44 protein-coding genes and 1 pseudogene (1 of these 45 only partly in view) are annotated in these 45,458 nt (G+C 42.4%); 34 read left to right on the top strand and 11 right to left on the bottom strand.

Annotated features, from left to right (window positions below; translation table 11 throughout):
* Positions 1-790 precede the first annotated feature (790 nt).
* The 7 genes from ACFQ0C_RS13330 (at position 791) to ACFQ0C_RS13300 (ending at position 7,359) form a co-directional block, all read left to right on the top strand.
* On the top strand, positions 791-1,729 hold the full coding sequence (locus ACFQ0C_RS13330; protein ID WP_379367476.1) for an alpha/beta hydrolase: 939 nt from the start codon (positions 791-793) through the stop codon (positions 1,727-1,729).
* 518 nt (positions 1,730-2,247) lie between these two features.
* Positions 2,248-2,976 carry an amino acid ABC transporter ATP-binding protein gene (locus ACFQ0C_RS13325; RefSeq protein ID WP_258216742.1) on the top strand — a complete coding sequence of 243 codons (729 nt, stop codon included), beginning with the start codon at positions 2,248-2,250 and terminating at the stop codon, positions 2,974-2,976.
* A gap of 27 nt (positions 2,977-3,003) precedes the next feature.
* The gene (locus tag ACFQ0C_RS13320; RefSeq protein WP_379367473.1) at positions 3,004-3,867 is read left to right on the top strand and encodes a transporter substrate-binding domain-containing protein; all 864 of its coding nucleotides are present in this window, start codon (positions 3,004-3,006) and stop codon (positions 3,865-3,867) included.
* A gap of 82 nt (positions 3,868-3,949) precedes the next feature.
* Positions 3,950-4,609, top strand: a complete 660-nt coding sequence (locus ACFQ0C_RS13315) for an amino acid ABC transporter permease (protein ID WP_379367471.1) — start codon at positions 3,950-3,952, stop codon at positions 4,607-4,609.
* Positions 4,610-4,642: 33 nt separating this feature from the next.
* On the top strand, positions 4,643-5,293 hold the full coding sequence (locus ACFQ0C_RS13310) for an amino acid ABC transporter permease (protein ID WP_379367469.1): 651 nt from the start codon (positions 4,643-4,645) through the stop codon (positions 5,291-5,293).
* Positions 5,294-5,431: 138 nt separating this feature from the next.
* Positions 5,432-6,130, top strand: a complete 699-nt coding sequence (locus tag ACFQ0C_RS13305) for a FadR/GntR family transcriptional regulator (protein ID WP_379367467.1) — start codon at positions 5,432-5,434, stop codon at positions 6,128-6,130.
* Complete coding sequence (locus ACFQ0C_RS13300; RefSeq protein ID WP_379367465.1) at positions 6,127-7,359, top strand: CynX/NimT family MFS transporter; 1,233 nt, start codon at positions 6,127-6,129, stop codon at positions 7,357-7,359. The genes ACFQ0C_RS13305 and ACFQ0C_RS13300 overlap by 4 nt, the downstream gene beginning before the upstream one ends.
* A gap of 76 nt (positions 7,360-7,435) precedes the next feature.
* Here the strand turns inward: ACFQ0C_RS13300 and ACFQ0C_RS13295 are convergent, their stop codons facing one another.
* The gene (locus tag ACFQ0C_RS13295) at positions 7,436-8,278 is read right to left on the bottom strand and encodes an aldo/keto reductase (protein WP_379367491.1); all 843 of its coding nucleotides are present in this window, start codon (positions 8,276-8,278) and stop codon (positions 7,436-7,438) included.
* Between the two features lie 108 nt (positions 8,279-8,386).
* Entirely contained in the window at positions 8,387-9,595 is a 1,209-nt protein-coding gene (locus tag ACFQ0C_RS13290) for an MFS transporter (RefSeq protein ID WP_379367463.1), read from the bottom strand.
* A 161-nt stretch (positions 9,596-9,756) separates the two neighbouring features.
* Here ACFQ0C_RS13290 and ACFQ0C_RS13285 point away from each other — a divergent pair, with 161 nt between their 5' ends.
* Positions 9,757-10,182: a winged helix-turn-helix transcriptional regulator gene (locus ACFQ0C_RS13285; protein WP_379367489.1), complete on the top strand. Its 426-nt coding sequence runs from the start codon at positions 9,757-9,759 to the stop codon at positions 10,180-10,182.
* Positions 10,183-10,242: 60 nt separating this feature from the next.
* Here the strand turns inward: ACFQ0C_RS13285 and ACFQ0C_RS13280 are convergent, their stop codons facing one another.
* On the bottom strand, positions 10,243-10,686 hold the full coding sequence (locus tag ACFQ0C_RS13280; RefSeq protein WP_379367461.1) for a MarR family winged helix-turn-helix transcriptional regulator: 444 nt from the start codon (positions 10,684-10,686) through the stop codon (positions 10,243-10,245).
* 119 nt (positions 10,687-10,805) lie between these two features.
* Here ACFQ0C_RS13280 and ACFQ0C_RS13275 point away from each other — a divergent pair, with 119 nt between their 5' ends.
* From ACFQ0C_RS13275 to ACFQ0C_RS13265, 3 genes are all read left to right on the top strand, one after another.
* Complete coding sequence (locus ACFQ0C_RS13275) at positions 10,806-11,393, top strand: NAD(P)H-dependent oxidoreductase (RefSeq protein WP_379367459.1); 588 nt, start codon at positions 10,806-10,808, stop codon at positions 11,391-11,393.
* A gap of 111 nt (positions 11,394-11,504) precedes the next feature.
* A complete protein-coding gene (locus ACFQ0C_RS13270) occupies positions 11,505-12,008 on the top strand; it encodes a DinB family protein (protein WP_379367457.1) in 504 nt (167 codons plus the stop codon).
* Between the two features lie 140 nt (positions 12,009-12,148).
* Entirely contained in the window at positions 12,149-12,739 is a 591-nt protein-coding gene (locus tag ACFQ0C_RS13265) for a hypothetical protein (protein WP_258216733.1), read from the top strand.
* 142 nt (positions 12,740-12,881) lie between these two features.
* Here the strand turns inward: ACFQ0C_RS13265 and ACFQ0C_RS13260 are convergent, their stop codons facing one another.
* A complete protein-coding gene (locus ACFQ0C_RS13260) occupies positions 12,882-13,412 on the bottom strand; it encodes an ATP-dependent Clp protease proteolytic subunit (protein ID WP_258216732.1) in 531 nt (176 codons plus the stop codon).
* A 623-nt stretch (positions 13,413-14,035) separates the two neighbouring features.
* On the opposite strand from ACFQ0C_RS13260, the gene ACFQ0C_RS13255 reads away from it, so the two are divergent.
* The 8 genes from ACFQ0C_RS13255 (at position 14,036) to ACFQ0C_RS13220 (ending at position 20,513) form a co-directional block, all read left to right on the top strand.
* On the top strand, positions 14,036-14,401 hold the full coding sequence (locus tag ACFQ0C_RS13255) for a MerR family transcriptional regulator (RefSeq protein WP_258216731.1): 366 nt from the start codon (positions 14,036-14,038) through the stop codon (positions 14,399-14,401).
* A 14-nt stretch (positions 14,402-14,415) separates the two neighbouring features.
* Entirely contained in the window at positions 14,416-14,733 is a 318-nt protein-coding gene (trxA, locus tag ACFQ0C_RS13250) for a thioredoxin (protein ID WP_258216730.1), read from the top strand.
* Positions 14,734-14,839: 106 nt separating this feature from the next.
* Positions 14,840-16,384, top strand: a complete 1,545-nt coding sequence (locus ACFQ0C_RS13245; protein WP_379367453.1) for a tetratricopeptide repeat protein — start codon at positions 14,840-14,842, stop codon at positions 16,382-16,384.
* Between the two features lie 195 nt (positions 16,385-16,579).
* Entirely contained in the window at positions 16,580-16,915 is a 336-nt protein-coding gene (locus ACFQ0C_RS13240) for a DUF3892 domain-containing protein (protein ID WP_379367487.1), read from the top strand.
* 957 nt (positions 16,916-17,872) lie between these two features.
* Positions 17,873-18,499, top strand: coding sequence for an SAP domain-containing protein (locus ACFQ0C_RS13235; protein ID WP_379367451.1), 627 nt, complete (start codon positions 17,873-17,875; stop codon positions 18,497-18,499).
* Between the two features lie 58 nt (positions 18,500-18,557).
* Positions 18,558-19,346, top strand: a complete 789-nt coding sequence (locus ACFQ0C_RS13230) for a phosphotransferase family protein (protein WP_379367449.1) — start codon at positions 18,558-18,560, stop codon at positions 19,344-19,346.
* A 16-nt stretch (positions 19,347-19,362) separates the two neighbouring features.
* The gene (locus ACFQ0C_RS13225; RefSeq protein ID WP_379367447.1) at positions 19,363-19,887 is read left to right on the top strand and encodes a YfiT family bacillithiol transferase; all 525 of its coding nucleotides are present in this window, start codon (positions 19,363-19,365) and stop codon (positions 19,885-19,887) included.
* 92 nt (positions 19,888-19,979) lie between these two features.
* Complete coding sequence (locus ACFQ0C_RS13220) at positions 19,980-20,513, top strand: hypothetical protein (protein ID WP_379367445.1); 534 nt, start codon at positions 19,980-19,982, stop codon at positions 20,511-20,513.
* A 134-nt stretch (positions 20,514-20,647) separates the two neighbouring features.
* Here ACFQ0C_RS13220 and ACFQ0C_RS13215 read toward each other — a convergent pair whose 3' ends face one another.
* Positions 20,648-20,827 (bottom strand): ATP-binding protein, encoded by a 180-nt coding sequence (locus ACFQ0C_RS13215; RefSeq protein WP_379367443.1) that lies wholly within the window; start codon positions 20,825-20,827, stop codon positions 20,648-20,650.
* A gap of 98 nt (positions 20,828-20,925) precedes the next feature.
* Between ACFQ0C_RS13215 and ACFQ0C_RS13210 the strand changes: the two genes are divergently transcribed.
* Positions 20,926-21,483 (top strand): GNAT family N-acetyltransferase, encoded by a 558-nt coding sequence (locus tag ACFQ0C_RS13210; RefSeq protein ID WP_379367441.1) that lies wholly within the window; start codon positions 20,926-20,928, stop codon positions 21,481-21,483.
* A gap of 126 nt (positions 21,484-21,609) precedes the next feature.
* The gene (locus ACFQ0C_RS13205) at positions 21,610-22,098 is read left to right on the top strand and encodes a GyrI-like domain-containing protein (RefSeq protein ID WP_379367439.1); all 489 of its coding nucleotides are present in this window, start codon (positions 21,610-21,612) and stop codon (positions 22,096-22,098) included.
* Positions 22,099-22,221: 123 nt separating this feature from the next.
* On the opposite strand, the gene ACFQ0C_RS13200 is transcribed toward ACFQ0C_RS13205, so the two are convergent.
* A complete protein-coding gene (locus ACFQ0C_RS13200; protein WP_379367437.1) occupies positions 22,222-22,629 on the bottom strand; it encodes a VOC family protein in 408 nt (135 codons plus the stop codon).
* A gap of 242 nt (positions 22,630-22,871) precedes the next feature.
* Here ACFQ0C_RS13200 and ACFQ0C_RS13195 point away from each other — a divergent pair, with 242 nt between their 5' ends.
* On the top strand, positions 22,872-23,777 hold the full coding sequence (locus ACFQ0C_RS13195; RefSeq protein ID WP_379367435.1) for an ATP-dependent DNA ligase: 906 nt from the start codon (positions 22,872-22,874) through the stop codon (positions 23,775-23,777).
* A gap of 107 nt (positions 23,778-23,884) precedes the next feature.
* On the opposite strand, the gene ACFQ0C_RS13190 is transcribed toward ACFQ0C_RS13195, so the two are convergent.
* Both ACFQ0C_RS13190 and ACFQ0C_RS13185 read right to left on the bottom strand, forming a co-directional pair.
* A complete protein-coding gene (locus tag ACFQ0C_RS13190; RefSeq protein WP_379367433.1) occupies positions 23,885-25,459 on the bottom strand; it encodes a sensor histidine kinase in 1,575 nt (524 codons plus the stop codon).
* A complete protein-coding gene (locus ACFQ0C_RS13185) occupies positions 25,452-26,129 on the bottom strand; it encodes a response regulator transcription factor (RefSeq protein ID WP_379367485.1) in 678 nt (225 codons plus the stop codon). The genes ACFQ0C_RS13190 and ACFQ0C_RS13185 overlap by 8 nt, the downstream gene beginning before the upstream one ends.
* A 221-nt stretch (positions 26,130-26,350) precedes the next feature.
* Here ACFQ0C_RS13185 and ACFQ0C_RS13180 point away from each other — a divergent pair, with 221 nt between their 5' ends.
* From ACFQ0C_RS13180 to ACFQ0C_RS13145, 8 genes are all read left to right on the top strand, one after another.
* Positions 26,351-27,061, top strand: a complete 711-nt coding sequence (locus tag ACFQ0C_RS13180; protein WP_379367431.1) for a DUF421 domain-containing protein — start codon at positions 26,351-26,353, stop codon at positions 27,059-27,061.
* 186 nt (positions 27,062-27,247) lie between these two features.
* Positions 27,248-28,588 carry a M20/M25/M40 family metallo-hydrolase gene (locus tag ACFQ0C_RS13175; protein WP_258216716.1) on the top strand — a complete coding sequence of 447 codons (1,341 nt, stop codon included), beginning with the start codon at positions 27,248-27,250 and terminating at the stop codon, positions 28,586-28,588.
* Positions 28,589-28,640: 52 nt separating this feature from the next.
* Complete coding sequence (locus ACFQ0C_RS13170; RefSeq protein WP_379367428.1) at positions 28,641-30,176, top strand: glutathione ABC transporter substrate-binding protein; 1,536 nt, start codon at positions 28,641-28,643, stop codon at positions 30,174-30,176.
* A gap of 69 nt (positions 30,177-30,245) precedes the next feature.
* Positions 30,246-31,166: a nickel ABC transporter permease gene (nikB, locus tag ACFQ0C_RS13165; protein WP_379367426.1), complete on the top strand. Its 921-nt coding sequence runs from the start codon at positions 30,246-30,248 to the stop codon at positions 31,164-31,166.
* Positions 31,167-31,181: 15 nt separating this feature from the next.
* Positions 31,182-32,084 (top strand): nickel transporter permease, encoded by a 903-nt coding sequence (gene nikC, locus ACFQ0C_RS13160; protein ID WP_258216713.1) that lies wholly within the window; start codon positions 31,182-31,184, stop codon positions 32,082-32,084.
* 63 nt (positions 32,085-32,147) lie between these two features.
* Positions 32,148-33,146 carry an ABC transporter ATP-binding protein gene (locus ACFQ0C_RS13155; RefSeq protein ID WP_379367424.1) on the top strand — a complete coding sequence of 333 codons (999 nt, stop codon included), beginning with the start codon at positions 32,148-32,150 and terminating at the stop codon, positions 33,144-33,146.
* Positions 33,127-34,092 (top strand): ABC transporter ATP-binding protein, encoded by a 966-nt coding sequence (locus ACFQ0C_RS13150; RefSeq protein WP_379367421.1) that lies wholly within the window; start codon positions 33,127-33,129, stop codon positions 34,090-34,092. The genes ACFQ0C_RS13155 and ACFQ0C_RS13150 overlap by 20 nt, the downstream gene beginning before the upstream one ends.
* Before the next feature lie 30 nt (positions 34,093-34,122).
* Positions 34,123-35,310: a M20 family metallopeptidase gene (locus ACFQ0C_RS13145; RefSeq protein ID WP_379367419.1), complete on the top strand. Its 1,188-nt coding sequence runs from the start codon at positions 34,123-34,125 to the stop codon at positions 35,308-35,310.
* A 758-nt stretch (positions 35,311-36,068) separates the two neighbouring features.
* Here ACFQ0C_RS13145 and ACFQ0C_RS13140 read toward each other — a convergent pair.
* Positions 36,069-36,980 carry a LysR family transcriptional regulator gene (locus ACFQ0C_RS13140; RefSeq protein WP_258216709.1) on the bottom strand — a complete coding sequence of 304 codons (912 nt, stop codon included), beginning with the start codon at positions 36,978-36,980 and terminating at the stop codon, positions 36,069-36,071.
* Between the two features lie 483 nt (positions 36,981-37,463).
* Here ACFQ0C_RS13140 and ACFQ0C_RS13135 point away from each other — a divergent pair, with 483 nt between their 5' ends.
* The 3 genes from ACFQ0C_RS13135 to ACFQ0C_RS13125 all read left to right on the top strand — a co-directional run bounded on the left by ACFQ0C_RS13135 (position 37,464) and on the right by ACFQ0C_RS13125 (position 39,995).
* The gene (locus ACFQ0C_RS13135) at positions 37,464-37,901 is read left to right on the top strand and encodes a DUF1641 domain-containing protein (protein WP_258216708.1); all 438 of its coding nucleotides are present in this window, start codon (positions 37,464-37,466) and stop codon (positions 37,899-37,901) included.
* Positions 37,902-37,931: 30 nt separating this feature from the next.
* Positions 37,932-39,110, top strand: coding sequence for an NAD(P)/FAD-dependent oxidoreductase (locus ACFQ0C_RS13130; protein WP_258216707.1), 1,179 nt, complete (start codon positions 37,932-37,934; stop codon positions 39,108-39,110).
* A 144-nt stretch (positions 39,111-39,254) separates the two neighbouring features.
* Positions 39,255-39,995 carry a MerR family transcriptional regulator gene (locus ACFQ0C_RS13125; RefSeq protein WP_379367416.1) on the top strand — a complete coding sequence of 247 codons (741 nt, stop codon included), beginning with the start codon at positions 39,255-39,257 and terminating at the stop codon, positions 39,993-39,995.
* 93 nt (positions 39,996-40,088) lie between these two features.
* Here the strand turns inward: ACFQ0C_RS13125 and ACFQ0C_RS13120 are convergent, their stop codons facing one another.
* Positions 40,089-40,316 carry a YiaA/YiaB family inner membrane protein gene (locus tag ACFQ0C_RS13120; protein WP_379367482.1) on the bottom strand — a complete coding sequence of 76 codons (228 nt, stop codon included), beginning with the start codon at positions 40,314-40,316 and terminating at the stop codon, positions 40,089-40,091.
* Positions 40,317-40,346: 30 nt separating this feature from the next.
* Positions 40,347-40,559: pseudogene (locus tag ACFQ0C_RS13115) on the bottom strand (YiaA/YiaB family inner membrane protein); the annotation flags it as partial.
* Between the two features lie 363 nt (positions 40,560-40,922).
* Between ACFQ0C_RS13115 and ACFQ0C_RS13110 the strand changes: the two are divergent.
* A protein-coding gene (locus ACFQ0C_RS13110; RefSeq protein WP_379367414.1) for an S-layer homology domain-containing protein crosses the window boundary here: on the top strand, positions 40,923-45,458 show its 5' portion. It continues 1,833 nt past the right edge of the window; only the first 4,536 of its 6,369 coding nucleotides appear in the window; the start codon lies at positions 40,923-40,925; its stop codon lies beyond the right edge, outside the window.

The raw sequence follows: 45,458 nt of genomic DNA, 5'->3' as shown, positions 1-45,458 counted from the left end.
GGAGATTTTTTTATGTTTTGTCCATGAAAATATAATATATAATTACATAAATAGTAAATTATAGAATTAATATTTGTGTGTTAGCTTCGATGCAACGCTAGTGGACGTTTTCCTGTTAATTGCAAATAAATCCCTATTCTACTGGAATTAACTGGAGGATTTCCAGCTAATTATGTGGGGCATCTTAGATCGCTCGTTGTGGCGCTGCATGATGGACAAGGTCGTTGCTTTCTACAAATTTGAGGGTTATGGTGCAAGATGTGTTTCCTTCGCGGCAAGGCAACATTTCAAAGAACATGCACGATCATTGGATGTAATCCCACACTTTCTTCTCTCTCCATGTACCAGAGTATGTTACGTACCTAAAGGGTCGTAAGGATTGTTTACCTGTTTACCTGCCAGTTTTTCTTATAATATCAGACTTTTATAAGTTTTCAGCGGAGCTGAAGAAATCTGTTATAGCAAGAAAAGCTACAGCTTAGACACGGATGCCTCTTCCTCGAAAGGGCTTCGATCAGAAGCTTTTCTTATAATATCAGACTTTTATAAGTTTTCAGCGGAGCTGAAGAAGTCTGTTATTGCAAGAAAAGCTACAGCTTAGACACGAATGTCTCTTCCTCGAAAGGGCTTCGATCAGAAGCTTTTCTTATATATGTGCCATTTTCAGCCGAATAAAACTCAAATAAAGCTCAAATTAACTTTTTTCTTATAATCCTTTGATTTAAGCAATACTATACAATAAACGTAAACGTGTAGATTAAAATGAATGATTTTAAAAAGTAAATAGAGGGTGTTACTTGTGACGGTTATCATTATTGTTCTCATAATAATCTTATTTATCACTTTAGCCAGCTTTTATTTCTATCATGTAGCTATAGCTCGTACGGACAAAAGTTTTTTAAATGGTAATCCAGATTTAGAGGTTAAAGTAACGGCTCAGAAGCCTTTTCAAAGCATTGAAGAATGGTGGAGGAAACAAGCTTATTCGGAATGGAGCCTAGTATCCAATGATGGATTCAAGCTTCACGCCTATTATTTAGTAGCCGATCAGCCAACGAACAAAACGGCAATTCTCGCACACGGTTATTCCGGTAAATCCGAGCAGATGCGTGAACTGGCCAAAATGTATAGAGATTCACTTGGCTTTAATGTTCTGATGCCGGATGCTCGCGGTCATGGGCGAAGCGAAGGAAACTATATCGGGTTCGGATGGTCGGAACGTCAGGATTACGTCAAGTGGATCGATAGGGTTATCGAACAAACGGGCAGCCAGGCGCAAATTGTTCTTCATGGTATATCCATGGGGGCAGCGACTGTAACAATGACCAGCGGCGAGGATTTGCCTCCGAACGTCAAAGTGATCGTGGAGGATTGCGGGTATACGTCGGTTAAAGATCAGTTGTCCTATCAGCTGAAACGAATGTACCACCTCCCTTCATTTCCGCTTATTCAATCGACCAGCCTGTTGACCAAACTTCGGGCCGGTTACTTTTTTGGCGAAGCTTCAGCCTTGGAGCAAGTGAAAAAATCCAAAACACCAACGCTGTTCATTCATGGTGACACCGACTTGTTTGTCCCAACCCAAATGGTATATGAACTGTACGAGAATAGCCCGACACATAAGAAATTGTTCATCGTCCCTGGAGCCGGACACGGCATGGCCAGACAGACAAATCCGGAGGCTTATGATCAAGAGGTAGCCAAGTTTATCGGGAACTATGTGAAGTAACAACCTCGTACAACAATAAAAAACTCATCCCAAAAGGCGACTTTTGAGGTGAGTTTTTTTTGTTATATCAGCCTTATAAGATTTCAGCGGAGCTGAACAAGGCTGAAATTGTAAAAAAAGCCACCGCTAAGACACGAATGCATCTTCCTCGAAAGGGCTTCGATCAGAAAGCTTTTCTTATACTATCAGACTTATAAGTTTTCAGCGGAGCTGAACAAGGCTGAGATTGCAAGAAAAGCCACCGCTAAGGACACGAATGTATCTTCCTCGAAAGAGCTTCGATCAGTAAGCTTTTCATACTTTGGAAAATTGTTAAACGATCCGAGATTCGTAATTCATGAAATGAGGTTAATACCATTTAAAGGCAGGTGCTGCACAATGAAATCGAGCATTCCCTGATATCCGTTAATGTTGTATAGCATAACCCGAATATAACAACATACATTATTAATATATCAAAAAGATAATTTATAAAGTTATATTTTTGGTATAGCCTGAGGGAGGTTGGGTGGCGGCTCATGATCGAATTTCGCAACGTTAATAAACATTATGGAAAATTTCATGTACTTAAACAGATCAATCTATCCATCCGGCAAGGGGAAGTAGTAGTTGTTGTTGGACCATCAGGCTCGGGGAAAAGTACCTTGCTTCGCTGTATCAACCGGCTGGAAACTATCACAGATGGAGAATTGACAGTAAATGCTGCCGAGCTGCATAACAAGAAGACAGATGTTAACAAGCTGCGGCGCAACATTGGGATGGTGTTTCAACATTTTAATCTGTATCCGCATATGTCTGTCTTGGAAAATATCACATTGGCACCTGTCCAGGTATCCAAAATATCAAAGCAGGAAGCAAAACAAATAGCCATGCAGTACTTGGAGAAGGTTGGGATACCTGAGAAAGCGGACGCTTTTCCATCCCAGCTCTCAGGCGGACAGCAGCAGCGGGTAGCGATAGCCCGCGGGCTCGCAATGAAGCCACAGATTATGTTATTCGACGAACCAACCTCTGCACTTGATCCGGAGATGATTGGTGAGGTGCTCGATGTTATGAAGGGCTTGGCACATGATGGAATGACTATGGTTGTAGTAACACATGAAATGGGATTCGCCCGCGAGGTTGCAGATCGCGTTGTCTTTATGGATCAGGGGTTCATTGTTGAGGAAGGGGCACCGGATGATTTTTTCAATAATCCAAAAGAGGAACGGGCCCAACTATTCCTTGGCCGCTTGCTGCAGCATTAATAAATCATTAGGAGAGGGGTTTGTTCAATGAGTAGAAAGAAGATGGGGATGACGTTCACACTGATTATGATTACGATAATGCTCGCTTTAACCGCTTGCGGCACTGCCGCTCCCGCGCCCGCGCCAGGTACAGATGCGCCAAAAACTGGAGGCGCGGAATCTGGAAAAGCGGTGGACAGTACTTTAGATGCGATCAAAAAACGGGGCAAGCTGGTAGCGGGCGTTAAGTTTGATACCAAGCTGTTCGGATTGAAGGACCCGGGTACCGGCAAGGTCGAAGGATTTGATATCGATTTAGCCAAAGCGTTGGCGAAACAAATACTAGGCGATGAAACGAAGCTGGAATTAAAAGAAGTTACTTCCAAAACGCGGATTCCAATGCTTAATAACGGTGATATTGACATGATTATAGCTACTATGACCATTACAGAGGAACGTAAAAAAGAAGTCGAGTTCTCGGATGTATATTTTAAAGCAGGTCAGTCTCTGTTAGTTAAAAAAGGAAGTGCTATCAAATCAGTGGCAGATGTGAAAAAAGGAGTTAAGGTGCTGGCTGTAAAAGGCTCAACCTCAACAACCAATATTCGTGCCAAAGCCCCGGAGGCAACGGTGCTTGAGTTTGAAAATTATCAAGAAGCGTTCACCGCTCTGAAAGCGGGTCAGGGTGATACATTAACTACGGATAATGCCATTTTGTACGGTATGGTTAAACAGGATCCTAACTATGAGGTAGTAGGAGGAACCTTTACAGATGAGCCTTATGGAATGGCCATTAAGAAAGGCGATACAACTTACACTGCTTATGTTAATGATTTCTTGAAATCAATCAAGGCTAGCGGTCAATACGACAAATTGTATGAGCAATGGATTGGAGAAAAGCCGAGTAAATAGTACGCCGGACTAAGGGATGAGCAAGCTTCGCTTGTAAGCTGCTCACCCTTGTTCCATTAGCGGAAGGAGGCGCCGCAAGGGTATGGATAAGCTTAAATTTGATATTTTATTTAAGTATTGGGATATGTACATGGAAGGCTTCTTGAATACGCTTCAGGTAAGTCTTATCGCGTTGGTGGGAAGCTTTATTCTGGGGACGATTGTTGCAGTGATGCGAATAGCTCCTATTAAGCCCTTGAATTGGCTAGGTACTGTTTTTGTTGAATTTATTCGCAACATTCCACTTATTTTGATTGTGTTTTTCTTTTTTCTTGCTCCTTCCGTACTTGGGTTACCGCTTAGCGGCTTTGTTGCGGGCACATTAGCGTTGACTATTTACACAGCCGCGTTTATAGCTGAAGCGGTTCGGGCGGGAATACAGGCTGTGCCGAAGGGGCAAACCGAAGCCGCACGTGCATCAGGATTAACCTATAACCAAACGATGTATTATGTTGTATTACCTCAGGCTATCAAAATTGTTATCCCTCCGATAGGCAACCAATTTTTGAACCTTGTTAAAAACTCATCGATATTAAGTGTCGTGGCAGGGTTGGATTTGATGTATTATGCCGACCTTATTTCTACCAAGTCATTTGTTACGTTTAGCGTCTATATTTTTGTAGCCCTATTCTACCTTGTTATTACCATTCCGCTCAGCATCGGGCTTTCCTATCTGGAACGACGAATGGCGGGAGTGAGTTAAGCTGGTTTAGGTTTGCTTTGGAGGTGAGACCTTATGGATTTTGCAGGTGCGTATACGTGGGATCATTTATGGTTCATGCTGCAAGGCTTGGGAATAACATTGAAAGTAGCAGGGATAGCGATCCTGCTCAGCTTCTTGCTCGGATGCTTACTGGGGACGATTCGGTATACGAAAATTCCCGTAATCTCACAGCTAACTGCCATAATTGTGGAAACGATTCGCAACCTTCCTCTGCTGTTGATCATTTTCTTTACGTTTTTTGCTCTCCCCGAAGTTGGAATTAAGCTAAGTGTTGTGAATGCGGCGATTGTTGCGCTGACCATCTTTGAAGCGGCGATGATTTCGGAGATTGTGCGAAGCGGATTAAAATCAATTGATAAAGGCCAGATAGAAGCCGCCCGGTCATCGGGTTTGTCCTATCTGCAAACGCTTTGGTTTATTGTGCTTCCACAAGCGCTCCGCCGTATGGTCCCGCCAATGGTGAGCCAATTTATCTCACTGCTGAAGGACACATCGCTTGCTGTCGTTATATCTTTAGGAGAATTAATGCATAATGCACAAATTATTAATGGGCAGAACGTTAATTTCGTAATCCCAATCTTATTGCTCGCTGCAGTTATGTATTTTATTGTTAACTATTCGTTATCCATTGTAGCTCGTAGGCTGGAAGCTCGGCAGGTGTAGTATAAAGGACCTTAAAACCACAGTGTGGTATAAGGTTCTTTTTCTTGTTGAGCTTTATTTTTATTTACATTTTCACATTCATATGTTATGTTGGGTTAACCAATAAACCAAACATCCTACAAATTTTGAGGTGCGTAAATGGATATAGCTAAAACAAATCGTTTATCGCTTGTCGAGCAAGTCGTATTACAAATTGAATCTTTAATTGAATCTGGAAAATGGTCTGTTGGAACCCGTGTACCACCTGAACTGGAATTGATGCAGCAGTTCGATGTGAGTCGCAATACATTAAGAGAAGCGATACGAGCACTTGTTCATGCAGGACTTCTGAAAACAAGACAAGGGAGCGGTACCTTCGTAAGTTCATCAAGCGTCCTCGGGGCTGCACTTAATCGGCGCATCCAGAAGTCCAATATATTAGAAACATTGGAGGTTCGGCATGCTCTTGAGCGGGAAGCTGCACAATTAGCAGCTATAAGGCGCAATGAAGAAGATTTGGACAGGTTGCGTATGTGCATCGCTGCTTGTCAAGCTGCCGCAGATGCAAAGGACCTTCAGGCCTACGCTGAATCTGATATTAAGCTGCACCAAGCGATAGCACAAGCAACTCATAACAGTGTCCTGATTGATTTGTACGAGCATATGACAGAATCCTTGCAGGCTTCTGTTCATAACCTGGTGGAAATTACTTCGCATACGGATTCTGATCAAAAAATTCATAGTAAGCTTGTAGCTGCCATTATCGAACAAAATACGGATCAGGCCGTTGAAGCTGTAAATGAATATATTTATCAATTCAAAGAAGCCTTATCTTTAGATATTGGAGGATTATCATGAGTTTTCAGCAGCAAACAAGAAACAAAACACAACTTGAAATTACAGCAGCACCAAAGACAGGGGTATGGCTGCTTATTATTGGAATCATTTTTATTGGAGCAACACTCAGAGCGCCTTTAACATCTATAGGACCTCTGGTGGCTTCCATTCGTGACAGTCTGGGAATATCCAACACAGTAACCGGTACTTTAACCACTGTTCCCTTACTTGCTTTTGCAATACTTTCACCCTTTGCACCTAAGTTATCACGACGCTTCGGCATAGAAGTTGTGCTGCTGGCATCATTGGTCATGTTAACAGTCGGAATCTTGTTACGATCATTCGCTGGAGTAGGAGCATTATTTGCCGGTACCATCCTGCTTGGCTTATCAATTGCTGTTTGCAACGTACTGCTGCCGAGTCTTATTAAACAAAAATTCCCCGGGCGTATTGGAATTATGACAGGGGTTTATGCAGTTTCGATGAACCTGTGCGGAGCCATTGCATCGGGGCTTAGTACTCCAATCTCGTCTTCAATGGGGTTAGGCTGGAAGGGCGCTCTTGGCTGCTGGGGAATCTTGTCCTTTATTGCTCTCTTATTTTGGATTCCACAAATGCGGACACAGCTCCAATCAGCTAGAAAAGTAAGCTTGGAGCAGCAAACCAAGTCTGTCAGCTTGTGGCGTTCCAGATTGGCTTGGAAAGTGACTTTATATATGGGGCTGCAATCCCTTATTTTCTATACGGTTATTGCTTGGTTGCCTGTGATTCTTCAAGAACAAGGATTAAGCTCAAGTTCAGCAGGATGGATGCTTTCCTTGATGCAATTTGCAGTCCTTCCCTTTACATTTATTGTTCCTATTCTGGCGGGATATATGAAGAATCAGCGTATTTTAGTCGCCATAACCGCTTTATTATTTATGGCTGGAATATTGGGTATTCTGTATGGAGGTACGACACTAATCCCTTTATGGGTCATTATGATTGGTATTGGAGCTGGAGTTGCCTTCAGTTTAGCTATGATGTTTTTTAGCCTTCGCACACATAATACGCATCAAGCAGCCGAGCTATCAGGAATGGCGCAATCATTTGGGTATTTGCTTGCTGCAGTAGGTCCTACATTGTTTGGATTGTTGCATGATGCAGCGCATAGCTGGACTATCCCGTTGTTGATGCTGATTGTCGCGTCGATCCTTATTTTTATTTTTGGTATGGGCGCTGGAAAAAACGAGTATGTGACTACAGACTAGCATGGTTTAAGAGAGTACCATCGAATCGGTACTCTCTTCTAACATCCTTTTGAAATTACATAGAAGAAGGCTCATCTTAAAAGTCAAAGTTATCCGGATCTGGACCCACACGATGATTTTGGTTTAAGCCATCAATCCGGGCTATATCTTCTTTTGAAAGCTCAAAATCAAATACGGCCGAATTTTCTATGATCCGATGTTCTTTAGTAGACTTTGGAATCGTTACAATCCCATGCTGCAAGTCCCAACGCAGAATAATCTGGGCAATCGATTTGTTATACTTATTTGCAATTTCTTGTAAGACCGGATGATCTAATAGCTGACCTTGCATTAGCGGTGACCATGCTTCCGCTTGAATGCCATGCTCCTTACAGAAGCTAATCAGCTCATTTTGAGTTAATTGGGGATGAAGCTCCACTTGGTTCACCATAGGTTTAATAGCTGCTGTTTTCATAAGTTTTTCAATATGATGGATCTGAAAATTGCTTACTCCAATCGCCTTTACACGCCCTTCTTTATATAGGGTCTCCAAAGCTCTCCACGACTCGGTATATTTACCTTCAACAGGCCAATGAATAAGGTATAAATCGAGATAGTCCAAGCCTAGCTTGTTCAAGCTTGTTTCATAGGCGGCCAATGTGGACTCATATCCGAGATCGGCATTCCAAACCTTGGATGTAACAAAAAGATCTTCTCTAGCGATCCGGGTCTCTACAATGGCTTCGTGAATCCCTTGACCGACACTCTTTTCATTATCGTAAATAGCAGCCGTATCGATACTGCGGTAGCCATGTTTTATGGCTGATTTTACAGCATGGACCAGCTCCTCCCCTTCTTCTACTTTAAATACTCCGAGCCCGAACCAAGGCATTTTGATACCATTGTGTAATGTTGTTGTATCTTGTAAATGTTTCGCGATCATAGAATAAGCCTCCTAGTTTTGTTTTGAGCAAATATTAATGAGATACGATTTATTGCAGCGTCCCAATTGCGAGCAGAATAACTTTTTAGTCGATACCAAGGTCATTTAAGCTGCTGACTTTTGTTTGTGGTTGGTTTCATCTCTTTTTTCCAAGGCTCGTGCCCAACCGGTTAGAATTACGGCTCCAAAAACCATTAACGATCCAACCCAAGCTGTATGAATAAGTCCAATAGAATCCGTAACGACACCACCTAAATAGGCTCCAATCGCAATGCCGGCGTTGAATGCGGCGATATTGACGGCAGAAGCTACATCTACAGCTTTCGGTGCAAATCGTTCAGCTAACATAACTACATACACCTGTAATCCCGGTACGTTCATAAAAGCTAACAATCCCATAAAGAAAATCGTAATCAAACCGGCTGCTTTGAACGGGACGGTGAACGTTAAGATAAGAAGTACAATAGCTTGTAAAATAAACATATAGAACAAGGCGGAAACCGGCTTACGGTTGGCAGCTTTTCCTCCAATTACGTTGCCGATGGCTATGGCAATACCGTAAATAAGGAGAATAAGCGCTACTGTTGTTTCCTTAAATCCGGTTATGTCGTGAAGCAATGGGGATAAATAAGTAAAGACGACAAATGTGCCTCCATACCCTATGGCAGTAATGGAGAATGCAAGCAGCAAACGCCCATTAGTAACAAGTTTAAGCTGAGTACGGAAGGGCGTTTTAGCTCCTCTGCGCAAATCGGATGGAATCAATGTCATATTAGCTATAAAGGCTATAATGCCGATTACAACGATCCCGATAAATGCAGCCCGCCAACCCCATTGCTGCCCGATCAAGGTACCCAAGGGTACTCCTGTAACAGTCGCTACCGTGAGCCCGGAGAACATGATGGCTATGGCGCTAGCCCTGCGGTTTTCAGGGACAAGGTCCGCTGCTATGGTTGAGCCAATGGACATAAACACTCCGTGTGCTAACGCGGAGATAACGCGAGCTGCCAGAAGCAAGCCAATGCCGCTTGCTGCTGCGGCAAGGCTATTGCCCACAATAAAAACAACCATAATCCAACCTAATAACGTTTTGCGCGGAATGTTAGAGGTTAAGGATGTTAGGATGGGCGCCCCAAAAGTTACCCCTAAAGCATATAAAGTAACCGTTAATGCGGATGTTGTAACCGATATATTTAGATCCTCAGAAATGAGAGGCAGCAGTCCTACACTGATGAACTCCGTTGTTCCAATAGCAAAGGCGCTGATGGCTAATGCAAGGAGCGCGAATGTACTTCTCTTTGAGTCCAATGACATTTGTTTCACAACTCCTACAGTATGGTATTACCGGCCGGTAGATGTTATTATGTATTATTTGAATAGAAATGAATAGTACGTACTTTGAAGTGATATAGGAACTAAAAAGTACCCACAAACTAATAGGTTCCTATAAGCGTAGTTAGGGGGAAGAGTGTGTGATCAAAAAGAAATATAACATTTCAGTGGAGGCAACGCTCGAGGTGATCGGGGGTAAATGGAAATGTGTAATCCTCTGTCATTTGACGCATGGGAAAAAACGAACAAGTGATTTAAAACGTCTTATGCCAGCAATTACACAAAAAATGTTAACTCAGCAGCTGAGAGAATTAGAACAAGATGGCATATTGAATCGAATTAGCTATAACCAAGTTCCTCCTAAGGTGGAGTACGAGCTGAGCGAATATGGATGGAGTTTGAAATCGATCTTGGACTCCCTATGCGCTTGGGGTGAAAACCATATTATCAAAGAGTATGGGGATAAATTTACTGTATTAGAAGACAATATTCTTAATAATGTGTCTGGCAATGACGATGACGATGACAATGACAATGCTCTTGCACACCACGCGAAAAATGAATCTTGAGTAACAAAAATGACCCCCAAAAAATTCAAAGGGGGCTCTCACAGGAAGAGTTTATCGCGGTTACACTGATTTATTGGAATGAAACACTTTGGAGTTAAGCACATCCAGAGCTTTTTCTATTTCTTGCAGATCTTCTGCAGAAGCATCCTTCATCTGCTGCAGAAAACGAGCTTCAATACGCTTGAAGGCTTCGTCCATTATGGCTTGTCCTCCTTCGGAGAGACGGATATATTGCTTGCGTCGATCCTCGGTAACGGCGACTTTTTCGCATAGATTTTTTTCGGTAAGCTTCTTCAGTTCACGGCTCGTGTTCGGCATGGACATATGCTGACAATCGCTAATCTCGCTTAGGGTAACGGGCTGACTAACCGCTATATATTCGAGAATATTATATTGAACAGGTGTAATGGCATCGGATTTAATATCTTTGGTAAGCTCATGTTTCACTTGCAGAACAGCAGTGGTAAAGGATACGAATTTTTGAAAAAAAGCTTTTTTATCCACAGAAATCACCTCTTAGGGATACCATAACAAATTGATTATCATAAAACAATTATCATTTGACAACAAAATAACGACATGCTACTATTTGCTTATCAAATGATAAGTAATGAGGTGGTTCAATGAAAACTTTAGTTATTTATACGCATCCTAATCATCAGAGCCTAAGCTACGCATTTTTGCAAAAAGTCATACAGGGAAGCACCGAAAATCCTCATATTACGGAGATCAAGGTACTGGATTTATATGAGGAGGAGTTTAACCCTGTCCTTGTGTTCAATGAGAATAAACGCCGAAGAGATATGAAATCTGAACCCAGGCTTGCCAAGTATCGGGATCAGATTATGTGGGCCGACAAAATCGTCTTCGTGTATCCCATATGGTGGGGAAGGCCTCCTGCTATGCTTTTGGGGTACATCGACCAAATGTTTGCGTCAGGCTTCGCTTACAAAGATACAGGTGGACTGCTGCCAGAAGGACTTTTAAAGGGACGTTCGGTAGTTTGTATTTCTTCCATGAAGGGGCCCGCGTTATATCCTTTGTTTTGGTTAAATAATGCGCACAAAGTATTAATGAAAAAAGCTTTGTTTAGTTATGTGGGAATAAAGAAAGTAAAGTTCTTTGAATTCGGGAATATGGAAAGTCCCAAGGGGAAACAAGAGGATAAATTAAATAAGATTTATCATTATTTTAAAACGATAGCAAGCTAAATTCATAGCATCATTAGATAACCCTGACAAACAGCTGTCAGGGTAGTTGTGCTACTATTTTGTTATAAGCTAATTAATTGGAAAATGAATTGAAAATAGGAGGCTTTTTATATGGCGCATACCTCAATAGAAATGTATAACTTCAATGTATGGGCGAATAAAACTATGCTTGATCGATTAAAGGAAATTCCTCAGGACATTTACAATAAGGAGATTCAAAGCGTTTTCCCATCGATTTCGAAGGCAATGCCTCATATTTACATAACGGATATCTGTTGGTTGAACATCCTTTTGGGTAAAAGTATGAGTGAAGCTTTGGTATATGCTAATCAATTGAAAGAGAATACCGAAGCAAAGAGCCTTGAGGAACTGGAAACGTTGTTTTTGGAATCATCCGAGCAGTTTAAAGCATTTTTCAACCAACAGGACAATATGGAAAAAACGATAGTTGTAGATAACCCATATGCTGGAATACGGGAAACCAGCTATGCTGAAATCGTTTTGCAAATTGTGAATCATGCTACGTACCACCGTGGCAATATTACGGCTATGTTACGCCAGCTGGGCTACGCCTCTACTATGACTGAATATGCTCTGTACTGGTATTCCAAATAGATAGAATTAGTATCTCGATTTAATTTAACTGCATAACGATTAATGAGGGGCTTGCTACTAGGCGGCTCTTTTTTTTATGTCATAAAATTGCTAGATTCGTAATAGTAGTTAATAGAGGGGAAGAAGGGGGAGCTGGGTATATGATCGCTTTCAAAAAATGGACAGGTATGTTTAACGGGAGGTCATCTGAGTCCTACCAAACGGTTCAGGTTCGTGCGCCTCGTGACTATTTTAATCGTGCGGATGCTTTTATAGAGGATGTTAAATATATGACTGAGGAAGAATTGACCGGATTAAACAAAGCTTTTCTTGCGAAGCTGTTGTTTGATAATTTTCTGGAAAGTGTCCGGCAGGGAAAGGATCTATACGAATACCTATCCTCTTTGAGCAGGTTATACGGAAGCGTCCTTACGACACCCAATAACATTGGCAAAAAAGTGTCCGATTCAAGCGCACCAACCAAATTTCATTGGAGCCTAACTACTAAGAACGGCAAAAAGGAGGAAAGCGAGTTTTTGACTCTTTCCATAAGGCTGCATTCAAAGGAAGTTAACCGAGTGAATGTGTTTTTTGAAGATTTGCGTTGGAAGCATCACCCTCTTGATATAGAGCTGGATGAGCTTGTCTCTTTACTTTTTATTGAATTCATTACAGCATTGCGCAATGGCCTTACCGAGGAGACGAGTCAGGAAATTATGGACTTCATTCTAAGTAAATGGGAAGAGCGATAACCCCGATAGATCCCCCCATTCTTGTCTAAAAGCTTTCATCAAAACAAGGATGGGGAGCCTGACATAGCATCGGCTGAATTGAAAATAATCAAGCATTGTACCGGGTAGTTCGTAACGGGGACCTGCTTGCATCTAAATAATTTTAAATAATCTCGTCAATAATTCCTAGCTCTAATGCTTCCTCTGGACTAATGAACCAATCGCGCTGATGCTCCTGAACACTTTTCAGATCCTCCAGCCGGAGATTAGATTTCGATATTAAATACTGATCGTAAATATTTTGTAATCTCTGCCCTTCATCAACCCGATTTTTCAAATGCTCCAAACGGCCTCCTATTGTATTTGAAATGGAATGATACATCAGCGTGCTTAGTTTGCCTAAATGCCTCTTGTGACCGCTAACTGCAACAAGCAAGCTCATACTGGCTGCAAGACCATACACATACGTGTGGACAGGAGTCTTGCTATTATCAATCACATTAATAAGACCTAGCCCATCATAAACATTTCCACCATTGCTATTGATGATCAAGTCGATGGGAACATGCTTGTAGTCCTTCTCTCTCTTATCTTTTTCATCGTCCAATTGGTTAATCTTCAGTATATTCTCTACAACGGCTTTTACTGAGTTTTTATTAATTCCATCAAATAAATACAAGGTTCTTTCGTTCATGTATAAGTCTCCAGTCTCAACGGCTTACTGATAATGTTAATGTATTCCTTTCTTTAAGACTTCGTAACCCATAAACTCTTCTTTTTTGTAATCTGGGCTATGAATAGTAAAAATAAAAAAGCCGCTTCGCTGAGCGGCTTTTTGGCATCTTAGTTTGATATGATAACATAGGAGTACTTAGGTGAAACAGAGAATCATCATGATATCCTCTTCAGTCAGTGCCAATTGGCCACTATCCGATCGTTTAAAGAAATACCCGGACCCTTCAATTTTTTGAAGAAGATTAACTAGCCGTGTTTCAGTGATTCCGAAAAATAAAGCTGTTTCCTCAATGCTAAAGCATTTTTCTTCTTGTACCATAAGTTCAACCATTGAGCACCTACCATATGTTAGTTGATTTCGTATGGATTACTTTATCAAAACCCATGTAAAAAGTAACTCGAACGATGTCGCGGGAATAAGGATCCTCAAAAGCGTTCACTATTTGTTCAAATAAATGAGGTACACCTTGTATTTGTGACAAAACGATTGTTAAATCTGCCGTAAAAAAACCGCTTGACCCTGACACTACTGTCAGACTTTATAATAAGAATAAGCCACTCTCATAGACCCGGGGGATTGTTATGAAGATCGGTGAACTATCGCGATTGACGGGTGTCAGCATCCGGTCGCTACGTTATTATGAAAAGCAAGGATTAATTGCACCGGCACGCCTAACGAATGGATACCGAGATTTCAGTCCACTCACTGAGGAAACGGTGAAGACGATCAAGTTGTATTTAAATCTCGGCTTAACTACAGAGCAGGTTGCAGGGTTCCTAAATTGCGTACTTCAGAATAAAGAGGCGTTCTGTACAGATGTAATGCCGATTTACCAGCAGAAGCTGGAGGAGATCGAACGTCAAATCATCGAATTGAATCAAATTAAAGCGAATCTGTTGGATCGCATAGCTTACGTGCAGCTTGAGGCGGAAGCAAATAATGAATAGGAGGGTGAGAGGAAATGGCACTAACAGTTGCGGAAAATGACGCCATGTTAAAATCTCTTATTAGCGAAGGGGTCGTACTTGTCGACTATGGCGCACCATGGTGTGGGCCTTGTAAGGCATTGCTCCCGGTATTGGAGGAGATAGATCAGGAAATGACTGGGAAAGTCAGGATAGTAAAAGTAAACTGCGAGGATTTGCCTGCATCCGCCGCTGAGGCTGGCGTCATGGGCATGCCAACCGTTATCGTGTATAAAGAAGGGCAGCCTTTAGATAAAATCGTGGGGCTTCGTCCCAAAGCGCAGTATCGAAATGTACTTGAAAAGCATTTGTAACTCAGGGCATTTATAGTTAAAGACATTGTTTCGAAGCGTATATCCGCTTATGATATACACATATCCCTAAAGGATGATAACCAATTAGTAAAGTAGGTTTAAATAGATGACTCGTACCGAACCGCCAATTTACCGATTTAGTGAAGCGCCAATCTGGGAGCTGCAGCGATTCTATTATGAAGAGCAGGGAATCAACGCTTGGCAAAGTGAAGAAGTACCACAATATATAACGAATAATCCAATTATGGCATTGGCTTATGCGGAAATCATATTTGGCTTTCTTCAAGATAGAGCGAGGTTAGGGCATACTTCAGCACCCGTTACGATACTTGAACTTGGTGCGGGTTCGGGCCGATTAGCGTTTCATATTCTTAAGGAGCTATGCGAGCTAAGGGATTATGCCGGCATACCGCTTCCTCCTTTTCGCTATATATTGAGTGACTTGGCTGTCAAAAATATATCCTATTGGGAGCAGCACACAAGCTTACTGCCCTATGTCCAACAAGGGGTTTTGGATTTCGCACAATTCGATGCCGTTCAGGATACAGAGCTAAACTTGACGCAATCTAAATCAGTCATACGGCCTGGCGATTTGGAGCAGCCGCTGCTGGTTATTGCTAATTATTTTTTTGACAGTATCCCGCAAGAGCTGCTTTATGTAGATGAAGGGAAGATTTATGAATGTGACATTTCTCTGCAGTTTCCGGATGGGCCTGCCGATCTGAGCGCCTCGGATAAGCTTGGGAAAGTCATACCCGAGTATCATTACCGCAGAGCAGAGAGCTATGAACAGCAATCGTACCCCTACAATGATGTAATAGAGCTCTATAAGCAAAAGCTTGAGGATTCGCATATTCTTTTTCCGGGCATAGGATTGGCGTGTTTGGAACGACTCAGTGAATTGTCGCAACATGGTTTTCTTCTGCTTACGGCCGATAAAGGAGACCATCGAATAGAAAATTGGGAATATGCTGAGCCCCCTAAGCTTATCCATCATGGAAGCTTCTCCCTGGAAGCGAATTACCATGCGATACAATACCTATTTGAACAAAAGGGTGCACAGACCTTATTTACAACGCATCACTATAGTAACTTGAATGTAGGCTGTATTCTTATGCTTCAAGATCCGGCGAGCTATGCCAATTCACGTCTGGCTTACCGGAGGTTTGTAGACCGTTTTGGGCCGGATGATTTTTTTAGTATGAAACAATGGTTTGATATGCATTTAGATCAAATGGAGCTATCCCAGCTGCATTCCTTTTGGAAATTAGGCAGCTATGATGCTCAATTATTCATTCAGAGCGCCAAGCGAATCACCCTGCTGCTTCCAACAGCTAATGAGAAAGATTTGAACGATATTCGCAATGGGATCCAACGGATGTGGGATAGCTATTATCCTATGGAGGAGAAGCATAATTTAGCTTTGGACTGTGGTATGCTGCTGTTTCAAATGGATTTATATGAGGACGCACTGGTGTTCTATGAACGTGCATTGAAAGAAACAGAGGCCGAAGCGGAAGTGCTTTATAATATGGCGATATGCTGTTATGAGGTTGGGATTTATGACTCCTCGCGGGACTATGCTCATAAAGCTTTGGCTATGGAACCTGAGCATGAAGGAGTTTTGGATCTGGTGATGCTATTGGGCTGATAATAGATGGAATTTCTGGGTATCATAACTGTCGAGGTGGTTATGATGAATCAAGGTCCAATGAATCAGAATCCAGTGAATCAGGATCCAGTGAATCAGAATTCAATGAATCAAAATCCAGTGAATCAAGGTCCAATGAATCAGAATTCATTCAATCAGAATTCAATGAATCAAAATCCAACGAATCAGAATTCAATGAATCAAAATCCAACGAATCAAAATCCAAGCTACGAACAAATTTATCAAGAGTACAGGCAACAGGGTGAAATGCAAGCGGGGCAGGATCAGATGAATACTGCGGCGACCGCTGGAAAAGAGCATATCGTAGCCGTACGTAAAAATAATGACGGCGATATCATTGCGATTCAAACATCGGCAGGACGTGAGCTTGATTATGTAAGTGCTTTGAATGAGGCTAAGGCGGGTGCCCTCGCCAATGTGGATGTATATCACCGCTACGGTCGCGATATTCTGCGAAGCGAGCCTGACGGTGTGCAGGAGAATAATCTGGATAATCTGCCTACTTTTTAGCTGACGAACAAATAGTGAGGAGAGGCTGTTCCCAAATCCGTTTCTGGATTTTGGGACCCCACTCACTCTAATGGGAATTTCCCTACAAAAAGACGCTTCCATCCCCACGTACATAGTGGTTTTGGAGGCGTCTTTGTATATAGTTGGGACGGACTCATTCACTGACACTCTTTTGGGACTGCCTCTTTTTAAATATACTGATAATTTATATGTTTTGGAGTGTGCGAAGCTTACCCTAATGCTATTAAAGCGTGAAAGCATCATGGTCGGTAGGTAGTGAAATGGTTAACTGGAATTTCTGGCGCTAATTCTCCTATTAATTGCTTGTTGAGGGACTTAACTGGAAATTCTCCTTCTAATATTGATATTTTTTAGGTTAGATGAGCTAAAGTGTCGAATTAGCATGAGGATTTCCAGTTATTTGTGAAAAAGTCGCTCATCGCCCGGAATTAACGGGAGGATTTCCCGTTAGGCAGACGCAGCTTTTTAACAATACAGCTGCGCCTAGTAGCTATAGGGAGCATCTAGCCGTTTACTATTTGGTTGCAGTAAGCAAGATGTGTTCCAACTCCATCATGGCAAGCTTGTTCATCATAGGAACAAGACTTCAACAGCGGCTGTTCCTCTTATTCACGCAAATGCAGCGTAAGCATTCTTGTGGTGTATTCAGGTAATAATTTCCTTGATTAGAGGGGAAATTATGCGATTTATTGAATTATACAGTAGCAGGACTTAACTTACGGTTCATAGTGTGGTCAACTCTACCTTGCGGTTATTTCAATTTCTCAAACAATAATTCTTTCAAGCGCAATGTTTAATACTTACTTATTAATAAAAGCTTTATACCTCAAATATTTAATCATTGGAGTCGGAGTCATTATTGGTGCCGTAGCAGGAATTAATAGCAAATAACATGAACATAAAATGAAACTAACGGAAAAAGTTAAGGAGAATCGTATGAGCGTTAACCAACAGCGGCCAGATTTTTCACTGGATCTATCAATCCAAGAGTTCGAAAAACATTATTGGTATAAGAATGAATTAATCCACATCTGCAGCATGCATAACATCTCATCGTCCGGGACAAAAGCAGAGCTGGAAGTGAAGATCAAAAAATTATTAATCGGCGAAAAAACCATTGATCATCGTCTTTTAAATACAAACATAAGAAAGAAACAAGAACTGAATGAACTATCGCTAAGTACAAGGCTTATTCCAGATGGATTTAAGTTTAACCAGAAGGCAAGGGAATTTTTCGCCAAATATTACAACAAAAATAAATTTACTTTTACAAAAGAAATGGCAGCGGCATTACGAGAAGCGGAACGTCAAGGTAATATTGAAATGACAGTTGCTGATTTAATTCAGGTGTATGAGGGGAAAACGAAGCTTGAAAGCCCGGAAGAAAAAACATATCAATGGAACAATTTTGTAAAAGACTTTAATAAAGACTCTCGAACGAAGGGTTTTAAAGACCGAATGAAAGTTGCTGCGCAAATATGGAGTAAAGTGCGAGACAATCCAGGTGAAAAATTGTATTCTCCCCTTTTATTAGATGAGTATTTAAATCAAATGAATGAATAGAGAAGCTTTACAAAAACAACCTCCACAGTCCTGTGGTTATATGTAAAGGAGAATAGTAGTGGAAAAAGGGCGACTTTTAGCGAGAGGGAGAACTGCCGAAGTTTTTGAATGGGGAGAAACAAAGGTATTAAAGTTATTTTTAAAAGATGACAATGTTAATCAGGAAATGACTAATACAAAAATAATAAACCAGATCGGCTTACCCGCGGCAGAAGTATTTGAGCTGGTTGAAATAGAAGACCGTAAAGGGATAATCTATGAACGAATAGTTGGAAGTACATTGATGAGATTGATTGAACCGACAGAGAGTAGTTTATCGAAACACGCTAAGATTATGGCTGCTTTACATGCAGAAATACATAGAGCCACTCATAAGCATCCGCCCAATTTAAAGCAGGAATTAACCAAGAAAATAAACAGATTAAACCATATAACCATCGAAAGCCGAACAGAAATCATAAGATTGCTTGATAAATTACCGGCAGCTCATACAATATGTCACTATGATTTTCATCCAGACAACATCATTATGTCACCTAGAGGACCTGTAATAGTAGATTGGTTTAATACTTTAGTCGGTAATCCCAAGGCAGATGTAATGAGAACTCTTTTAATGTTAAGATCTCACGCCCTACCAGATGATCCTCCGGATTGGCTGCTGGATAGAAATAGCCGATTATTTTTTCATGATGTTTATTTGACTGAATATTTAAGATTACAAGAAATAAGTAAAGAGGAAATAGACGTATGGTTAGTACCGACAATAGCTGTAAGATTAGGGGAGGTCGTAGAAGAGGAAGAAAAGGAAATGCTGCATTTACTAAATCTAGAGCTCCAAAAGAAATAAGGGGGTTAATCAACGAATGGATAAACTACGTTTTCCAATGGGTCAGTTTGCACCGCTGCTCAATCCTAATTTGGAAGAGCGGAGAAACTTTATAGATCAAATCCCTACTATTGCAATAACTCTTCGAAGTCTTGTTATGGGACTTCAGCCGGATCAGCTTCAAATTCCATACCGTCCTGAGGGCTGGACAATTCAACAAATCGTCCATCACATAGCTGATAATGACATGAATGCTTACTTGCGATTCAAGAGAGCGCTAACTGAGGATGAACCCATGTCGCAGACTTATCGAGAAGACTTGTGGGCAGAATTAAGCGATTACAAGGATACTCCTGTTGAGACATCCATTTTACTTCTGGAATTACTTCACAGCCGATTTCTGATTCTGATAAATAGTTTGAGACCGGAAGATTTTAATAGAAGATTGAAAACTCAAGTATTGGGTAAAATCACTATAGATACTGCCCTTCAAAGGCTTGTTTGGCATAATCAGCATCACATTTCGCAAATAAAAACTTTAATAGATCATAAGGGATGGTAGGGAACACGGGAAAGTCTAAGTAAATCGAAATGGCAGCAGCTTCGCATTTACTAATACCATATGGACCAGAATTTTTTAATAGGGGGGTAATCATGGAATATGTTAGGGATTATGTGATGTATGCAGCTATTTTCGGTATATTTAGTTTTAGCTGGTTCGGCTGGGCTCAGGAGAATCCTAGAAAAAGTTGGCGGAAGTATATTGGGATCGCTTCTTCAGCTCCGCTGATAGTAGGTTTAGTCGGTATTTACTTGAGTATAACACATTGGCATGATCGCTCTGCTTTATCGGATCCTGGTGCATTCCAAAACTATTTGATTTTCGTAATCATTGAATTTTTATTAGCAGCTATAGGTGCTTTTATTTTGATTAAATATAAACGTAATGATTATATTGCCCCTTGGATTGCTTTTATTGTAGGTGTTCATTTTTTCTGGTTAAAAAGCGTTTTTAATGATTTCAGCTTGTATATTTTAGGGACGCTCCTCGTTGGTGTTGTTGTAACCTCATTAGTTGTATCCAAAAAACTTAATATTGCTAACAGCGCAATTACGGGGATTGGTGCTGGTATCGTACTCTTCTGTTTTGCCATATTGGGCTTGCTTCGATTTTTAATGATACAGTGATTGATGATTTTGGCACAATTAAAATTCATCCCCGTATATGTTAAAGACCCTTATCCTTGTCTTGACCAAGACAGAATAGGGGCTCTTAAGAGTGGGGAGAAGCTTCTTTAAAAGCTTTCAAAGCTTAGGCAGCATTATTTCATTGCTCTGAAGGAGACCTTGATACCTTCATTCTGGCTGCTGTCTATATGAAGCCCAAAGCCATACAACTGCTTCTGCCTTCGCTCCATATTGAACAACCCGATTCCACGGCTGCCCTGTGAATGATGATCAAATATTCCTAGAATGAGAATAATTTTACGTTTTGTCATCATACTAAATAATTCTACAATTACCGGGATGTTCCTTACAAAGCGGCGGCTACCTGTATACTCATGAATTGAGGAACAATTTACGAAAAGGATGAAGAACAATGGCTATGAAATACCATACAACCGCAGAGTGGGATGAAGCGTTATGGCTTAAAGCGGAGCAAGTTTATGAGGAGGCGTTTCCTGTACACGGAAGGAAAAATCGATCGCTCATTCAACGTATGTTCAAAAGAGAAATCTGTACTCTCCATACTTGGAGTGAGGGTACTGATGTGGTTGCGATGGCCCTCACCGCGATAAATCGAAATGCAAAAGTGCTGATCATCGATTATATAGCGGTTCGACAAAATCAGCGTGGCAAAGGCTTAGGCCGAAAATGCATAGAAGATATTCGGGCATGGGCAGAGAGCACGGCTGATTGCCGTGGCATCGTTATAGAGGTTGAGGCTGAACCGACTGAGGAAAATGCGGAGCGTATCCGGTTTTGGGAAAAAGTCGGGTTTCATTTGACAGACTATGTCCATCCCTATATTTGGGTTCCAGAGACTTATAGAGCTATGTACTTGAGCTTTAATGAGGATTTTGCACCGCTGGATGACGGTAAAACTTTGTTCACTTATATTACTGATTACCATGAAAAAGCGTATCGAGGGAAATGACAGACTGTCTCTACGATTTTAGAGGGATGCAGATGTTTAATCGCTCACGTGCAAAAATATTTTTCCAGTTTCTGTAACCTTATTCGTGTAAAATAGTATTGAGATATTATCATTCATTTCGGGAGGATGGTTATTTTGGAACAGAGGAATGAATCAACTATTATTACAAAAGAGTCTTTTCAGGCAGTGGGGTTGAAATGGGAAGGAACATTTGCAGAAGCGGGAGCGGGTGGGATTCGAGCGGTTCATACCGAAATAAAAAGACGGTTACAGGAGATACGGGATGTTTTATATCCAGATATTCTATTAGGCTTGTCCTATCATATTAATGAAGGAGGATTTACACACTATTCGGTTATGGAGGTTGAAAGTGCCGAGCACATTCCTGATGGAATGGTAAGTATAACGGTTCCGACATTAACCTATGCAAAGTGCGAGCACAAGAAAGATCAAAATATTGATCTCTCATACAAAAATATGTATGCCTGGATTGCAAGTCAGGGGTATCAATTACATAAGGGAGAGGTCACACATTACGAGGAATACCCTATCCATCAAGATCCTTATGTTAAAGACCCTGAATTCATAATTATGATTCCTATTGAAAATAAATAGATTATAAAGAAAGATTGAGAGAGACGCAAAAATTCGGTACATAAAACGATAGCGGCAGCCAAGAACATGATATTCATGCTCTTGGCTGCCGCTATTAGGTATGAACGATTCAGGTAGGCTGAATCAAGATTGACTTTTGGGCTCGGTGGTGATCATCCACAATACGCCGAATTTGTCCTCGATTTGTCCGAACATTGCGCCCCAGAATTCCATTCCCAACGGGTGCTTGATATTGCCCCCTTCCGCAAGCTTGTCGAATACTTCACGGGCTTCGGCTTCGGTTGAGAATTCCAGACACAGATGAATGGCATTGCCATGACGAATTGGCTCGTATAGAGAATCACACATCAGGATGTTAATCCCCGCGGCCGTGAGACTCAAGTGCATGATTCTGTCCTTGTTTGCTTCATTGGCATCCGGAAGATTTCCATAGGTCATAATGGACTGAATCTCTCCGCCAAGCGCTTTCGTGTAAAACTCTGCTTGAGATCTTGCGTCCTCGGAAAAAATATAAGGTGCATGTTTAGCCATAATTACAACATCCTTTCGTCCTTTGGTTTGGATAGCTCTCACCTATATAATAGCATGCACCAGATGGCGGGATTTCTTACCGATTGCTATTTTGGATAATCATGATGACTACTTGTAAAAAAACCTGACATCCTTGTTGTATGCAAACCTTCGTAATGTTAAATTGAGGAAGATAGAACATTAATTGGAGGATGGTTTAGAGCAGGCTTAGTATGGAACAATGGTGTAATGAGGTGGTTTAAATGCTTTTTACACGAATCAAGCCAATGCTTCTAAGTCTGGGCAAGGAGCCATTCGATGATGATGAATTCATCTTTGAACCGAAATGGGATGGTTGGCGCATTCTTTTACACAAGCAGGGTGAACGAATAGAAGCTTATACATCTAATGGGCATTTAGTAACGGACAAGTTCCCTGAGTTGAAGGAAGTCGCGGCGGCAATAAAAGCGCATACCGCTATTTTAGATAGTGAAGGCATCGTATTGCGTGGTCAAAGGCCTGTTTTTGATGATTTTACTTACCGGGGGCGCTTGAGCAACTCCACACGGATTAAGAGCGCCGTTCATACTCATCCTGCATCATTTATTGTTTTTGATGTTTTATGTACGGACAGGGAGCACATGAAAGAACCTTTATTGGAGAGGAAGCAGCGGATAAGTGAGATTGTTACTGCTTCGCCTTCGATAATGCCCACCATGTATTTAACAGGTCAGGGCAATGCCTTGTTTGAATTGACCAAGGAACATAATATGGAAGGGATCGTAGCGAAGCGGAAAGCGTCGAGGTACATTCCGGATACGAAAAGCAAGGACTGGCTGCAAATCAACCATGTCAAAACTGTGGATGTGCTCATCCTGGGTTATAGAACCAGTCCATTCGGACTTATTATAGGATTGAATTTCAGAACGGTCAAAAACAAGCCGGTTGGTGTAGTGGAGCTTGGGTTTAAGCAGGAGGATAAACTACAGTTCTTGGAGCTTGCGCAGCAGCTTCACACGACAGAGGACCAGAAGACACAATGGATTCAACCATGCTTATGCTGCCGGATTGAGTATCTCGAGCGGACGGATATGCATCAATTGAAAACAACGGTGTTTAAAGGATTTTTGTTGGATAAGAAGCCTGAGGATTGTGTCTGGATATCCTAAAAGTGTTGTTAATCGTATGTTGAATAGGTGAATAGGGGGACTGTAGTTGCCACAGGATGCAGGCGGCCATACAGTCTCCCTCTTAGATACGGATCATGAATAAAGTTTTAATCGAGCTTTAATTTAATGTAAAAGATTAACTCGCCGTCTTGCTGCTCCACTCCTATGAAGCCTTCGTGAGCTTCGACAATGCTTTTGGCAATAGCGAGCCCGAGACCCGAACCGCCTGTCTGAGAGGAGCGGGAAGCATCCACCCGGAAAAAACGATCAAACAATCGTTCGAGCTCCTGCTCAGACAGCTCCTCAGCCATATTGCTAATCCGGACGATACCATACTGCTGCTCCCTGACCATGCTTATCGAGATGACTCCCGGCTTCGGGCTGTACTTCAATGCATTGCCCAACAGGTTCTCGAACACTCGTATCATCTGATCAACATCAATATTTACGAATATTTTCTCCTTAGGGATATTGCGAGACAGAATAACCTGCTGCTCCTCAGCCGGTGTGACGAACTCCTCAAGAAGCTGCTCCAGCAAGTCATTAAGCGCAATGCCTGTCTTATTCAAAGGAACATCCCGATGAGTCAGCTTCGTATAAATAAATAAGTCGTCGATCAGTGAATTAAGCTTTTCCGATTTATTGTAGGCGATATTAAGGTAAGTTTGAGCTTGCTGCTCGTTTTCGTAATTCTTATCATTGAGCAGACGCAGGTATCCCATGATCAATGTTAACGGTGTACGCAGATCATGGGAAACGTTGGTAACCAGCTCATTCTTCAGCCGTTCAGCCCTCCGCTCCTCTTCGATTTTCATCTGCAGCTGCTCGGCCATCAAATTCATATTTTTGGCCAGGGAGCCAAGCTCATCTTCACTGCGTTCCGCAACCCGCGAGTTCAAATTTCCAGTTGATATCGTGATCAACCCACCCGCTAATTCTTCGATATAGCGCATTTTCTGCTGGGTCAAAAAGTAGAACAGAACAATAAAAAAGATTATGGAGCCGACCATTGTAAAAGGACTTTGTCCGCGTTTGTAAGTAATATTCGGTTCGGGGATGCCGCTGACGATCAGATAGGAGGACTGCCCCTTGTAAGTAACGGGATACAGGCTCGAGGTCTCTTGCCGCATATTTCTTTCACGTTGAGTGTCTATCGAGTTGCGGATCGATTTATGAATGTCTACACTGGTTTCAGCTGAATTGGAGCTTTGAAATAAAACTTTGCCTGTGAGATCGGTGACCACTATTTTGTACCTGTTCATAGAACTTTCCCGTTTGACCTGCTCGGTAAAGTCCAGCATTCTCTCCTTTTCCCATTCGATCTGTGATTCGGGATTGTTCACTTCGTTATCGTGGTTGGAGTATTCATGGCTTAGTACCTCTGCCAAGCTCTTCGCCGCATTATCGATACGCTCGACCCCCGATTTGTAATCAATGACAGGATCTTTATTGATCCCGCCGAACAGAGCCGTGCTAAGGGAGTAGAAGATTAGCGATGCAGCCAGACAAAAGGCAAAAGCAACCATTAGCTGCAATCTCAGGCTTCGTCCGACCTGCTTTTTCATAATTTGATATAAGTCCATAGCTAACAGAATCAAGGCACGCAGCAAGTTAAATGGAAACCAGGTGAAAGGGAATCGATTTAAGCGTGATGTCGGAGGTAAAGACGGATGTTTACTCAACTTTGTAGCCAACCCCCCAGATGGTTTTGATATATTTGGGCTTGCGCGGATTGGCTTCTATTTTCTCGCGAATTTTACGGATATGGACCATGACAGTATTGTTGGAATCGAAGTAGGCTTCCTGCCAGACCGTTTCATAAATCTTTTCAATGCTCCACACAACACCACGATGACGAGCTAACAGCTCCAGAATGGCAAATTCTCGTGGGGTTAGCTTAATTATGCGGCCGTCGAGCTTCACTTCATGTGTCTGTGTATTGATGAGCAGCTCATCCACCTCGATTTCATGCTCTTTGCTGGCCGTGGTGATGTTGAGGCGCGTGTATCGGCGCAGCTGCGACTTAATGCGGGCAATTAGCTCCAACGGATTGAAAGGTTTGGCCAGATAATCATCGGCACCGCTGCTCAGCCCCATAATTTTATCCATATCCTGTCCCTTGGCTGAGAGCATGATTATAGGCATATTTTTGTGCTCACGGATTTTGAGGCAGGCCTCAATTCCATCCATTCGCGGCATCATAATATCGAGCACGATCAAATCAACCTCCTCTTTTTGTAAAATGTTCAAGGCAGCTTCCCCATCAGTTGCGCGCAGAAGCAGATAGCCTTCATTTTTCAAATAAATTTCCAACAGATCGATAATTTCCTTCTCATCGTCGACAAGAAGTATAGTTTTTTGGGCTGCGATACGGGCTTCCTCCTTAGACTACTCATATGTATAGCATTAATATAGACGCAAGTTCTTAAATAATTGGCAGGGTATACCTTAACAATTTCTTAAGAGCACAGAAAGTATGGAGCTTATGGTTAGAACAAAGGCAATACCGTGTATTCTCAATTGGAATAAAATCCATTTTCAAAGGTAAAGCTGTTCAGTGAGGTGATTCAATCATGCAAGAAGGTATTGAAATATTCGGAAGAACGATTTTAGCATTTGCAGCATTATTGTTAATAGCAAGAATATTAGGAAAACAGACGATCTCTAATATGACCTTTCATGATTTTGCGACAGGTATAACTATGGGAGCAGTGGCAGCAAATCTGGCCTTCAACGAGAAGATACAAGCCTGGTATTTTATTCTATCGCTTGCTGTTTTTACTCTAACATCCTATATCATGTCTGTGGTAGCGCTCAAGTTCCCGAATACAAGAAAATGGGTGTCCGGAGGACCCACTGTAATCATTGAGAAAGGAAAAATACTTGAAGACAATATGAGAAAGCTGCATTATACACTGGATTCTCTCAATCAATCCTTAAGAGAAAAGGATGTATTCAATATCGAAGAGGTTGATTATGCGATTCTGGAAACTAACGGAAAGCTGTCCGTAAGGAAGAAGGACAAGTATCTGGCATTAATCAAAAAAGATATGAATCTGGTTCATTCAGGTACAACAAGCTTTCCTATTGAAGTTATTATGGATGGGAAAATGATGAAGGAAAACTTATTGGAAAACAATTTGTCTGAGCAGTGGCTGATGAATCAAATCGATCAGAAAGGAAAGAAGCTGTCTGACATTTTCTACGGTGTAAAAACGACTAACGGAAATCTGGTATTTGATTATTATAAGGATAATTTACAACATCCCATAGATAAAGAATAGATTTATTAACAAAAAATTTTATCAATAACTGATAAAATTATAAATTATACATTCAATAAATCGGATGCTATACTTTTTACAAGAAGTTTACAAAGTATATCTGTCAATCTTTAAACGGAGGGGATCGAGAGAAAGAAGACTGTCCAAGACACACTTCTTCCAAGAAATACAGAGATGAGGACACATATGGAACTCGTATACCGTTATATCGATGAACATCAAGACATGTATGTGAAATGGCTGCAGGAATTATGTAGAATACCAAGCGTTTCTACTCAAAACAGAGGGATTCAGGAAGCCTCTCAGATGGTTGCCGAATTTTTGCAGCAGCAAGGCGGTTCCACAGAAATAATTGCGACGACAGGACACCCGGTTGTGTATGGTCATTTTTTTTCGGGGAATAAGAAAACGATTTCATTTTACAATCATTACGATGTGCAGCCGGAAGACCCTATCGAATCCTGGCATTATGATCCGTTTGCAGCGGAAATTCATGATGATGTACTAACCGCCAGAGGTTCCGCAGATAACAAGGGAGCCCTAATGGCACGCATTTGTGCAATTCATGCTTATCAGCAGGTGTATGGCGAGCTCCCCATCAATGTGAAATTCATTGTGGAAGGGGAGGAAGAGAAGGGAAGCATAAATCTCCCTGATTTTATCGAGAATCACCCGGATAAGGTGCAAGCTGATCTGTGCATTTGGGAGAATGGCATTATTTATTCGGATAAAAGCATCGAGCTTAAGATGGGAACAAAGGGGATTCTGTATATCGAACTGGCTGTAAAAGGCGCCAACTCGGATATGCATTCCTTGAATGCTGCCATTGTCGAGAATCCCGCTTGGCGGTTGGTTTGGGCATTAAGCACCTTGAAGGATCAGGAAGAGAAAATTTTAATAGACAAATTCTATGATCGTGTATTACAACTATCAGATGAAGAGCGAAGCATTCTGGAGTCGATGGATTACCCGGAAGAAGAAACCTTGCAAAGATACGGGCTAGATCAATTTTTGTTGAATTTAACCGGAACACCATTGAAGGAAAAGCTTATTTTTCAGCCTACATGCAATATTTGCGGTATTTATTCCGGCTATTCGGGGGAAGGTTCCAAAACGGTGCTGCCTTCCGAGGCAAGAGCTAAGCTGGACTTCCGCTTGGTTCCCGATCAAGATCCTGAGGAGATTGTGCGGCTCTTAAGAGAGCACTTGGACCGTCATGGCTTTGAGGACATCGAAATCATTGCCAGAAAAGGAACGCGAGCCGCTAAAACAGATCCCGGTCATCCGCTTGTCATTAAAGTAATGCAGGCTGCGGAAAAAGTAAGCGGGAAACCTCCTCAGAAGGTGCTGATGAATCCAGGCTCCGGTCCGATGTACCGGCTTTGTCAGCAGTTCGGTATTCCGACAGTTGGTTTCGGTGTTGGAAACGGAGATTCTCGGAAACATGCACCAAATGAAAATATATTGGTAAGCGATTATATTTATGGTATCAAGATGGTCGCTGCAGTGATCCACGAGTTTGCTTAATTCGGTCATTTTACTTTTAATATAAATATTTGTTGAAGAGGGGGAAATTGTTTTGAAAAAGACTTCATTATTACTCATTTTGGCTTTTGTGCTTCTCATTTCTGCATGTAGCAGCGCTCCGTCCGGAGGAGACAGCGCCGGTGCCTCTAAGGATCTGGTTGTTGCCCTTGGTTCTGAGCCGGTTACGCTGGATCCTCAAGATACAAGTGACGGTATATCCAATAATGCTAACGAGCTATTGTTCGATAAGCTGGTTACCTTGGATAAAAACAATACGATTGTTCCTCAATTGGCTAAAGAATGGACCACATCGCCTGATGGAAAGAAGATCACATTCAAGCTTCGCGAAGGGGCGAAATTTCAAGACGGCACACCTGTTAATGCAGAAGCCGTGAAATTTACCTTTGACCGCGTTATTAACAAGGATAATAAGCTGAACCGCTACTCTTTATATGCGGAGTTTATCGATAAAGTTAATGTCGATAGCGAATATCAAGTGAGCTTTGATTTGAAATTTCCGTTCGGCCCTGCGTTGATTACCTTTGCACATACAAACGGCGGGATTCATAGTCCTAAGAACGTGAAAGAGAAGGGGAAAGATGTTGGTAAATCTCCTGTTGGCGCCGGTCCTTATAAATTAAAGGAATGGGTTCCAGGAAACAAAGTTGTGTTCGAGGCTAATCCCGATTATTGGGGAGATAAACCGAAGATGAAAACCATTACGTTCAAAACAGTAGCTGAAAATTCCGCACGCTCCATCATGCTTGAAACCGGTGAAGCGGATATTATCGTCCCAGTTGTTACATCAGATGTAGATCGTCTTAAAACAAACGACAAAATTAAAATCAATGTGGAGCCAAGCTCCAGAAATCTATACATGTCTATTAATACAACAAGAGCGCCATTCGATAATGTAAAAGCACGTCAAGCGATCAACTATGCGGTAGATAAGGAAACGATTGTTAAGAAAATCATGTCAGGCCAAGCCAAAGTGGCTGAAGCGGCCATTGGTGATATGGTTTGGGGTTACTCCTCTGTAGGTGCATACCCGTACGATCCCGAGAAAGCGAAGCAATTGTTGGCAGAAGCAGGAGTTGCGCCGGGAACAACGTTAAAATTATGGACGCCGGACGGCCGTTATTTGATGGATCGCCAAATTGCCGAATTTATTCAAGGCAACCTTCAGGCAGTAGGATTTAAAGTCGAATATCGTAAATGGGAGTTCGGCGCATTCCAGGAAGCAACCCGTGATCCGAAGGCTGAATTCAATCTGGCTTTGAACAGCTGGGGTACTTCTACGAATGATGCGGACTGGGGCTTGAGACCGATCCTGATGACGAAGGGCGCGAGCAACTACTCGAAGCTGTCCAATCCTGATCTCGATGCATTAATTGATAAAGGAATGAAAACGGCCAATCTGGATGAGCGTAAAAAGGTTTACGGCGATGCTCTTAAGCTGATCAAGGACCAGGCACCATGGATTTTCCTGCTCGATTACAAACAAACATCAGGCTATAAGAGCAATCTTGACAATGTTTACAATTGGAATAACGAGCGGCTTATCCTTCGTGATGTTGTGAAAAAATAACAAAAAGCTTTAGTAGAATAGGGGGATTTTAGTATCCCCCTATTCTATTCTTGTAAAGGAGGCGCCAGGTTGTTTAGCTATATTATAAAGCGTGTGCTGCAAATGATTCCTACCTTGATTGGGGTATCGATTCTTGTATTTATTCTGATCCATTCTGTTCCGGGAGATCCAGCCCGGCTAGTTGCCGGCAATGACGCCACTGAAGAAGACGTTGCCATGGTTCGTGACCGCCTCGGATTAAATCAGCCCTTGCATGTGCAATACGGAACCTATGTGGTCAGCTTGGCCAAAGGTGATCTCGGAACCTCGCTGCGTTCCAACCGGCCGGTGCTGACAGAAATTCTTACGCGATTCCCGACCACGATTATGCTTACGGTTATGGCTATCATCATTATGATTATTGTTGGGCTTTTCGCAGGGATTTTCTCAGCCACCAAGCCTAATAGCATCCGGGATAATGCTACCATGATGTTTTCATTATTTGGCATTTCGATGCCGGTCTTTTGGCTGGGACTCATGTTAATTTTAATTTTTTCCTATTATCTTCGTATCCTGCCTTCCGGAGGCAGCGATGGGTTTAAGTATTTTATTCTTCCGGCGCTTGCCATTGGATTATCTTCTTCCGCTATATTGGCTCGTCTTACCCGATCTTCCGTATTGGAAGTCATTCATCAAGATTTTGTTCGTACGGCTCGGGCCAAAGGGGTCAGGGAAAAAGCAGTCATCTATAAGCATACTTTGAAAAACGCTTTAATCCCGATTATTACGATCATTGGTTTGGAGTTTGGTCATTTATTGGGAGGGGCGGTACTAGCTGAGACTGTTTTTTCTATGAATGGGTTAGGACGTTACGTGATTCAATCGATACAATTTCGTGATTATCCGGCGATTCAAGGAACAGTGCTTTTTATCGCGACCATATTTGTCATAGTGAACCTGATCGTCGATCTATGTTACAGCTTAGTCGATCCTAGGGTTAGATACGATTAAGAAAGGAGCAAATTCATGAGTCAGTCAGCATCGGTATCACAAGTTGAAAGCAACCCCTTCGAGCAATCCTATACGCCACGTTCGCCGTTGCAAATGATGGTGAGCCGGTTCAAAAAAAATAAACGGGCTATGGTCGGACTATGGATGGTCACGATCTTTGTAATTGTCGCTCTGCTTGCGCGTTGGATTGCTCCTTACGATCCATTCGTTCAAAACATGCAGATCATGCTGGAATCTCCGACATGGAGCCATCCGTTCGGCACCGATGAGTTCGGGCGGGATATTTTATCAAGGGTCATTTACGGAGCCCAGATTTCATTGATGATCGGGATTGTCGGTGTTTTTATCTCTGTCATCCTCGGTGTCGCTTTAGGTACGATCTCCGGTTACTTCGGGGGATATATTGATTCTTTAATTATGCGGATCATGGATATTTTCATGGCTTTTCCAAGCTTTCTGTTGGCTTTAGCCATTGTGAGCGTATTGGGACCAAGCATGATCAACGTTATGATAGCAATCGGTATTTTTTCAGTGCCGACGTTCTCTCGTATTTCCAGAAGCGCGGTTATTTCAGTGAAAAATAAAGAGTACATCGAAGCGGCGAAAGCGATGGGAGCAACCAATGCACTCATTATATTCAAGCATGTGGTTCCAAACAGTATTGCTCCTATTATAGTTCTTTCCACGCTGCGTATTGCTACAGCTATTTTGACGGCCTCCGGGCTAAGCTTTCTGGGCATGGGCGCACAGCCTCCTACACCAGAATGGGGGGCTATGCTGAGCACGGGGCGCGAATATTTGCGGACAGCTCCGCATGTAAGCACTATCCCGGGACTTGCTATCATGTTCATGGTATTGGCGTTTAACATGCTGGGCGACGGGCTGAGGGATGCTTTGGATCCGAAGATGAAGCTGTGATCGAAGTGTAGTGAAGTGAAGTGGACCTAAGCGGAGTAACTCTGTTATACAGGAGGGTAAACATTGAAGAAGAAGCTGTTGGAGATTAAAGAACTCAAAACCTACTTTTATTCCGATGAGGGTGTTGTTCCTGCTGTGGATGGGGTAGATATCACGATATATGAGGGCGAAACGGTTGGCATAGTCGGTGAATCCGGCTGCGGTAAAAGTGTAACGTCTCTTACAACCATGCGGCTAACTCCAGGGAAAGTAGTAGGAGGGTCGATTGAGTTTAACGGTAAAAATATTTTATCGATTCCGGAAGCATCAATGAGAGAAATTCGCGGCAATGAAATGGCGATGATCTTTCAAGAGCCGATGACTTCATTAAATCCGGTGTTCACAATAGGTCAGCAGATCGGTGAATCTGTGGAGATTCATTTAAACTATAGCAAGTCACAAGCAAGGGCTCACGCGGTAGAAATGCTCAAGCTGGTCGGCATTCCAAGGCCGGAGCAGATTGTGGATGAGTATCCGCATCAGCTCTCTGGCGGTATGAGACAGCGTGTCATGATAGCTATGGCTATGTCCTGCCAGCCTAAGCTGTTAATTGCGGATGAACCAACTACGGCATTGGATGTAACCATTCAAGCACAGATCCTGGATTTGATGAGAAAATTAAGAGCGGAGCAAAATACGGCGATCATGATGATTACCCATGATTTAGGCGTTGTAGCTGAAATGTGTGACCGTGTTGTAGTTATGTACAGCGGCAAGGTGGTGGAAGAGGGGGATGTCATCACTATTTTTACCAATCCCAAGCATCCTTACACCCAAGGTTTGATGAAATCGATCCCTACGCTGGACTCGGAAGAAAAGAGGCTGTATTCCATCAAAGGAAATGTGCCGATTCCAGGCAGCTTACGGCAAGGCTGTTCGTTTGCCCCCAGATGCGAATTTGCCATGGACAAGTGCAGGCAAGATGCTCCACAGCTGGAAGAAGTCGAAACAGGACATTACAGCCGTTGCTGGCTTCATTCATACCATCAGGGGGAGACCCGTAATGACAAAACCGCTAATTGAAGTAAGAAACTTAAAAAAATATTTTCCTATTAAAAAGGGGCTTTTCAGTCGAACTGTCAATCATGTCAAAGCGGTTGACGGACTTGATTTCAATATTTATAAAGGTGAAACGCTTGGGTTGGTGGGCGAAAGCGGCTGTGGTAAATCGACTACAGGGAGAACGCTTCTTCAGCTTCTTCAACCTACCGAGGGAGAAGTGCTCTATGAGGGAAAAAACCTCGTGGGTATGAGTTCCGGGGAATTAAGAAAGCTGCGCAAAGATTTGCAAATCATTTTCCAGGATCCTTATGCATCTCTCGATCCGCGTCTGACTGTAGGGGACATTATTGCGGAGCCACTAAAAATTCATGGCATTGCCCATGGGAAAGAAGTGGACCGGCAGGTTGAAGAGCTGTTGAATGTTGTAGGTTTAAGCAGCTACCATGCCAAACGTTATGCTCATGAATTTAGCGGCGGACAACGTCAGCGCATAGGGATTGCAAGGGCTCTGGCGTTGAAGCCCAAGCTCATTGTAGCCGATGAGCCGGTATCTGCGCTGGATGTGTCCATTCAATCCCAGGTTATTAATTTGCTTCAAGATTTGCAGGAGCAATTTCAATTAACCTATTTATTCATTGCCCATGATTTGAGCGTGGTTAAGCATATCAGCGACAGGATTGGTGTCATGTATTTAGGCAGAATTGTCGAGCTTTCGGATAAAAATGAGCTTTTTAGCAATCCGAAGCATCCGTATACCAAAGCTTTACTGTCTGCTGTGCCCATTCCAAATCCTCTGATCAAGAAGGAAAGAATCGTATTGCAAGGAGATGTGCCTAGCCCGGCGAATCCGCCTTCCGGTTGTACATTCCATCCACGGTGCAGCGAATGCATGGCCATTTGCCGAACGGATAAACCTGCTTTAAAGGAAGTAAACGGCCAATTCGTTGCCTGTCATTTATATAATTAATATAGAATGTTTTTTTTGGAGGTAGTGCATGTGAGTAAGTCCAAACAACCTATATATGCTTCAGTTGATAACCTGCGGGACTCAATAATCGATATTAATGATTTCATTCATGATAATCCCGAGCTAGGGAACAATGAATTTAAAGCGGTAGAGCTGTTAACTCGCACCTTAGCCGCTCATCATTTCCATGTCGAGCAGGGCGTGGCAGCTTTACCAACGGCCTTTATTGCAACTTATACCCATAAAGGAGGCGGACCAAGAATTGGTCTGCTGTGTGAATATGATGCCTTGCCAGGATTAGGCCATGGATGCGGGCATAACCTGCAAGCCTCCTCTATAATAGGAGCGGCGATTGCATTATCGCAAAATTTGGGTGATATGCCTGCAACAATACTTGTGTACGGTACCCCGGCGGAGGAAACGACCAGCGGCAAATTGCCCATGATCAAAGCCGGTCTGTTTGACGATCTTGATGTTGCTTTAATGATGCATGGAGGCGACCGTACAACAGTGGACGGTAAATCGCTCGCAATGAATTTAATTGATTTCGTCTTTGAGGGCAAGGCTGCTCATGCTGCTGTAGCCCCGGAGAAAGGAATTAGCGCTCTGGACGGTATTCTAATGACCTTCAATGCCATTGAATACTTGCGTGAGCATGTTCGTCCTGATGTGAAGATGCACGGAGTCATTACGAACGGAGGAGTCGCGGCCAATATCGTCCCTGATCTGGCTGTAGCACAGTTCTATGTGCGGGCTGCAGATCGTCCGTATTTGGATACGGTGTTGGAGCGGGTGTACAATGCAGCGCGAGGTGCAGCTCTGGCGACGGGAAGCAAGCTAACGATTAACCAGGTGAAAAAATGCGAGAACAAGGTCAATGTCGATAAATTGAACCAGCTCCTGTTGAGAAATGCGGAGGAAGCCGGAATTAAAGAAATATCTCCTCCGCGCTCAAGCACAGGTTCTACTGATTTCGGCAATGTAACTTACCTTGTACCTGGTGCTTGCCTTCGCGTAGCTTTTGTTCCATTCGGCACCTCCAGCCATTCTACGGAATGGGTAGAAGCCGGAACGAGCGAGGCAGGCCATAACGCTGTAATCCTAGCGGCCAAATCTATTGCCGGAACGGCTTTTGATTTAATTGAGAATCCAAGCCTTCTTCAAGAAGTAAAAGAAGAGTTTCAGAACGCTAAGGAAGCCTTTCTTCAAAATTTATAAGAACAGCAAAAAGACTGAAGAATTTAATTATTCTTCGGTCTTTTTGCTTTCTATTTTAAGATTATAGAATGATTAAAATCTTTACAGTACTAAAGCTTTGTAGGGGTATCCTTTCTAATTGATCGATAAGTGGGTTAACCGAATGTTGGGCAAATAGGGTTGACTGCGAATTCCTTCCCCTATTCTCTCTAAATCGACAGGTAGAGGAACAGGGATACGTTATTTTGTAGTGCACACGTGATCATTCAAGTGAAACGGAAGGAGGATCCCTTATTTGCTTAAAATGAGGCATTCAGCCTATTTTGAGACGAAATAACGCATCGTAGTTCCGTGAATTTATGAAATCGAGGGGGTGTAGGACAAATAGCGGCATGACGTTCCGCGAGCGAGTGGGAGCGAACCCAAAGATATTAGCACGATCGATGAGAGGGTTTATAATGTTCCCTTCCCCATGGGAGAACTCCCTTTACAGCATAGAAGCTTGCAGTAAAGGGAGTACATGGATATGAATACCGGTTGAAAGATCGGATAGGGATGAAGAAGGAGCAAGAAAGCAGAGAGTAGAACAAGAGAGGGAATGGGTGTGGGATGGAGGAGCGTTAGCGTCCGCCTTTGAAGCTGGTGTTCCTACCGCTGCAAGCCTACAATTCAAGGAACAGGACTTCAAGAGCGGCCGGAATCTCACACCCGATTCCCTCCCAACGCACAATTGTATGGATTCGCACATAAAGGACCGTCCGGTGTTCCGGACGGTTTTCCTAATATACGGACCGGTGCAAGTTTGAAGATTTGATATAATTCACAAATTCATTCACTAAATTTAATTCCAGAGAGGATTCTTTGTAAATAAGCCACGTTTTTCTTACCAGAGGCTGCCCGTTTTGAAAAATCATCGGGTATTTATAGAAGGAATCCTCCGAATTCAAGCAGATTTGAGGTACGATAGAATAACCAAGCCCGTGCTTGACAAGCTGCTTGCAAGTTTCATAATTATTGACGTTTATCGTAATTAATGGCGGAATGTTAAATCGGTCCTTCCACCATCCTTCGATTACTTCCATTAGATAGGTATCTGGCTTGTAACCGAATTTATTCAGAGGGAGCGTACTGGGACGGTAATTAATTCGATGCAATACTGGGAGATGATCCAGCTCGATTTCTTTTTTTGATATGATATAAAAAGGATCTTCACTGATTAAATATTTCTGATCAATCCAGTTGAACTCTCCTCTTACGATGCCAACATGAACACTGCCGTTCTCGAGCGCCTGAAAGATCTCTTGATTCGTAGTGGTGTTAAGAACGATTTGTATTTTCGGATGCTGCTCCATAAACTGCTGAAGGATCGGCGCGAGCTTATACTGCGTAAAATGACCCGACGCTCCAAGCCTTAGCGTTCCTTGAATTTCACTTTTCAAATTAATAATTAACTCTTTAAACCGCTGCTCTTCCTGTAACGATTTTCTTGCATAGTCGACCAGTTGTTTGCCTTCAGAAGTGAATTTGATATTCTTTCCTGTTTTTTGCACAATCTGCATTTGAAATTGCTTTTCCAGCTGTCTGATTCTATAGGTTAAGGCCGGTTGGGTAATGTAGAGACGTTCCGCAGCTTTGGACAAATTCTGTTCTTCAAATATAATGAGCAGCACTTTACAGTCTTTTTCATCCATATTGCAATCCCTCTAATTCATTAGTCTGATTGTACCCTGGCAGCTTGGACGTAATAGTATCATTATACTGTTGTTTCTAAAGCTTTCAAACAAAAGATATCATTAAAAAAGCATGGAAAATAGCAAAAAAACAACATCTTTATTTTCTGAGCTGCTGCGTTTCCATATATTTTGAAATTGTTACGAAGTATGCTTCCGGATAAAAATGCAAAGCATAACAATGAGGATGCAATTTATGTGATATTTTTAGACATTTTATTTAATAAACGGCTTGTTGCAAGCAGCATTTGGGAGTACAATAGAGTCTCAAACTACTACTCGTTCGCAGCAGCTTAGATAGGACAAACTCTAATTTCTATGTGAAGAATTTCACTAAGGCGAAATAATAAATACTAGTTTATTTATTTTTAATAAGGATAGGGACTGTCAATTTTACGCTGCGAGCTGGTATAAAGCATATGAATTAAGGAGGAGAAAGTAGAAATGTCACAAACAACTGCTCAGAGATCTGTTGAAGAAGCTTCCGCGGTACAAGGAATCATGAAGCCGGATGTGTTGGATCAATTGTTAAAACCAGAGGTGCAGGAAGCGTTAACTATGCTGGTCGACCAACTTCCGAAGCTTGCTGAAATGATGGCACTGCTTACGAAGACTTATGACTTGGCGCAAAAGGTAGCGACAGACCGGGTACTTATTCAAGATATGGTAGGCGGAATCCAAGAAGTTGTGAAGCCTCTTGAGGAAAAAGTGAGAGGTTATGCATCTGCCGCTATAGAGGCCAATGATCGCGCGGAGCAAAGCGAAGCAACGATTGGCTTATTTGGCATGATGAAGCTGCTGAAGGATCCGGAATTGCAGCGTATGCTTCGTTTTGGACAAGCTTACCTCGATATTTTGGGCGAAAGAAAAAAACAAGACTAAATTAACCTGTCAAAGGAACGGAGGATAAACGTGAGTAAACATATTTTAATTTTAGGTGGCGGCTATGGCGGCTTGTTAAGTGCTCTTTCCGCTCGTGCCAACTTAACTGTAGAAGAAGCAACCATTACAGTAATTAACCGTGTTGGATCGCATCAGATTATTACTGAGCTGCATCGTCTGGCTGCGGGTAATGTTGATGAGAAGGCAGTTGCTCTGCCATTGGAAAAATTGCTAAAAGGCAAAAATATCGATTTGAAAATCGGTACTGTTGAAAATATCGATGTCGAAGGCCGCAAAGTATTGTTGTCAGACGGCAGAACGTTTGATTATGATGCATTGGTGCTGGCTCTGGGCAGCGAAACTAATTACTTTGGCATTCCTGGTCTTCAAGAGAACAGCTTTACTCTGAAGTCCGTTATAGATGCGAACCGGATTTACAAGCATGTTGAAGAAAGAATCAGCCAATACAGCAAAACCAAAAACAAAGCGGATGCAACTTTCGTCATCGGTGGCGGCGGCCTGACAGGCGTTGAGCTTGTTGGTGAGCTTGCGGACGAATTGCCGGGTATTTGCCGTAAGAATGGTGTAGATTTTGCGGATGTGTCCCTATATCTTGTAGAAGCAATGCCAAGCATCCTGCCGATCTTCTCGGCCGATTTGATTGAGCGTGCGACTACGAGCTTAGAGAAGCGCGGCGTACAGTTCTTGACTGGTCTAGCCATTACTGAAGTGAATGGTCCAACGGTAAGCCTTAAGGACGGCAGAACGATTGACACTAGCACCTTGGTATGGACTGGCGGCGTACAAGGTAGCACGCTTGTTGCCAATTGCGGCGTTGAAGTCAATAGAGGACGTGCAACGGTTAACGAATTCATGCAATCCGTTTCCCATCCTGATGTATTCCTTGCCGGTGACTGTGCCGTTGTATTTGGAGCTGAAGGTCGCCCTTATCCTCCTACTGCACAGCTTGCATGGCAGATGGGTGAGCTTACCGGAGCCAATATCGCAGCTAATTTCAAAGGTAGCCCAATGGAAGGCTTCAATCCGGTATTCTCGGGTACCTTGGCGAGCCTGGGCCGTAAAGACGGCATTGGTTCTATCGGCGGAAGTGGTATCGAGCTTAAAGGATTGCCTGCTTCATTGATGAAAAAAGCGAGCAATGCGCGCTACCTTACACATATCAACGGTTTGTTTGCTCTTGCATACTAATATTTATTATTAGTACACTTGGCTATACCGTGAAACGGCGTTAATCTCACAAGGAGATCAGCGCCGTTTTTTCATGATTTTTTGATTGACTCTTACGTTACGTTATACTTTATAGTGATTATTGAAAGGAGGTCGAACAGGACAATGAAGGTGAAAGAGGTTGCTGATTTAGTTGGTATTAGCGTGCGTACCTTGCATCATTATGATGAAATCGGCTTATTAGTCCCGGTTGAGACGACAGATTCAGGTTATCGACTTTACTCGAATGACAATCTTGAAATTTTACAGCAAATTTTATTTTTTAGAGAGCTTGGATTTCCTTTAAAAAAGATTAAAGAAATTATTAACAGCCCTTCATTTGATCGAAAGGAAGCACTAGAGCTTCACCACAGCTTGTTGCTAGAGAAACGCAGTCAGCTCGATACCATGATCGGAACCATTGAAAAAACCATACAACATATTAAAGGAGAAATTCAAATGACCAACAAAGAAAAATTCGAAGGCTTTGATTTTAGCCATAATCCTTATGAGCAGGAAGCGCGTGAACGTTGGGGAGATGAAGCTGTTGACCAGGCAAATCTCAAACTGGGAAACATGTCAAAGGAAGAGCAAAAGGCGTTGCCTGAAACAATGAATGCGATCTACAAAAAGCTGGCTCCGCTTCGCAATGGATTGCCTGATTCCGCAGAGTCACAAGCAGCCATTGAGGAATGGTATGTTCTGTTAAACAAAATGGGCAGCTACTCACTGGATGCATTCAGGGGATTAGGTCAATTGTATGTTGATGATGAACGTTTCACTCAAAACATCGACGCCTTTGGTGAGGGATTAGCCCAATTTATGCGGGATGCTATGGCTGTTTATGCAGATAATAACCAAGAGTAATGGGATATCTTTTCGCAAATAGAGACGAAAACGAGTAAGCAAAGTCAACACTATCACGGTTGTGTCGACTTTGCTTATTTTTGTTGCAGCATGCTAAGCAGGATCAGATTCCAACTCAGGATGATTTATCTTATCCTCTTCATTATCACGGATTGTTTTTTGCAATACCAAACACGACACTATCAAGAATGCTGCTCCGATAGCGTAATAGCCTTTGACATACAGAGGCTCCTCCAGATTGTATAACCCGACATATTCGAACAGGATACCCAGGATGAAGCCGCCCCAAGCCATGAAGGTGAAGGCAGGTGTATTTCTCATGCGATGCGTGTAATCATGTTCTCTGATGAAATGATCTTCGTCATTATCACGAATCACCTTCTGCAGCACGAAGGCGCTTATAATGATCAGTACTCCACACACGGCATAGTAGCCTTTTACCGATAAAATTTGATCCAGAGTCCATATACCGATAAAGTAAAACATCGCGGCAATTGTGAATGCACCCCAGGCCATGAATGTATAAGCGGGTGTATTTCTTCTTTTATAGAAGTTCTTTTTCATATAGCTTGCACTCCTTTTGGGTTATGGGAAATATTTCTTGATTTCATCTTACGTCTCTTATAGGATTTTCAGAAGTACTATCTTTTTCTAGTACCGATGGTCAATTAATCTGTTATTTAACATAAATTTAATATCTATGTGACCTTCACTTTACATTCAACTGTTATTTTGTAATAGGTGTCCGTCATTTTACTAGATTCATTTTCATCAATTGAAGGGAGAGAACATTGTGGAGGGGCGCTTCTTCGGGGGCAGCCTAGGCGAATGAGGTTATCGAACTCTGTAATTCTACATAAGCATCTAGTTCATTTGTAGGATGGTCTGTCCAATTACGTTTCTATGAAATTTTGAGGGGGAAAAGAATTGGTTCATCAAAGTGTGAAAAAAATTGCAATACTAACAATCATCATGTCCTTATTGTTCTCTTCTTTTATTAACATCGGCTTGCTTCAAGTTAATGCAGCTGCTCCGATTTCGGTAGCGGATGCGATGGCTAGAAATAATGACGGCAGTACTCAAACCGTAGAGGGCTATATAATTGCCCATACTTTATCAACAAATAGCTATAATTTTACGGCACCTTTTGCCGGGAATACGAATTTGGCTATAGCGGATAGTCCAAGTGAGACCACTGCATCTAAAATCATGCCTGTAGAGCTGCTAAGCTCCCCTAGCTCAATTAGAGCAACATGGGGCTTACAAAGTAATCCAACTAACATCGGAAAGAAAGTAAGAATTACCGGTAATCTGGTTGCTTATTTTTCTGTAAAGGGACTTAAAGGAGCAACATCATTTGAATTAGTTCCTGAAAGTGGAACCGTTGCGAATGTTACAGCCCAACCTGCTCCAGGCGCTGTGGCAGTTGGGACGACAGTTAATCTTCAAACCACTACGGCTTCCGCTAGCGTTTATTACAGCGTTTACGGAGCTAACGGAGCAACTGTTGCTGAGAATGTCTATTACACAGCTCCAATTGCAATAAATGAAAATACCACTATCAAAGCGTATGCCCAAAAAGGTTCACTGAAGAGTGATGTCTCGGAGTTTGCGTACACAGTTCTTGGCCGCTCCGATATTTCGGCTGCTCGTATGGGAACTAAAGATCAGAGGTTTATGATCGAAGGAACAGTTACATATATCGATGGTGCTGCAACAGCGAATTTCTATGTTCAGGATAGCACAGGAGGTATTGTTGTTCGCGGTAAAGACCTTCCAGCCAAAATTGGAGATAAAATTCGTGCAACGGGTTCACTTGACATCTACTTTGGCCTGCAAGAGTTAATGGTAGTGGCCTCAGATGTAACAGTATTAGAATCTGATGCGGGTGTCCCAAGCCCTCTGGCCATTGATGGAGTTGGGTTTGATGAAGCAAACGAAGGTCGCCTTGTGAAGATTGAGGATGTTACTTTTGACTCCGTAGATATCAAAAAGAACTACAGAGTTACCAACAATAACAAATATATTGCCAAGTCGACTTCCCTTCTTGAAACAAACAAGCATTATGATGCGATTATTGGTGTATTAACTTATGATTTTGACGAATATAAGATTCTTCCGCGTTCTTCATCGGATGTTTTGGAAAACTCGCTTATTGTTTTATCGGACAAGGAATCAGGTGTATATGTTACAGGTACTAAAATTAGACTGATGACTCCTAAAACAGGTGCGAAAGTTTACTATACTACTGATGGAAGCACACCAACAGCAGCAACTGGCATTTTGTACACATCCGATTTTGTGATGCCAAATAATGATGTGGTTATAAAAGCAATTGCAGTTAACGATTCCAGAGTTAGCGAAGTATTTACCTTTAAATATGTGAAGCAGCAGACCTATTCGAACAAGAAGATTCATGATATTCAAGGTGCTACACATATCTCGCCTTTGGCTGATCATATGGTAAGAGGCGTTGAAGGGATCGTAACATATAAGGAGAACGGCAAGTTCTACATTCAGGAACTGGACGCTAACATCGATAATGATGTGCGTACTTCTGAAGCAATTTTAGTCAAATCCACAGCTAACGTGGCTATCAAAGATCTGGTCCGTATAGACGGTACTGTTAGAGAATTGAAGGAAGATGGTTACGCTGACGCGAATGACTTAAAGACAACGGCAATTGAGACTTCAACAGTAGCTGTAGTGTCTAGCAACAATACCCTTCCCAAAGCGATTGTTATTGGAACTGATCGTATGCAGCCTAAAACGATAATCGATAACGATGGCATGTCCGTGTTCGACCCTGAAGAGGATGCACTTGATTTCTACGAAAGCCTAGAATCCATGCGTATAGAACTAGTCGACCCAACTGTTGTTGGTCCACTCAATAACGACTTTACTGTGGTTGTAGGAGATCAGACTGGAGAGATATTTACACCTAATGGCGGGCTTATGTTAACGAGTTCTGACTCCAACCCGCAACGAATATTAGTTAAAAATGGCACAAAGGTAAAAACAGGCGATAAATTCAATGGATCAATCATTGGAGTTCTTGGATACGATTATAGCATTTATAAGGTATTGCCTTCTGACCCGATGCCAACATTGGTTGCCAAGAACTATTCTCAGTCAGTAACCTCTATAGTGTACGATGAGAATAAGTTGACAATTGCAGGTTTTAACATTGAAAACTATACAAATAGTACAGCTGCCGGAAAAACAAAAACTCCTAAAATTGCTAAGGCAATCAAGGAAAATTTATTATATCCGGATGTTATCGGACTAATTGAAGTTCAAGATAACAGTGGAGCTACAGATGATGGCACAGTAGATGCAACTCAAAATTACGAAGCTCTCATTAAAGCCATCAAAGATGCAAACGGGCCTGAATATGGCTGGACGGACATTGCACCGGAAAATAATAAAGACGGTGGTGCAGCAGGTGGTAATATTCGTGTTGGATACCTATATAACACGGCTCGCGTTTCCCTTGTAAGCAAACCTAAAGGTGATACCTATACAGCGGTAACCTACGGTGCAGATGGATTGTCTCTTAACCCAGGCCGTATTGATCCTACAAATGTAGCATTCAGAAGCTCTCGTAAGCCATTGGCTGCAGAATTTGAATTCCGTGGTGAACGTGTAGTTGTAATAAATAACCACTTTAATTCAAAAACAGGAGACCCGGCTTTATTTGGCTCCGTACAGCCAATGCCAACTCCTTTAAATAGTGAACCACAGCGTCATCAGATCGCAACAACTGTAAACGGCTTTGTAAAGAGCGTTTTACAGCAGAAGCCTGATGCTAACGTTGTGCTTCTTGGAGACTTTAACGATTTTCAATTTTCTCAAACACTCAATATTGTAAAAGGCAACGAATTGACCAACATGGTTGATAGCTTGCCGGAAAACGGGAGATACTCTTATGTCTTCCAAGGCAACTCGCAAACACTAGACCATATGCTGGTTGATAAAAAGCTTGCTCCATATGCGAAGCTGGACATCGTGCATACGAATGCGGATTTTGCAGCGGCAGATCAAGTAAGCGACCACGATCCACTGCTTACACAACTGGACTTAGCTGCTAAGAAAGCATCACAATCGCAAGGCAACATCAAAGTCCAAATTCTCGGAGTCAACGACTTGCACGGCAATATCGACAGCAAGTTTAACGAGAAGGATTCCGGGATTAACCGCGATCTTGACGGCGACGGGAAGAAAGATAAAGACTTAGGCGGTATGCAGTTCCTTGCAACGCATATTAAAGCGAAGAGAGATACCAATCCGAACACGCTAGTCGTTCATTCCGGGGACATGGTCGGAGCGAGCCCACCATTGTCTGCCTTGTTCTATGACGAACCAACGATTAAAGTATTGAATGAAATCGGCTTCGATGTAGGTGCGGTAGGTAACCATGAGTTTGACGATGGAACGAATGAATTGATTCGTCTTGCAAAAGGTGGAGTTAATCCGAGCGGTAAAGATTATGAAGGTATGGAATTCCCGATTCTTGGTGCAAACGTAAGATATAAGGCTAACAACGAGCATGTGTTCGAACCTTATGTTGTGAAGGATATCGGAGGCGCTAAAATCGGATTTATCGGTGTTGTTACGGAAGAGACGCCATCAATCGTAATTCCGACAGGCATTCAAGATCTCAAGTTCACAAGCGCTGTTGATGAAGTCAATGCAGCGGTAAAAGAGTTGAAGGCGCAAGGTGTAAGAGCAATCGTCGTATTAGCACATATGAGCGCAGATATGAATGACAAAGGACAGCTTGTGGGCGAAGCGGTAAATCTTGCAAATGGTGTGGATGATGAAGTAGACGCTATTTTTGCAGCGCATAACCACAAGGAAGTTAAAGGTACAGTAAAGAACAAGCTAATTGTTTCAGCATGGGAGTACAGTAAAGCATTAATGGATGTAGATTTGGAAATCAGCCGCGAAACAGGCGATGTCGTATCCAAATCAGCTGAAATTCTTTATAACCTCCGTACAGTGGATGCTGATGCGAAAGTACAAGGCATCATTGACGAGTACAAAGCGCTTGCAGGTCCGAAATTGCAAGAAGTCGTAGGTCAGAACCTGAATGAAATGACCAAAGACTATCCAGGTAAAGGCATTGGCAAAAATTCTGACTTTGCATTAGGTAATATGATTGCTGATGCAATGAAAGCCGAGATGAAGGCTGACTTCGCTATGATGAATGGCGGAGGCGTACGGGATAATCTCAATGTGGGCGAAATTACTTGGGAAGAGCTTTTCAAAATCCAGCCGTTTAATAACACGTTAGTGAAAGTAGAAGTAACCGGAGCAGAGATGAAAGCAATCGTTGAAGCTCAGCTTGGTACGGGCTCTACATTCGGTCCGGATTCACACGTTGGGGGCTTCCGCTATACTTGGGCTCAAATAGGCTCGACGAGAAAAGTCATTGATATTACACTGCCGGATGGTACGCCG

The organism is Paenibacillus sp. GCM10027630, assembly GCF_042676305.1.
GTDB lineage: Bacteria > Bacillota > Bacilli > Paenibacillales > NBRC-103111 > Paenibacillus_S.
This window is presented reverse-complemented; position numbering and strand designations above follow the sequence as displayed.

Coding starts and splice junctions, on each gene's coding strand:
- ACFQ0C_RS13325 (WP_258216742.1), top strand. CDS start 2,248: ATGATCGAATTTCGCAACGTTAATAAACATTATGGAAAATTTCATGTA.
- ACFQ0C_RS13320 (WP_379367473.1), top strand. CDS start 3,004: ATGAGTAGAAAGAAGATGGGGATGACGTTCACACTGATTATGATTACG.
- ACFQ0C_RS13315 (WP_379367471.1), top strand. CDS start 3,950: ATGGATAAGCTTAAATTTGATATTTTATTTAAGTATTGGGATATGTAC.
- ACFQ0C_RS13310 (WP_379367469.1), top strand. CDS start 4,643: ATGGATTTTGCAGGTGCGTATACGTGGGATCATTTATGGTTCATGCTG.
- ACFQ0C_RS13305 (WP_379367467.1), top strand. CDS start 5,432: ATGGATATAGCTAAAACAAATCGTTTATCGCTTGTCGAGCAAGTCGTA.
- ACFQ0C_RS13300 (WP_379367465.1), top strand. CDS start 6,127: ATGAGTTTTCAGCAGCAAACAAGAAACAAAACACAACTTGAAATTACA.
- ACFQ0C_RS13290 (WP_379367463.1), bottom strand. CDS start 9,595: ATGTCATTGGACTCAAAGAGAAGTACATTCGCGCTCCTTGCATTAGCC.
- ACFQ0C_RS13275 (WP_379367459.1), top strand. CDS start 10,806: ATGAAAACTTTAGTTATTTATACGCATCCTAATCATCAGAGCCTAAGC.
- ACFQ0C_RS13270 (WP_379367457.1), top strand. CDS start 11,505: ATGGCGCATACCTCAATAGAAATGTATAACTTCAATGTATGGGCGAAT.
- ACFQ0C_RS13265 (WP_258216733.1), top strand. CDS start 12,149: ATGATCGCTTTCAAAAAATGGACAGGTATGTTTAACGGGAGGTCATCT.
- ACFQ0C_RS13260 (WP_258216732.1), bottom strand. CDS start 13,412: ATGAACGAAAGAACCTTGTATTTATTTGATGGAATTAATAAAAACTCA.
- ACFQ0C_RS13255 (WP_258216731.1), top strand. CDS start 14,036: ATGAAGATCGGTGAACTATCGCGATTGACGGGTGTCAGCATCCGGTCG.
- trxA (WP_258216730.1), top strand. CDS start 14,416: ATGGCACTAACAGTTGCGGAAAATGACGCCATGTTAAAATCTCTTATT.
- ACFQ0C_RS13245 (WP_379367453.1), top strand. CDS start 14,840: ATGACTCGTACCGAACCGCCAATTTACCGATTTAGTGAAGCGCCAATC.
- ACFQ0C_RS13240 (WP_379367487.1), top strand. CDS start 16,580: ATGAATCAAAATCCAACGAATCAAAATCCAAGCTACGAACAAATTTAT.
- ACFQ0C_RS13235 (WP_379367451.1), top strand. CDS start 17,873: ATGAGCGTTAACCAACAGCGGCCAGATTTTTCACTGGATCTATCAATC.
- ACFQ0C_RS13225 (WP_379367447.1), top strand. CDS start 19,363: ATGGATAAACTACGTTTTCCAATGGGTCAGTTTGCACCGCTGCTCAAT.
- ACFQ0C_RS13220 (WP_379367445.1), top strand. CDS start 19,980: ATGGAATATGTTAGGGATTATGTGATGTATGCAGCTATTTTCGGTATA.
- ACFQ0C_RS13215 (WP_379367443.1), bottom strand. CDS start 20,827: ATGATGACAAAACGTAAAATTATTCTCATTCTAGGAATATTTGATCAT.
- ACFQ0C_RS13210 (WP_379367441.1), top strand. CDS start 20,926: ATGGCTATGAAATACCATACAACCGCAGAGTGGGATGAAGCGTTATGG.
- ACFQ0C_RS13205 (WP_379367439.1), top strand. CDS start 21,610: ATGGTTATTTTGGAACAGAGGAATGAATCAACTATTATTACAAAAGAG.
- ACFQ0C_RS13200 (WP_379367437.1), bottom strand. CDS start 22,629: ATGGCTAAACATGCACCTTATATTTTTTCCGAGGACGCAAGATCTCAA.
- ACFQ0C_RS13195 (WP_379367435.1), top strand. CDS start 22,872: ATGCTTTTTACACGAATCAAGCCAATGCTTCTAAGTCTGGGCAAGGAG.
- ACFQ0C_RS13180 (WP_379367431.1), top strand. CDS start 26,351: ATGCAAGAAGGTATTGAAATATTCGGAAGAACGATTTTAGCATTTGCA.
- ACFQ0C_RS13175 (WP_258216716.1), top strand. CDS start 27,248: ATGGAACTCGTATACCGTTATATCGATGAACATCAAGACATGTATGTG.
- nikC (WP_258216713.1), top strand. CDS start 31,182: ATGAGTCAGTCAGCATCGGTATCACAAGTTGAAAGCAACCCCTTCGAG.
- ACFQ0C_RS13150 (WP_379367421.1), top strand. CDS start 33,127: ATGACAAAACCGCTAATTGAAGTAAGAAACTTAAAAAAATATTTTCCT.
- ACFQ0C_RS13140 (WP_258216709.1), bottom strand. CDS start 36,980: ATGGATGAAAAAGACTGTAAAGTGCTGCTCATTATATTTGAAGAACAG.
- ACFQ0C_RS13135 (WP_258216708.1), top strand. CDS start 37,464: ATGTCACAAACAACTGCTCAGAGATCTGTTGAAGAAGCTTCCGCGGTA.
- ACFQ0C_RS13125 (WP_379367416.1), top strand. CDS start 39,255: ATGAAGGTGAAAGAGGTTGCTGATTTAGTTGGTATTAGCGTGCGTACC.
- ACFQ0C_RS13120 (WP_379367482.1), bottom strand. CDS start 40,316: ATGAGAAATACACCTGCCTTCACCTTCATGGCTTGGGGCGGCTTCATC.